Here is a 55520-nt window from a genome sequence, read left to right as displayed (position 1 = left end):
GCGACCGCTTCGACGGCCTCGGCATCGGCTTCTACGGTCACCGCCCGATGCCCGTCTCCGCGGACGACATCCTCTCCGTCGGCGAGGCCGAACAGATGCCCTCCGTCCTGAAGTTCACCGAGGAGGACTTCGAGGACGCCTGGACCGAGACCCGGTCGCTGCTCCCCGCGACCCGCGAGGCCAAGGTCGAAGAGGGCATCAACGGCCTGTTCTCCTTCACCACCGACGGCTACCCGCTGCTCGGTCAGTCCCCGGACGTCAAGGGCTTCTGGGTCGCCGAGGCCGTCTGGGTCACCCACTCCGCGGGCGTCGGCCGGGCCGTCGCCGAATGGCTGGTGGACGGCCACTGCTCGTCCTTCGACCTTCACGAGTGCGACGTCAACCGCTTCGAGGCGCACCAACTCGCCCCGGAGTACGTCCTCGCCCGCGACTGCCAGAACTTCGCCGAGGTCTACGACATCCTCCACCCCCTTCAGCCGTCCGGGAAACCGCGCCCGATCCGCACCAGCCCCTTCCACGCCCGCCAGCAGGAACACGGCGCGTTCTTCCTGGAGGCGAACGGCTGGGAGCGTCCCCAGTGGTACGAGGCCAACGCGGGTTTGGTCGAAGGCCGTTCGATCCCCACCCCCAACGACTGGGCCGCCCGCTACTGGTCGCCGATCGTCGGCGCCGAGGCCCAGGCCACCCGCGAGACCGTCGCGATGTACGACATGACGGCCCTCAAACGCCTGGAGGTCACCGGCCCCGGCGCCGCCGACTTCCTGGAGGGCCTGGTCACCGGCAAGGTCGCCAAGTCCGTCGGCTCGGTGACGTACACCCTGCTCCTCGACCACGACGGCGGCATCCGCAGTGACATCACCGTCGCCCGCCTCGCACGCGACCTCTTCCAGGTCGGCGCCAACGGCAACCTGGACCTCGACTGGTTCACCCGCCACCTCCCCGCCGACGGACGGGTCCAGGTCCGCGACATCACCCCCGGCACCTGCTGCGTCGGCCTGTGGGGCCCGCTCGCCCGCGAGGTCCTCCAGCCCCTCACCGACACGGACTTCTCCAACGAGGGCCTCAAGTACTTCCGCGCCCAGCGTGCCTACATCGGCTCGGTGCCGGTCACCGCGATGCGGCTGTCCTACGTCGGCGAACTCGGCTGGGAGCTGTACACCACCGCCGACCAGGGCGCGAAACTCTGGGACACCCTGTGGCGGGCGGCCGAACCGCTCGGCGGCGTCATCGCCGGCCGGGGCGCCTTCAACAGCCTGCGCCTGGAGAAGGGTTACCGCTCCTTCGGCACCGACATGACCTTCGAGCACGATCCCTACGAGGCCGGTGTCGGCTTCGCCGTCAAGCCGGACAAGGGCGACTTCGTCGGCAAGGCCGCGCTGGAGCGGCGCGGGACGGAGGTACGGCGCCGGCTGAGCTGCCTCACCATCGACGACCCAGGGGCGGTCGTCATGGGCAAGGAGCCGGTGTACGACGGTGAGCGCGCGGTCGGTTACGTGACCAGCGCGGCCTATGGATACACGATCGGGAAGGGGATCGCGTACGCGTGGCTGCCGGCGGAACTGGCGGTGCCCGGGACCGGCGTTCAGATCGGGTACTTCGACCAGCGCGTGGACGCGGTGGTGGCCGAGGAGCCGTTGTTCGACCCGGCGATGAGTCGTCTCCGTGGGTGAGGGGTCCGAGTGGTGTCGTCGTTCGGCTGCGGGCTCGTTGTGGCTGGTCGCGCCCACGCGGAGGTAGCCGCATATCAGTACAGCCCCGCGCCCCTTACGGGGCGCCTCGCCAAGGTCGTTGAAAGGATCACGAAACCCATATGAACGCGCTGAACACGCCCTTGGCCGAGCTCGACCCCGAGGTCCATGCCGCGCTCCGCGCCGAGCTGCACCGGCAGCAGTCCACTCTGGAGATGATCGCCTCCGAGAACTTCGCGCCCACCGCCGTGATGGAGGCGCAGGGCTCGGTCGCCACCAACAAGTACGCCGAGGGCTACCCCGGCCGCCGCTACTACGGCGGCTGCGAACACGTCGACGTCACCGAGCGGCTGGCCATCGAACGCGTCAAGTCGCTCTTCGGCGCCGGCTTCGCCAACGTCCAGCCGCACTCCGGCGCCCAGGCCAACACCGCCGTCTTCTTCGCCCTGCTCAAGCCCGGCGACACCGTCCTCGGCCTCGACCTCGCGCACGGCGGCCATCTCACCCACGGCATGCGCCTCAACTACAGCGGCAAGATGCTCGACGTCGTGCCCTACCACGTCTCCGAGACCGACAACCTCGTGGACCTGGACGAGGTGGCGCGGCTCGCCAAGGAACACCGTCCGAAGATGATCATCGCGGGCTGGTCGGCGTATCCGAGGCAGCTGGACTTCGCGGCCTTCCGGCGGATCGCCGACGAGGTCGGAGCCCTCCTCATGGTCGACATGGCGCACTTCGCGGGCCTGGTCGCCGCCGGACTGCACCCGAGCCCCGTCCCGCACGCCCACGTCGTCACCACGACCACGCACAAGACCCTCGGCGGACCGCGCGGCGGCGTCATCCTCACCGACGACGCCGACCTCGCCAAGAAGATCAACTCCGCGGTGTTCCCCGGGATGCAGGGCGGCCCGCTGGAGCATGTCATCGCCGCGAAGGCCGTCTCCTTCAAGGTCGCGGCAACACCCGAGTTCGCCGAACGCCAGGCCCGCACGCTGGCCGGCGCCCGCATCCTCGCCGAACGCCTCACCCGCCCCGACGCCGCCGCGGCCGGAGTGAAGGTGCTGACCGGCGGCACGGACGTCCACCTCGTCCTCGTCGACCTCCGGAACTCTCCCCTGGACGGCCGGCAGGCCGAGGACCTCCTCCATACGATCGGTATCACCGTCAACCGCAACGCCGTCCCCTTCGACCCGCGCCCGCCCATGGTCACCTCCGGCCTGCGCATCGGCACCCCCGCACTGGCCACCCGGGGCTTCACCGAGGCGGACTTCGCGGAGGTCGCCGACGTGATAGCCCTCGCCCTCCGGCCCGACCCGGACGTGTCCGCCCTGCGTGCCCGCACCGCGGCCCTCGCCGCCGCGCACCCGCTCTACCCGCACCTCTCGCACGACGGAGACGACGGAGACGTCCGATGAGCCCCCGCACCCCCGGCGCCGACCTCCCCGACCACCCGGACTTCCTCTGGCGCACCCCCGAGCCGAAGCGCTCGTACGACGTGATCGTGGTCGGCGGCGGCGGACACGGCCTCGCCACCGCCCACTACCTGGCGAAGAACCACGGCATCACCAACGTGGCGGTCCTGGAGAAGGGCTGGCTGGCGGGCGGCAACATGGCCCGCAACACCACGATCATCCGCTCCAACTACCTCTGGGACGAGAGCGCGGGCATCTACGAACACGCGCTGAAGCTCTGGGAGGGCCTGGAGGAGGAGCTCGACTACCCGATCCTCTTCTCCCAGCGCGGCGTGCTGAACCTCGCCCACAGCCTCCAGGACGTCCGCGACAGCGTCCGCCGGGTCGAGGCCAACCGGCTCAACGGCGTGGACGCCGAGTGGCTCGACGCCGAGCAGGTCAAGGAGGTCTGCCCGATCGTCAACACCTCACCCGAGGTGCGCTACCCGGTCCTGGGCGGCACCTACCAGCCGCGCGCGGGCATCGCCAAGCACGACTACGTGGCCTGGGGCTTCGCCCGCTCCGCGGACGCGGCCGGCATCGACATCATCCAGAACTGCGAGGTCACCGGAGTGGACGTGGTGGCCGGCCGGGTGGTCGGCGTCCAGACCACCCTCGGCCCGATCGCCGCCGGCAAGGTGGCCCTGTGCGCGGCCGGCCACACCTCCGTCCTCGCCGCCATGGCAGGCATCGAACTCCCGCTCCAGAGCCACCCCTTGCAGGCCCTCGTCTCCGAACTCCTGGAGCCGGTGCACCCCACCGTCGTCATGTCCAACGCGGTCCATGTGTACGTCAGCCAGGCGCACAAGGGGGAGTTGGTGATGGGCGCGGGCATCGACGCGTACAACTCCTACACCCAGCGCGGCGCGTTCCACATCATCGAGGAGCAGATGGCGGCGGCCCTCGAACTCTTCCCGGTCTTCGCCCGCGCCCACGTCCTGCGCACCTGGGGCGGCATCGTCGACGTCAGCCCCGACGTCTCACCCATCGTCGGCCTCACCCCGGTGGCCGACCTCTACCTCAACTGCGGCTGGGGAACAGGCGGTTTCAAGGCCACCCCGGGCGTCGGCTGGGTCTACGCCCACACCATCGCCCACGACACGCCCCACCCCCTCAACGCCCCCTTCTCGCTCGACCGTTTCACCACCGGCGCGCTCGTCGACGAGCACGGCGCGGCCGCGGTGGCCCACTAGGGAGCCCCACCATGCTGCTCATCCCCTGCCCGTGGTGCGGGCCCCGCGACGAGTCCGAGTTCCACTACGGCGGCCAGGCCCACGTGCCGTACCCGGAGAACCCGGCCTCCCTCACCGACGAGGAGTGGGCCCGCTACCTCTTCTTCCGCGCCAACCCGAAGGGCCCCTTCCCGGAACGCTGGAACCACACGGCAGGCTGCCGGAGGTGGTTCAACGCGGTCCGGGACACGTCGACGAACGAGATCCTGACGGTGTACCGGGCGGGCGAGCCGCGCCCGACGGCTCCCCTCTCAGCCCGTCCGGCGTTTGAGGACGAGGCCGTTCAGGCCGACGGGGGGTCTGGGGGCGCAGCCCCCAGCGGGGTCGAAGGGGCAGCGCCCCTGGAAGACGGGAAGGGTAGGGGCGGCGGGGGCGACACCCTCCTCGCCGGCACCACCGCGGCCCACCCCTACCGCACCCCCACCGGCGGCCGAATCGACCGCACCACCCCCCTCGCCTTCACCTTCGACGGCACCGAATACCAGGGCTACCGAGGCGACACCCTCGCCTCCGCCCTCCTCGCCAACGGCGTCATCCACTCCGCCACCAGCATCGGACTCGGCCGCCCCCGAGGCGTCTTCACCGCCGGCCCCGAAGAACCCAACGCGGTCGTCCAGATCGAGGCCACCTTCCCCGAACCCATGCTCCCCGCCACCACCGTCGAGCTCTACGACGGCCTGGTGGCCACCGGCCTCCGCGGCCGGGGACGCCTCGCCACCGAACCCGACCCCGCCCGCTACGACGCCGTACACGCCCACTGCGACCTGCTGGTCGTCGGCGCCGGCCCGGCCGGCCTCGCGGCGGCAGCGGCCACAGCCACCAGCGGCGCCCGCGTCATCCTCGCCGACGACCAGCCGGAACCCGGCGGCAGCCTGCTCGGCACCGGCGAGCACCACACCTGGGTGGTGGCGACACGTGCCCGCCTCGAAGCCGCCCCCGAGGTCCGCGTCCTGCGCCGCACCACCGTCTTCGGCCACTACGACGACAACCACCTCCTCGCCGTCGAACGCCGCACCGCCCACCTCGGCGCCGACGCTCCCGCGCACGTCTCCCGCGAACGCGTCTGGCGGATCCGTGCCCGGCACGTCGTCCTCGCCACCGGCGCCCACGAGCGGTCCCTCGCGTTCGGCGACAACGACCGCCCCGGCGTGATGCTGGCCGCCTCGGCCCGCACGTACCTGCACCGGTACGCCGTCCTGCCCGGCCACCGCGCGGTCGTGTTCACCACCAACGACAGCGCGTACGCCGCCGCACTCGACCTGGCGGCGGCCGGCGTGGACGTCGCGGCGATCGCCGACACCCGGCCCGAGCCGGGGGAGTGGGCCGAACGCGCCCGGTCCGCCGGGATCGAGGTACTGGCCGGACACGCGGTCACCGGCACGGCGGGCGCCGCCCGGCTCACGGCCGTGACCGTCGCCCCGTACGAAGACGTGACCGTCGCCCCGCACCAAGACGCCGACGAACAGCGGGAGTTCGCCGCCGACCTGCTCCTCGTCTCCGGCGGCTGGAACCCCGTCGCACACCTGTTCAGCCAGGCGGGCGGCACGCTCCGCCACGACGAGACGCTCGGCACGTTCGTCCCCGACGGCTGCCGTCAGGCCGTGGCGGTCGCCGGCGCCGCGAACGGGGCGTTCGACCTCGCCACGGCCCTCGCCCAGGGCGCGGCGGCAGGCGCCCGGGCGGTCGAGGCCGAGGGCTACACCGCGGAGCCCCCCGCCCGCCCCGCTGTCGCCTCCCTGCCGTACACCCCGCCCATGCAGGTCTTCACGATCCCCACCGCCACCGGCGGCCCCCGCTTCGTCGACCTCCAACGCGACGTCACCGTGGCCGACCTGACCCGGGCGACCGGCGCGGGTCTGCGCTCGGTGGAGCACACCAAGCGCTACACCACGGCCGGTACCGCGAACGACCAGGGCAAGACCGGCGGGGTGCTGACGAGCGGGGTCGTCGCCGAACTACTCGGCGTGGACGTCTCGGCGCTCGGCCTGCCCACCTTCCGGCCGCCGTACACCCCCGTCTCCTTCGCCGCCCTCGCCGGCCGTGACCGGGGCGCGCTGCACGACCCCGTCCGCACGACCGCCCTGCACGGCTGGCACGTCGAGCACGGCGCGCTGTTCGAGAACGTCGGCCAGTGGAAGCGGCCCTGGTACTACCCGCGGGACGGCGAGGACAGGGAGACGGCCGTGCTGCGCGAGTGCCGCGCCGCCCGCGAGGGCGTGGCCTTCATGGACGCCTCCACGCTCGGCAAGATCGATGTGCAGGGCCCGGACGCCGCGCTCTTCCTGGACCGGCTCTACACGAACATGATCAGCACCCTGAAGGTCGGCATGATCCGCTACGGCGTGATGTGCCGCCTGGACGGCATGGTCTTCGACGACGGCACGGTCATCCGGCTCGCCCCGGACCGGTTCCTGGTCACCACCACGACCGGCAACGCGGCGGCCGTCCTGGACTGGATGGAGGAGTGGCTGCAGACCGAATGGCCCGACCTGCGGGTGCACTGCACCTCGGTCACCGAGCACTGGGCCACCGTCGCCCTGGTCGGCCCGAAGTCCCGGGCGGTCCTCGGCTCACTGGCACCCCGACTGGCCGTGTCCAACGACGACTTCCCGTTCATGGCGTGGCGGGAGACCACCGTCGCCGGCCTCGACGCCCGGGTGTGCCGGATCAGCTTCTCCGGCGAACTCGCCTACGAGATCAACGTGTCGCCGTGGCGGGCCCGCGCGCTCTGGGAGGCGCTGGACGCGGCGGGGGAGCCGTACGGCATCACTCCCTACGGCACCGAGACCATGCATGTGCTGCGCGCCGAGAAGGGCTATCCGATCGTCGGCCAGGACACCGACGGCACGGTCACCCCGCAGGACCTCGGCATGGGCTGGGCGGTGTCCCGGAAGAAGCCCGACTTCATCGGCAAGCGCTCCTTCGCCCGCGCCGACACCGCCCGCCCCGACCGCAAACACCTGGTGGCCCTGCTCACGGACGATCCCGGCGCCCTCCTCCCGGAAGGCACCCACCTGGTCGCCGAGAGCGAACTGCCCGCCCCGCCCGTCCCCATGCTCGGCCATGTCACCTCCAGCTACCGCAGCGCGGCGCTCGGCCGGACCTTCGCGCTGGCCCTGGTCAAGGGCGGCCGGGAGCGCATCGGTGAACGTCTCTACGCACCCGTCGGCGCCCGGCTGCTGCCGGTGACCGTCGCCGGTCCCGTCCTCTACGACCCCGAGGGAGCCCGCCGCGATGGCTGACACCGCCCCGACCGCAGCGCGGCACAGCCCCCTGGCCGACGCCGCGCACCGCCTGTCCGCCGTGACGCGCTCCTCCCGGGGCGCGGTCCGGCTCGCCGAACTCCCCTTCCTGGCCCAGGTGAACATCCGGCTGGACGCCAAGGGACAGGCGGCGGACGCGGTCGGACTGGCCCTGGGACTCACCCTGCCGCTGGAACCCGACACCGTGGTGCATACGGGGGAGGTGACCGCGATGTGGCTCGGCCCGGACGAATGGCTGGTGGTGGGCCGGCCCGGCACCGAGCGGGAGCTGGAGGACCGGATCCGCTCGGCGGCCGGGGCCGAACCGGTCGCCGTCACCGATGTCTCCGCCCAGCGCACCACCCTCCTGGTCGGCGGCCCCCGCGCCCGCGATCTGCTGTCCCACGGCTGCGCAGTGGACCTGCACCCGCGTGCCTTCGGCCCCGGCCGCTGCGCCCAGACGACGCTCGCCCGTACCCAGGTCGTGCTGGTCGCCCGCGAGGAGAGCCGGGCCGGGTTCTGGCTGCTGGTGCGCTCCTCCTTCGCCGGCTACCTGGTGGACTGGCTGCTGGACGCGGCCGTGGAATACGCCTGAGCGGCCCGGGTGCCGAGCCGTCTCAGCGGGGCCGCTCCGCGAGCCGCTCCAGATGGGCCGTGCGCGATACGGCGGTCTGGCCCTGGACCAGCAGGAACAGGGCCTCCCGGGCCAGGCGCTGGGCGCGGCCGGTGACGGACATGGCCCGGCCGCCGCCCGACACCACGGCCGCCGTGGTCGCCGTACGCATCAACGTGAACGCCTCGGCCCGCAGCGCCAGCCGCTCCTGCGCGTGCTCCCGCGGCACCGGATGGTCCGCGAGCGCGTAGGCCCGGCGGCGGACCTCTCCGGTACGGGCCCGCAGCGGAGCGGCGTACTCGTCGTCGACCAGGGCCAGGGCCGCCTCCGTGATCCCGAAGACGGCCGGGTTGGCGTTGAGGGTCTTCGGCCGGTCCGTCGCCGCCCAGTCCTCGTACGGCGTCCGAAGCGCGACCGCGTCCTCCGGTACCCGCAGGCCGTCCAGGTCCAGGGACACCGTCCGGGACGCGGTGAGCGCGGCCAGCCGCATCGGCTCCGACGGCCGCAGGCCCGGCTGCTCCCGTGCCTCTACGAAGGCGAACAGGGCCTCGTCGTCCTCGGTCACCCCGGCCAGCAGAATCACGTCGTTCAGGCCCCAGCCGGTGTACCAGGGGACGGTGCCGTCAAAGCGCCAGCCGTCCCCCTCCCGCCGGACCCGCACCGGAACAAGCGGGTACGACCGCAGATGCGCGTACGCCACCCCGGACAGCAGCCCACCCTTCGCCAGCGGGCCCAACAGGCGGTCCCGTACCGGCAGTTCGGCCTTGGCCAGGGTCAGTACCGGCGTGTGGTGCTGGGTCTGCACGAACCAGGTCGAGCAGCACGCCCCGGCCAGGATCTCCGCCGTCTCGCGCACCACGGCCGCGGGTGCCGCCGAGCCGCCGTACGCCACCGGCGCGTTCAGGCCGAGCAGGCCCGAGCGCCTGATCGCCTCGATGTGGCTCACCGGCACCCCCTCCTGGTCGACGCGCTCCGCGGCGGGGGAGAGGAGGCCGTCGGCGAGTTCCCGGGCGCGGACGACGAGCGGATGTGCGGAGATGGTCATGGAGAAGATTCTTTCGGCTGTCCGGGGCGGGGTGTCGATCCGGGGGCCCGCCGTTCGTGTAGAAGGCGAGCACACCCCGCGACGACCGAGGAGAACGTCATGAAGCACTACCTGCTCAGCGTGGTCCAGCCGGCCGACGGCACCCCGCCGCCGCCCGACGAGATGGCCACGATCATGCGCGATGTCGAGGTGTTCAACGACGAGCTGCGCGCGGCCGGCGCCTGGGTCTTCTCCGGCGGGCTGCACGGCCCGGAGACGGCCACGATGCTGCGCCCGAAGGACGGCGACGTGCTGGTCACCGACGGGCCCTACGCCGAGGGCAAGGAGTACCTCGGCGGGATCAGTCTGATCCGGGCCCAGGACCTGGACGCCGCCCTGGAGTGGGGACGCAAGGCCGCCCTGGCCACCCGGCTGCCGATCGAGGTGCGGCCCTTCGTGGACCAGTTCTGATGGCGGACGCCGCCGACGTCGAGGCCGCCTTCCGTGCCGAGTACGGGCGCGCGGTCTCGGTGCTCGTCCGCTTCCTCGGCGACATCGACCTCGCCGAGGAAGCGGTCCAGGACGCCTTCGCCACGGCGCTGGACAGATGGCCGGAGAGCGGGGTGCCGCCGAGCCCGGCCGGGTGGATCATCACCACCGCCCGCAACCGCGCCCTCGACCGACTGCGCCGCGAGTCCTCCCGGGACGCCCGGCAGGCCGAGGCCGCCCGGCTGTACGCGTCCGGCCCAGCGGCCGAGGAGGGCCCCGTGCGCGACGAACGGCTCCGGCTGATCTTCACCTGCTGCCACCCCGCGCTCGCCCCGCGTCCTGCACGCCGTCCGGGCCGACCTGCTGCGTCGCCTCGGCCGTGACGACGAGGCGGTCCGGGCGTACGACACCGCCATCGAGCTCGCCGACGGGCTGCCCGAACGGGCGTACCTTCGGCGGCGGCGGGCCGAGCTCGTGGCCTGAGGAGCGGGTCCACGGCAGGGTGATCCGGGCACGGCGGAAAGCGTTCCGGGGTGGCGGAATTTACTTCGGCCCCTGAAAGGTTGCACTATGCATCCGTCTGTTCGTCACCCGGCCGGGCCGTCAGGCCCGTACGCACCACCAGCGAGGCATCCGTGAACCAGTCCACCCCCGAGCAGCCCGCCGACGTCGTCGCCCGGCTGCGCGCCACCTTCCGCACCGGCCGCACCAAGCCCGTCGAGTGGCGCACCGGCCAGCTGCGCCGGCTGCGCGCCATGCTGACGGAGCGCGGCGACGAGCTGGCCGCCGCCCTCCACGCGGACCTGGGCAAGAGCGCCGGCGAGGCCTACCGCACGGAGATCGACTTCACCGTCCGGGAGATCGACCACAGCCTCGACCACCTGGCGGAGTGGCTGCGCCCCGAGTCCGCCCCGGTCCCGGCGCACCTGGGCGGCGACGCGACCGCCTGGACGCAGTACGACCCGCTCGGCGTCGTCCTGGTCATCGCCCCGTGGAACTACCCCGCCCAGCTGCTGCTCGCCCCGCTGGCCGGCGCCCTCGCCGCGGGCAACGCGGTCGTCGCCAAGCCCAGCGAGCTGGCCCCGGCGACCTCGGCCGCACTGGCCCGGCTGCTGCCGGCCTTTCTCGACACCGAGGCCGTCGCCGTCGTGGAGGGCGGTGTCCCGGAGACCACGGCCCTGCTCGCCGAACGGTTCGACCACATCTTCTACACCGGCAACGGCACGGTCGGCCGGATCGTCATGCGCGCCGCCGCCGAGCACCTCACCCCGGTCGCCCTCGAACTCGGCGGCAAGTCCCCGGCATTCGTCGACCGGGACGTCGACCTCGCGGTGGTCGCGGACCGGCTGGCGCGCGGCAAGTTCCTCAACGCCGGGCAGACCTGTGTCGCCCCCGACTACGTCCTGACGGACCCCGAGACGGCCGCCGCCCTGGAGGCCGAGCTGGTCAGGGCCGTCCAGGCCTTGTACGGCACGGAGCCCAAGGAGTCCGGGGAGTACGGCCGGATCGTCAACGAGCGGCACTTCGACCGGCTCAGCGGACTGCTCGGCTCCGGCCGGGTGGCGGTGGGCGGCGACACCGACCGCGCCGCCAAGTACATCGCGCCCACCGTGCTCGCCGACGTCGACCCCGAGTCCCCGGTGATGCGGGAGGAGATCTTCGGCCCGATCCTGCCCCTCGTCACCGTCCCGGACCTGGACGGCGCGATCGGCTTCATCAACGACCGCGACAAACCCCTCGCGCTCTACGTCTTCAGCGAGTCCGGCGACACCCGGGACCGGATCGCCGCCGAGACCTCCTCCGGCGGGCTCGGCCTCGGCCTTCCGGTCGCCCATCTCACCGTCTCCGACCTGCCGTTCGGTGGGGTGGGGGAGAGCGGCATGGGCAGTTACCACGGCCGCTACTCCATCGAGACGTTCAGCCACCGCAAGGCGGTCCTCGCCAAGCCGCTCGGCTGATCCCCCGACTCTTCCCGGGCCCGGCCGCGTGGTGACGCCGCCGGGCCCGACCGCTGCCCTGCCGGGCGACACGGAGAGCCCGACATGCCAGTTTCCGGCCGCAATTGCGGAAACCACTCGTCGAAGATCGACTGCCGAATGACTGGTCTACACCCTTGACTGGTACAGACCAAAGCAGTTGAGTGTGCCTCACACCCCCCACCGCGGCCGCTCCCCCTCTGTGGGGCGCGGCCGTGCTCCGCAAAGGAGTTGATCCGTGTCGAGGCGCCGTATCGCCGCACTCCTGACCTCGCTCGCCATAGGCGGCTCCGCCCTGGTGCTCCAGGCGGCCCCCACAGCCTCCGCCGCCGGCTTCGTCGTCAGCGAGGCGCAGTTCAACCAGATGTTCCCGAACCGGAATTCCTTCTACAGCTACAGCGGCCTCACCGCCGCGCTCAGCGCCTACCCGGCCTTCGCCAACACCGGCAGCGACACCGTCAAGAAGCAGGAGGCCGCGGCCTTCCTCGCCAACGTCAGCCACGAGACCGGCGGACTGGTCTACATCGTCGAGCAGAACACCGCCAACTACCCGACGTACTGCGACTGGAGCCAGTGGTACGGCTGCCCCGCCGGTCAGTCCGCCTACTACGGCCGCGGCCCCATCCAGCTCAGCTGGAACTTCAACTACAAGGCCGCCGGTGACGCGCTCGGCGTCGACCTGCTCAACAACCCCTGGCAGGTCGAGAACAACTCCTCCGTCGCCTGGAAGACCGGCCTGTGGTACTGGAACACCCAGACCGGCCCCGGCACCATGACCGGCCACAACGCCATGGTCAACCAGGCCGGCTTCGGCCAGACCATCCGCAGCATCAACGGCTCCCTGGAGTGCGACGGCAAGAACCCGGCGCAGGTACAGAGCCGGGTCAGCGCCTACCAGAAGTTCACACAGATTCTCGGTGTCACGGCGGGCAACAACCTCTACTGCTGACCCGTCCCGCGACTGCCGTGTGCCAGACTCCGTCGATGACCTCCGAAACGATCACCGCGGACACCTCCGGCACCTGGAAACTCGGCGACCTGCCCGTCCACCGTCTCGGCTTCGGCGCGATGCGGCTGACGGGCAACGTCGCCCTCCACCGCGGCACGCCCAGCGACCGCACCCGCTCGGTCGCCGTACTGCGCAAGGCCGTGGAACTCGGTGTGAACCACATCGACACGGCCGCCTTCTACTTCTCCGCCCTGCGCTCCGCCAACGAACTCATCAACACCGCGCTCGCCCCCTACCCCGACGACCTGGTCATCGTCACCAAGGTCGGCCCCTTCCGCGACTACTCCGGCGAGTGGGCCACCTCCGCCCGCCCCGACCAGCTGCGCGGGCAGGTCGAGGAGAACCTGCGCCAGCTAGGCCGCGACCACCTCGACGTCGTCAACCTCCGCCGGATGGGCCAGGACTCGATCGCCGAGCACTTCGGCGCCCTCGCCGAACTCCGCGAGGCGGGCCTGGTCCGCCACCTCGGCGTCTCCGAGATCGAACCGCGGCACCTGGACGAGGCGCTGGCCATCGCCCCCGTGGTGTGCGTGCAGAACCGCTACGGACTCGGCAAGCCGGACCCGGCAGGCGACGCACTGGTCCGTATCTGCGGCGAACGCGGCATCGCCTTCGTGCCGTACTTCGCCGTCGGGGGCGAGGCCGCGATGCGCGGCACCGCCGAGACCCACGACGACGAGCTCCTCGCCGTCGCCCGCGCCCACGACGCCAGCCCCGCCCAGGTCCGCCTCGCCTGGACCCTGCACCAGGGCCAGCACGTCCTCGCCATCCCCGGCACCGGCAACCCGGACCACCTGGCCGAGAACGTGGCGGCGGGCGCCATCCGGTTCACCGACGAGGAACTGACCCGGCTGAACGCCCTGCACACCAGGGCCGGTTGACGGTCCGGCTCAGACCGCCCACACCCCGTCCCGCATCAGGTGCCGGCCGCGCAGCTCGTGCTCCTCGTGCCAGGCCTCGACCGCGCGGGGCCGGATCCGGAACCAGGCGTACGACGGGCTGTCCCCGCGCGGGTCCCAGCCCGTCTTCGCCCGCAGCGCCTCGGCCGCCGGCCCCGGTACGCCGGCCGAGGAGAAGACGGTCACGTCCCCGTCCAGCAGGACGACATCCCGGGTGTCGCCGAACGCGAGCCTGGCCCGGCCGCCGTCCCGCAGATTGCGGCCGGTCGGGCTGGTGATCCGGGTGGACAGCCACACCGCCTCCCCGTGCCAGACGAACCAGAGCGGGACGAGACACGGCAGCCCGGTGCCGTCCGCCGTGGCCACCCAGATGTCCGTCTCCCGCTCGAGCCGGGACAGGACGTCGCGCTTGCGCTGCCCGGGGGAGCGGGCGGGGCCGGTGATCTTCATGGCCGCGAAACTACCGGCCGGGTGCGCCGCGCACCTCGGGCCCGCGTCCTAGGTCTCCGGTACCGCTCACCGCGGGAGGTTTCCTCCGCCTCCGGCGGGGCTCCTCTCATAATGGGTGGACGGGCGGTGGCCGCCGCCCGTCTGACTACACTGCCGTAGACGGTCCCTGGGACCGTGGACGAAGTAGGGGTGAGGAACCTTCCATGGCCGACGCGAAGGACGAACGCCGGCCCGCCGGTGAGCTGGAGGCGAGCGTCATGGCGGCCCTCTGGGCAGCCGGTGTGCCCCGGACCCCCGGGCAGGTGCAGCGAAGCCTCGGCGCGGACCTGGCACGCACCACCGTGACGACGATCCTGACCCGGCTGCACGACAAGGGCGTGGTCGACCGGCACCGTCAGGGCCGCGGCTTCGCCTACTTCCCCGTCCAGGACGCGCAGGGCCTGACCGCGAAGCGGATGCACAGCGAACTCGACCGCGACACCGACCGGGAGACCGTGCTCGCCCGCTTCGTCGCCCAGCTCAGCCCCGACGACGAGCGCGTCCTGCGGAGTCTGCTCGACGCCGGCGAACAGCCCGGGGCGTCATGACCGCGCTGCTGATCCTGCCGCTGCTGGTGCCGTTCGTGCTGCCGGCGCTCTCCCGGCGGGCCCTGGACCGGCTGGCGCCCACCGCCGCGCTCTGGGTGATCACCGCCTCGGCCGTCGCCCTCGCGGGCTGCACCCTGGCCGCGCTCGGCGCGTTCGTCCTCACCGGGCTGTTCGAGCTGCCGTTCTTCGCGGCGCTCGGTGAGCTGGTCCGGCCGCTGCACACGGTCTCCCACCGCTACGTCCTGCCGCTCGCGGCCCTCTCGGCCGGCGCTCTCGCCCTCTGCGCCTGGACCGGCACACGGTCGGTGCTGCGGCAGACGCGCGCCTTCCGCGCGGCCCGCACGGAGGCCGGGCGGGGGCCCGCCGCGGGTGACCTGTGCGTGGTCGACTCGCCGAGTCCGGACGCGTACGCGCTGCCCGGCCGGCCGCACCGGATCGTCGTCACCACCGGGATGCTGCGCAGCCTGGATGGGGCCGAACGGGAGGCGCTGTTCGCGCACGAACGGGCGCACAACAGCGGTGGCCACCACTTCTTCCTCGCCGCCGCGGAGCTTGCGGCGCACTGTCATCCGGGGTTGCGGCAGGTCCGGGAGGTCGTACGGCTGGCCGTCGAGCGGGTCGCGGACGAGGCCGCGGCGAGCGCGGTGGGGGACCGGCGGCTGACGGCCCGCGCGATCGCCCGGGCCGCGCTGGCCGGACAGGGCGGGGGCGCCGAGCGGCCGGCGTTCGTGTCGGGGGCGACGTCGGGGCCGGTGCCGCGGCGGGTGGCGGCGCTGCTGGAGGCGCCGCGGGGGCGGCGCCGGGCCGGTTCCGGGTTCGCGGTGCTGCTCGCGGCGTGCGCCGCGCTGTCGTGTGTCGCCTCCGCGACCGGGATGATCGACTTTCATCATCAGGTGGAGGTCGCGCAGGGGGAGGCGGAGCGGTAGGGCGGGCGCCGTGTGAAGGGCGCGGGTGCGTAGTGGCTGGTCGCGCAGTTCCCCGCGCCCCTGTCGGGGCGCCCCAGCTGGTGCCTCCCGAAAATACCGCCGTGGGAAGAGGGCGGCTGGCGTTCGTTACGTTTTACGTATAACCTCTCCCGCTAACCGCTCCACCGAAAGGTCCCCATGCGACGCGTCGCCCTGGTCACCCTTGTCGTCGGCGACTACGACGAGGCGATCCGCTTCTACACCGAGGCTCTCGGGTTCCGGCTGGTCGAGGACGCGCCGCGGCCGGACGGCTCCCGCTGGGTCGTCGTGGAGCCCGGGACCGAGGGGCACGGCACCGGACTGGTGCTCGCCCGCGCCAAGGACGACCGGCAGCGCGCCCGCGTCGGCGACCAGACCGGCGGGCGCGTCGGGTTCTTCCTGCACACCGACGACTTCGCCCGCGACCACGCCCGGATGACCGCCGCCGGCGTGACCTTCCTGGAGGAGCCGCGGCACGAGCCGTACGGCAGTGTCGCCGTCTTCCAGGACCTCTACGGCAACCGCTGGGACCTGCTCCAGCCCACCGACTGACCCATCGCCCCGAATCACCCGCCGAGGAAAACCCCGCCATGACTGCTACGCGCGTAGACTCCGATGTGATCCGCCGCCTCCCCAAGGCCGTCCTGCACGACCACCTCGACGGCGGCCTGCGCCCCGCCACCCTCGTCGAGCTGGCGGCCGAGGTCGGTCACACCCTGCCCACCACCGACCCGGACGAACTGGCCGCCTGGTACGTCGAGGCCGCCAACTCCGGTGACCTGGTGCGGTACATAGCCACCTTCGAGCACACCCTCGCCGTCCTGCAGACCAAGGAGGGGCTGCGGCGCGTCGCCGAGGAGTACGTCCTCGACCTCGCCGCCGACGGTGTGGTGTACGGCGAGGTGCGCTACGCCCCGGAGCTGAACGTCAAGGGCGGGCTCACCCTGGGCGAGGTCGTGGAGAGCGTCCAGGAAGGGCTCGCCGCCGGCATGGCGAAGGCCGCTGCCGCCGGCACGCCGGTCCGCGTCGGCACCCTGCTCTGCGGGATGCGGATGTTCGACCGGGTCGGCGAGGCCGCCGAGCTGGCCGTCGCCTACCGGGACGCCGGTGTCGTCGGCTTCGACATCGCCGGTGCCGAGGACGGCTTCCCGCCCGCCGACCACCTCGCCGCCTTCGAGCACCTGCGCCGCGAGAGCGTGCCCTTCACCATCCACGCCGGTGAGGCGCACGGCCTGCCCAGCATCCACCAGGCGGTCCAGGTGTGCGGCGCCCAGCGCATCGGGCACGGTGTGCGGATCACCGAGGACATCGCCGGCGACAAGCTCGGCCGGCTCGCGAGCTGGGTGCGCGACCGCCGGATCGCCCTGGAGATGTGCCCCACCTCCAACCTCCAGACCGGCTGCGCCACCTCCATCGCCGAGCACCCGATCACCGCGCTGAAGGAGCTGGGCTTCCGGGTCACCCTCAACACCGACAACCGTCTGGTGTCCGGTACGACGATGACCCGGGAGATGTCCCTGCTGGTCGAGGAGGCCGGCTGGACGGCCGAGGACCTGCGCACGGTCACGGTGAACGCCCTGAAGAGCGCGTTCATCCCGTTCGACGAGCGCAGGGCCCTCATCGAGGACGTCGTCCTGCCGGGTTACGCCTCCGTGCTCTGAAGCAGCCCCCGCAGATAGGCGGCCTGTCCGACGTGCTGGAGATCGTCGGACAGGACGCTCACCAGCCGTACGCCCAGCGTGACCGGCGGATCGAAGCGGGTGTCCACGATCCGTTCGAGATCCTTGGCGGGGAGCTCGCGCAGCACCCCCAGGGTCTGCTCGTGGACCGCGTCGTAGTAGCCGGTCAGCAGGTCGCCGGAGTCCACCGTGACCTTCGCGACCTTCGCGGGGGTGTGGCCGTACCCGTGGTCACGGGGCGGCAGGTCGAGGCCGAAACGCTTCTCCCAGCCCTGGGTCAGCCACACCTGGTCGAGGTCGAAGGCGTCGGCGACATGGTCGTCCTGGATCCGGGTGAGGTGCCAGACCAGCCAGGTGATGGAGTTGGCGCCGGGCGCCGGGGGCCCGTTGAGCAGGTCGGGGTCGAGGCCGTCGAGGGCGGCGTGGACTTCTTCCTGGATGCGGCCGAAGCCGTCGATGAGGATGTCCCTTGCATGCATGCGACCACGATCGCGCATCGCGGGGCGTCATGCGTCCGGAATCCAGCTTCCGTGGAACCCCAGCGGCACCCGGCCCGGCAGGTGGACCCGGGCCAGCGGCTCGCCGGTGAAGTCCTGGGCGGCGAGGATCAGCAGGTCGGCGGCGCCACGGTCGGGGTTGTGGACGTAGGCGAGCGTGAAACCGTCGTCCTCCTGGGCCGAGTGTTCGCCCGGCACGAACACCGCCTCGCCCGCCGCCGCGCCCCTCGGCAGCCGGTGCACCTGGGCCGTGCCACGCGCGAAGTCGTGCTTGAGGAGGGCGTTGGAGAAGGCGTGGTCCGGCGGGTTGCCGTCCCCGGCCAGGTACGCCAGTGACATCTCGGCGGCCGCCGCCGCGTAGCCGTAGCGGTGCCGGCGGGAGACCAGTTCCTCGTTGACGCGCGGGAATTCCTGCGGCCGGTCGTCCAGGGTCCGCCTGCGGACCCGGCCGTGGCGCAGATCGACCGTCCAGCGTTCGAGTCGCGCGGTGCCCACCGCGTGCGGTCCGTCCGTGAACTTCCCGGCCACGTCGAACGGCGCCGGATACGTCGTCAGGTCGATCACCACGGAGTCGCCCTCGTCGTACGCGTTGAGGGTGTGCGAGTAGAACACCGGGTCGACACCGAACCAGCGGACCGCGCCCCCGGACCGGGACATCACCCCCACCCGGGCCGGGTGTTCCCGGTTCCAGACGTACGGCACCAGGGCGCCGGCCTCCGCGGCCGCCGGGTCGAAGGTGACCGGGATGTCGAAGACGACCACATGCTTCCCGGTGAGCGCGAAGTCGTGCATCATCGGCGCGTCCCGCACCGGGATCCGGGTGGTGCGCGCGACCCGGCCGGTGGGGTCCACGACCAGGTGCCGGACGTGGTCCCAGGTCGGGTAGTAGGTGATCGCGTGCAACTCGCCCGCGTGCGCGTCGTACTTGGTGTGCGCGGTGAACGCGCCCTCCAGCGTGCCCCGGAAGTCGTAGGTGCCCACCGTGTTGAGCTCGCCGTCCAGCTCGTACGGCAGCGGGCCGCTCTCCTGGAGCGCGAGGATCCGCCCCCGGTAGGGGATCACATGCGTGTTGCAGGCGAAGTCGTCCGGCGGGACCGGGCCGGGAAAGGACTCGCCGAGCTTCGCCGCCACCTGGGAGGAGCGCACCCAGCGGTTGCGGTACCACTCGGCGCGTCCGTCGCGCAGCCGTACGCCGTGCACCATGCCGTCGCCGAGCATCCAGTGATGGGCGCGCGGGTCCTCCAGGCCGAGGACGTTCGGACCGTTGCGCAGAAAGCGACCGTTGAGCTCGCGCGGGATGCGGCCGGTGACCGGCAGGTCGAAGGCCGTGAGTTCCTCGGTGACCGGGGCGAATGCGCCCTGGAGGAACGGATACTCGTGTTCCGCCGATTCCGTCGACTCCGTTGCCGGGAGTGCCGCCGCCGTCGCGGCCCCTGTCGTGCCGGCCAGTGCGGTGGCCGCCGCCAGGCCCGCCGCGCCGCGCAGCACCGTACGCCGTGTGTGTTCCGCCATGTCCCCTGCTCCCCGTCGTCGTTGTGGACGCTCATGAGTCTGCGCCGACGGGAAGCCGAGGTCAGGAGGGGTGGACCCCGTCCGGGGGTGTTGCCAGGCCCCCTGTTTCGAGGAGGGTGATCAGCGCCCGGGCCGCCGGGCTGGTGGCCGTCTCGGGCGGCAGCAGGGCGACCGTCTCGTAGGCGGCCTCGTCCGTGTCCTTGAGCGCGAGCGCGGTGAGCGAGGGCCGCTTGTGCCGGAAGTGCCGGGGTACCACGGCGATGCCGAGGTTCTCGTCGACCAGGTCGAGAAGGCTGTGCACGTCGTTGACCTCCAGCGCGACCGTGCGCCGTACGCCCGCCGCGGCGAAGGCCGAGTCGGTCGTGCGGCGCGGGCCCCAGTCCGGGTGGAAGTCCACGAACACCTCCCCGTCGAGGTCCGCCGGGACCACCGCCGCGCCGGCCGTGGCCAGCCGGTGGCTGGGATGGCACAGCACGGTCATCGGCTCGCCGGTCAGGGCCACCGAGCGCAGCTGGTCGGTGTCGTCCTGGGTGCGGTAGGCGAAGGCCAGGTCCAGCCGGCCCGCCGCCACCTCCTCGGCCAGCGCGCCCGAACCGGTCTGCCGCAGCCGGATCTCCACGTCCGGGTGCCGGCGCCGGAACGCGGCAAGGAGCCCCGCCACGTGCACCCCGGCGATGCACTGCTCGGTGCCCAGCGCCAGCGTCCCGCGCAGCACGCCCTGCACCGCGGCCACCGCCTCGTGCGCCGACCGCACCTGCGCGAGGATGCGTTCCGCCTCACCGAGCAGCGCGCGGCCCGCCTCGGTGAGCGTCACCCGGCGGGTGGTCCGCACGAACAGGGGCGCCCGCAGCTCCCGCTCAAGGGCCCGGATCGAGGCGGACAGGCCCGACTGGGAGACCAGCAGCCGTTCCGCGGCCCGGGTGAAGTGCTGGTCCTCGGCGACGGCGACGAAATGCTGGAGGTGGCGCAGTTCCATGACTGAGAAGCCTAACCGCACAATTCCATCGGATTCTTCTGTTGGACCACTGCCCGCTGCTCGGGAAAGGTGGCACTGATAGACAGTGTGCCAACCCCTCTGGAGTCGCGTTGTACACCGCACACCCCGACCGTTACGCCGACATGCCGTACCGCCGCAGCGGCCGCAGCGGTCTGAAGCTTCCCGCGCTGTCGCTCGGCCTGTGGCACAACTTCGGGCCCGACCGGCCCGTGACGACCCAGCGCGCCATCCTGCGCCGCGCCTTCGACCTCGGCGTCACCCACTTCGACCTGGCCAACAACTACGGTCCGCCGCCCGGCGCCGCCGAGTCGGCGTTCGGTGAGGCACTGAAGGCGGACTTCGCCTCCTACCGTGACGAACTGGTCATCTCCACCAAGGCCGGCTACCTGATGTGGCCCGGCCCCTACGGCGAGTGGGGTTCGCGCAAGTACCTGCTGTCGTCGCTGGACCAGTCCCTGAGCCGGATGGGCCTGGACTACGTCGACATCTTCTACTCGCACCGCCCGGACCCGGAGACTCCCCTGGAGGAGACGATGGGCGCCCTGCACTCCGCGGTCCAGCAGGGCAAGGCGCTCTACGTCGGCGTCTCCAACTACTCGGCGGAGCAGACCCGTGAGGCGGCCCGGATCCTCGGCGAGCTGGGCACCCCGCTCCTCATCCACCAGCCGCGCTACTCGATGCTGGACCGCCGCCCGGAGACCGGGGGCGTCCTGGACGCGCTGGACGAGCTCCAGGTCGGTTCCATCGTCTTCTCCCCGCTGGAGCAGGGCCTGCTCACCGGCCGCTACCTGGACGGCATCCCGGAGGGCTCCCGGGCCGCGAGCGACAGCCCGTTCCTGAACTCGGACGCGGTCACCGAGGACCTGGTCGCCCAGCTGCGCGCCCTCGACGAGGTCGCCAAGGGCCGCGGTCAGACCCTCGCCCAGCTCGCCCTGTCCTGGGTGCTGCGCGGTGGCCGGGTGACCTCCGCGCTGATCGGCGCGAGCAGCCCGCAGCAGGTCGAGGACTGCGTCGGCGCCATCGGCAAGCTGGACTTCGACGCCGAGGAACTGGCGCGGATCGACGCGATCGTCAAGCAGTGAGCGACGCCGTCGTCGACCGGTGACGCGCTCGGTGAGGGGACGCGCACCGCGTCCCCTCACCCTTGCCGAGCCCCTCACTCCGCGGACCCGGGCCACACCGCACTGGGCCAGGCGCGCCCGTCCGGGCTCCTGCCCGGGACGGCGGTGAAACTCGTCGTGGAAGCCGGCTCAGGTCGTGGTGGGCACCCGGTCCAGGAAGCCCAGTACCTGCCGGATCCGGCCGTCCTCGCTGAGCGTGACCACGTCAAAACCGGCCACCGGTGCCGAGCCGTCGGCCTCGTTCACCAGCTCCCAGCCGAAGCGCGCGGTGTCGTGGTGGCCGTCGACGGCCCCGAGCGGACGGAACACGAAACCCGGGAACTGCTCGTGCGCCGCCGCGATCACGGCCGTGATCTGGGCGTGCCCGGAGACCGCGGCGAGCGGGTCGGTGTAGGTGCCCTCCGGGGCCCAGGCCTCGGCGACCGCCTTGCCCAGCGCCTCGGGCTCGGTGGCGTTCCAGGCCTCGAAGTAGCGGGCGGCGGCGGTCTGGTAACGGTCGGTGTTCACGGACATGGCGAATCAGCCTCCATCGAGGGTGTCACTGCTGGTCAGGGGGTGGATCGCGGCTTGCGGCGATCCGTTGACACCACCCTGCCCGGATCCGCGTGACGGGTCGATTACCCCTCGGGTAATGAAGGCAGGTCCGTACAGCTGGCGCATTCCGGCCAATTCGCAGAGCGAATATGCCAAGAGACTGGCCGGAAAGGTGTGGTGACAGTGTTTCGAAAGTGAACATACTCGAATGTCAGGAGCACTTCACCGCACAGGAGCCGCACGGAAATCCGCCCGCGACGGCACACCGGCGAGCTACGGGGGAGTGATCGTGCACGACGAATTCCTGTGCCATGTCACGGCATACGGCATCTGCGGCGGGCAGCGCATCGGCGTTCCCCTCGGCACTTACCGTGCGCCGACGCTGGCACTGGCGCTGTGGTGGTTACGGGACCGGGCCTCGTGGATCGCGGATCGGCTGGATCCCTTACCCGAGAACCCCAGATACCCGCAGGGGGCTCTCGTCCCGGTGGGGGCGACCGTCTCGGACGTACCCGGCCTGCTCCGCGTCTGGTGTGCCGACGTGGTCCGGCAGGAACTCGTCGCCGACGAACTGGCCGGCGGACGGCTGGTGCGGATCGCCGTCCAGGACGACACCACCGAGTACGAACTGCTCGCCGAGTCCGTCGACGCCCTCCGTATGCAGCGCACCGTCCCCGCCCTCGTCGTCCCCGTGGCCTGACACGTGACAGTCGCCGGCCGGGCGGCCGGAGTCGGATGGCCGCGGTCGGGCGTATAAGCTGACAAATCTGTAGAATTCTGGCCATGGCGGATCGGCCGGTCACCTCGACGGCGCCCGAACTCGTCCTGGAGACCGACACGGGATCCACGGTGATGAGCCCGGGCCGCGACTACCACGTCGGGCGTGACCCCTACAGCGACATCGTTATCGACGACTCCCGGGTCTCCTGGCACCACGCGGTGCTGCGGCCCGCGGACGGTCACTGGACCCTCGAGGACGAGCAGAGCACCAACGGCACCTACGCCGACGGCCGCCGCATCCGGGAATGGGAAGTGGGCCCCGGTACGGTCATCCGCTTCGGCAGCCCCGCCGACGGGCCGAGCGCCGTCCTCGTCGGGCGCCCGCCGCCCGCCACCGACCGCCCCTCCTCCGTGTCGATGCCTAGCCGCACCGGCACCTTCCGGCAGCCGTCCTCGGTACGGCGGCTCCAGGCCCGCACCATCCGCATCGGCCGCGCCACCGACAACGACGTCGTCGTCGACGACCTGGTCGTCTCCCGTCACCACGCCGAACTGCGCGCCCATCCCGACGGCAGCTACGAGATCGTCGACCTCGACAGCCACAACGGCACCTACCTCAACGGCCGCACCGTCATCCGCGCCCCGGTCGGCCCCCGGGACGTCGTCGGCATCGGCCACTCGGCGTTCTGCCTGGTCGACGGCCAGCTGCAGGAGTACGTCGACACCGGCGAGATCTCCCTCGACGTCCAGGAACTCACCGTCGCCGTCGACCGCGGCCGCAAGATCCTGCTCGACCACGTCTCCTTCCCGGTCGGCGAGAAGTGCCTGCTCGCCGTGGTCGGGCCGAGCGGCGCCGGCAAGTCCACCCTGCTCGGCGCCCTCACCGGCCAGCGCCCCGCCGAGCACGGCACCGTCCTCTACGACGGCCGCGACCTCTACCGCGACTACGCCGAGCTGCGCCAGCGCATCGGCCTGGTCCCGCAGGACGACATCCTGCACGTCCAGCTGACCGTGCGCAGCGCCCTCACCTACGCCGCCGAACTGCGCTTCCCCGAGGACACCGCGAAGGCCGAGCGGCGGGAGCGGGTCGAGGAGGTCATCCGGGAACTCGGCCTCGAACAGCGCGCCGAGCAGTCCGTGCACAGCCTCTCCGGCGGGCAGCGCAAGCGGGTCAGCGTCGCTCTGGAGCTGCTGACGAAGCCCTCCCTGCTCTTCCTCGACGAGCCGACCAGCGGACTCGACCCGGGCATGGACCGCTCGGTGATGAACATGCTGCGCGGCCTCGCCGACGACGGCCGTACCGTCATCGTCGTCACCCACAGCGTGCTCAGCCTCGACGTCTGCGACCGCCTCCTGGTCCTGGCGCCGGGCGGCCGGACCGCCTACTTCGGCCCGCCCGGCGACGCCCTCGGCTTCTTCGGCTTCGACGAGTGGCCCGAGGCCTTCGAGGCGTTCGAGCGGGACACCGGCCGGGACTGGGCGGGGGAGTTCCGCGCGTCGTCGTACCACCGGAAGTACATCGTGAACTCCAGCGCGCAGCCCGTCGTGCCGCGCACCGGCCCGGTCGCCGCGCCCCCGCCGCCGCGCCCGCGCAGCTGGGGAGCCCAGTTCTCGACGCTGGTGCGCCGCTACACCGCCGCCCTCCTCGCCGACCGGACCTTCCTCGTCATCATGATCGGGCTGCCGTTCGTCATGGGTGCGATGGCCCGGGCCGTCGCCGGCAACAAGCTCACCTTCGACACCGCGACCAACGCGCTGCTCACCCTCTGCGTGGGCGGGGTACTGACCGGCGCGGCCAACGCCGTGCGCGAACTGGTCAAGGAACGCGTCATCTACCAGCGTGAGAGAGCCGTCGGCCTGCCCAGATCGGCGTACGTGATGTCGAAGGTCGTGGTCCTCGGCACCATCACCGTGCTCCAGGCGATCGTGCTCACCCAGGTGGGCCTGGCCGGCGTCGACCTCAACGCGCCCGGCGGCGAAGGGGTGTTGATGCCACCCCTGCTGGAGATCACCGTCGCCGTGGCCGTGCTCTCGTTCACCGCGATGATGCTCGGCCTGATGATCTCCGCCCTGGTCCGCAAGGAGGAGGTGACGATGCCGCTGCTGGTGCTGCTCACCGTCGTCCAGGTCGTCTTCTGCGGAACCCTGCTGAAGCTGGACGGCGTGCCCGGTCTCGAGCAGCTGGCCTGGCTGGTGCCCTCGCGGTGGGCGCTCGGTGCCATGGCCGGCACCGTCGAACTGCACCGGATCGTGCCGGGCAAGCTGACCGCCGACCCGTTCTTCCGGCACTCGGCGGGCGTCTGGCTGCGCAACATGGTCATGCTGGTGGTGCTGTCCGCCGTCTTCGGCTGTCTCCTCTCCCGGCTGCTGCGCCGGCACGAACCCGCCGTGATGCGGAAGTAGGCGACACGATGACCACGAGCCCAGGGTTCCGGCCCACCCACGTCGTCCCGGCCGACGGCATGCCCGCCTGGGAGGCCCCCGACCCCGCCCGGCCGACCGTGCCCCTGGACCCGCTGCTTCCGGTACAGCTCGTGGAGCGGCGCGGCGACTGGGCGCACATCAGCTGCGCCAACGGCTGGGCCGCCTGGGTCGACGGCCGCTACCTCGTCGCCGTGCCCCGCGACCCGCCCCTGACCGGCGGCCCGTCCGCCGACGCCACCGACCCGCGCCCGCTGCTCGCCCACGCCGCGCAGGCCCTCGCCGACTACCGGGATGCCGTCGAGGACCTGGCCGGCGGCGGCCTCGACGGCGAGTCCTTCCGGGGCCGTACCCACGGGCTGCGCATCGGGCTGGTGGTCGACGGGGAGTCCATGTGGCTGTACGACCCGGCCGAGGGGTGCTGGCTCTACGGCGACGGGCGGCGGCTGTCGACCTACCTCACCGACCGGGACGTCACCGACGGAGGCTTCACCGACCGGCACCTCACCGACCGGCATCTGACCGACCGGGCTGAGCCGGGCGGCGACGGTCCCGGTCACTACCCGACCCGGGTGGTCACCCCGGACGGTGAGCGCGAGCGGTAGGTCTCGGGGCCCCTCCGGCCGCCACCTCGCCCCGGCGGCGCACCGGGCCGGCCAGCAGCGCGCCCAGGTACCCGGCGACCAGACCCCACAGTGCGCCCAGGCCCACCGCCGACCACAGCTGCGGCCTCAGCAGCAGCTCGCCGGAGAGATTGCCGCCCAGGTCGCCGATGCCGAGCAGGGAGAGGCCGTAGTGGGCGGAGACCCGGCCGGTGAGGCAGAGCGTCAGCATCGTCAGCGCGAGCGCGATCGCCAGATGCAGGGCGTGCCGCCAGGCGCGGACCCGGGCCGGTGAGCGCACCGCCATCAGGAACGCGGCCGCCAGCAGCAGCACCGCGGCCACCCACACCAGCCACCACCACCGGCTGTCGTGGGCGGTGATCGTACGGAGGTTCAGGGTCGAGACGTCCGGGGTGCGCAGCACCTCGGCGAGGACGTGCGGCACCGGCAGCCCGAACGGGCCGTCGACCCGGCCCCTCCAGGTGGCGCCCAGACCGAGCGTGAGCGCCAGCCACGCCAGGTTGGGCAGCCCGAGCAGAATCACCGCGAGGGTCTCCTTGGCGTGCCCGCGCGTCACCAGCGCGACGAGCGCGGCCACCAGGGCCAGACCGACGTAGGCCAGCACGAACACCACCATGGCGAACGCGGCCGGGCGCACCGACGCCTGGAAGCGCAGCAGCCGCCCCGGCAGCGGCGCCCCGCGCGACACCAGCAGCGCGAGCAGCAGGACCCCGGCCAGCCACAGCAGCCCGAACACGACACTGAGCGGCACGTCCGTCGTGAAGCCCACCTTCGGCGCGGCGTCCAGCAGATCGGTGAGGCCACTGAGCGCGCCGCTGCCCACGTTCACGGCGAAGGTGTGCCGGGCACCGAGTGCGAGCCCGATCAGCGCGAGCAGCCACAGCACCGCGATCCGGGCCGCCCAGCCGGCCAGCTCCCGGGCGCCGGCCACCGCCCGGTGCCGCAGCGGCCGCAGGAAGCCCCCGGCGACGACCAGCGCCCCGGCCAGCGTCACCGACAGCGGTACGACGGTCAGCCCGGCGTTCGTCCGGGCCAGGTCGCCCGCGTCGCCCGACAGCTCGACGGTGCCGCCGACGGCCGTCACCACGGTCGCGAGCACCACCGGGAGAAAGGCCCCGCTCGGCAGGTCCGACGCGCCCGCGGCCCACAGCCCCACCGCCGCCGGCACCGCCAGGGCGAGCAGCGAGGCCACCACCACGGCCAGGGCCTGCGGCCAGCCGTGCCGGGCGACGGTCCGGGCGACCGGGGCGGTCACCGGCCGCGCCGAGGCGATTCGCGGGCTCACGCTGTCACGCTAAGCAACGCCTCGGTACCCCGCGCGCCGGGTGGGCCGTACGCGTCGGCTTGCGGACGGTACGGGACCGGCGCACATTGGGCTCGTTGTGCATCAAATGAGGCATTTTTCGCAAAAGCCGTTTACTGCGAATGCCGTCCACCGCAACGGGGAGATGAGCGTGAGCATCGAACCGCCGTCATCCGGCCGTCCCACAGGACCTCCCTCCGGCCCGCTGTCCGGGCCCTCCGGCCCGCCTCCCGGCCCGCCCTCGCAGCCGCCCGGCGGCGGAGGCGGCGGCAGCCAGGGCGGACAGCCGCACCAGCCGTGGTGGAGGTCCACGCCCCGGATCGCGATGCTCACCACCGCCGTCGTGGTCGCCGCGGTCCTGGCCGTGGTCTTCACCCGTCCGGACGGCGGTTCCGGGAAGGGCGGCGAGGTCTTCCTCCAGGCCGCCAACAGCTCCGGGCAGGACCCGTTCACCGAGTCCAGTGCGACGAAGAGCTCCGTCGCACCGACATCCTCCGCACCCGTGGGACCGGCCACCTCGGCCACTTCGGCCACTTCGACCACTTCGACCACCTCGACCGCCTCGGCCGGGTCGGCGGTGCCGACGGTGCCGACGGTGCCGGCGAACGAGGTGCGCGGGGTGGACGGCGGAGCACCCGGCCTCTACAGCGGTACGAAGGACAGCGGCAGCTGCGACATCGAGAAACAGGTCGGGTACTTCCAGGCCTCGCCCTCGCGCAACAAGGCGTTCGCCACGCAGGTCGGCGTGCGCCCCTCCGGCGTCCCCGCCTACCTGCGCTCCCTCACCTCCGTACAGCTGCGCGCGGACACCCGGGTCAGCGCCCACGGCTACCGCGACGGCGGCTCGACCACGTACCAGTCCGTCCTCCAGACGGGCACCGCCGTCCTGGTCGACGGGCACGGCGTGCCCCGGGTGCGCTGCGCCTGCGGCAACCCGCTGACCCCGCCGGTCGCGCAGCAGAACACCCCGCGGACCACGGGCACCGCCTGGTCCGGGTACCGGCCCTCGAACGTGGTCGTCGTCGCACCCGCCGTGCGGATCGTCAACGTCTTCGTCCTCTTCGACCACCGGCACGACGACTGGTTCGGCCGTCACCGGGGTGACCACACCGGGCACGAGGACCGCCCGGCGAGGCCCCCGGCCAATCCGAACCCCATGTACCCGCCGGTCCACCACGGCTGCCCGCCCACGCCCGGCAGGACCGGGAGCGCCGGCGCCACGCCGTGCCCGCCGACCTCCACCGGCCCGTCGGGGCCGTCCAGCCCCGGCACCGCCTCGAAGTCTCCGTCGTCGAACTCGCCGTCCTCGAAGCCGCCCTCCTCCGAGTCGCCGTCCTCGAAGCCGCCGTCCTCCGAGTCGCCCTCGTCGGAGCCATCGAAGTCCGAATCCCCGAAGACCGAGTCCCCCAAGTCTGAGTCCCCGAAGACCGAGTCCCCGAAGACCGAGTCCCCGAAGACCGAGTCCCCGAAGTCTGAGTCCCCGAAGACCGAATCCCCGAAGACCGAATCCCCGAAGACCGAATCCCCGAAGACCGAGTCCCCCAAGACCGAGTCCCCGAAGACCGAATCCCCGAGGACGGAGTCGCCCAAGACGGAGTCCCCGCAGTCCGAGGCGCCCAAGTCCGAGGCGCCCAAGTCCGAGGCGCCCAAGTCCGAGGCGCCGAAGACTGAATCGCCCAAGACCGAATCCCCGAAGTCCGAAGCGCCGGTGCCGGGGTCGCCGGCGCCGGAATCGCCCAGGTCAGCGGCCCCGCCCTCCGCTCAGCCACCCCCTCCGGCGTCGCCCGGCTCCGAGTCCGCGGTGTCCTCCGCCGCCCCGGTGTCCCCGCAGGTCCCGCCCAGCTCGGCGCCCCCCGTGCCCCAGGAGCCCGAAGGCCCCGGCTCCCCGGCGGTGTGACCAGCGCGACGCCTTTTGTGCGCGGTCGGCGAACACCGCGGGGACTGCCGGACGACACTCGGGGTACGAGCATGGTTGCAACAGCGACCGGGCCGTGACCGGCCTCCTGGAGAGACACGCATGATCGAACACCTGGGCGGGGCAGTGATACCGACTGGCTTCGACGTACCCGTGGAGCCGCTGCGGCGGGCGGCGCACTACACCGGTGAACCGGGCTGCATCGCCGAGGCGCGGGACTTCGCGGCCCGCTTCCTGGAGCAGCTGAGAACCGAGTGGTGTGCCACGATCGACCCCCGGGCCGACGGTGAGCTGCTCCTGGTGGTGAGCGAGCTGATCACCAACGCGGACCGGCACAGCAACGGCCCGTACATCCTCGAACTGGAGGGTACGGACAGCGCGGTCCTGGTCTCCGTGTACGACAGCAGTGCCGCCCTGCCCCGGCGCTTTCCCAGGGATCCCGAGCGGGTCGGCCGGCACGGCCTGGAGATCGTGCACGCCCTGGCCGCCGAGGTCACCGCCGAGCGGGTGCCGGTCGGCAAGCGGGTCCGCGCGCTGGTACCCCTCACGCACTGAACTCGCACACGGATGCCGGACATCGGGTCACCCGGACGCGGGATCGCCACAGGCGCTGCCCCACGCGCCGGTGCGGGGCAGCGCCCGTGAGCCCCGCCGTCAGGCGCAGCCGAGCTCGCCCAGCATCCCCTGACGCAGGCGCGCGATGATCCGCTTGATGAGGCGGGAGACATGCATCTGGGAGCAGCCGAGCCGCTCGCCGATCTCCGCCTGGGTGGCCTCCTCCACGAACCGGAGATGGATGATCTCCCGGTCCCGTTCGCTCAGCTCGGCCATGAGCGGAGCCAGCGACTGGAAGTCCTCGACGAGCCGCAGCCCGTCCTCCTCGACGCCGATGAAGTCCGCGAGCACGGACTCGCCGTCCTCGGGGCCGTCCCCGGTGAGTGCGGCGTCCAGGGAGGAGGAGTTGTAGCCGTTGGAGGCCAGCTGGCCCTCGACCACCTCGCCCTCGGACAGGTTCATCAGCGTGGCGAGTTCGGCGACCGTCGGTTCCCGGTCCAGGCGGCTGGAGAGTTCCTCGCGTGCCTTTGCCAGCTCGACCCGCAGCTCCTGGAGCCGGCGCGGGACGTGCACGGCCCAGGTGGTGTCCCGGAAGAACCGCTTGATCTCGCCCACGATGTACGGCAGTGCGAAGGAGGTGAACTCGACCTCGCGCGACAGCTCGAACCGGTCGATGGCCTTGATCAAGCCGATCATCCCGGTCTGGACGATGTCCTCCATGTCGTCGCCGCGGTTGCGGAACCGTCCGGCCGCGAACCGCACCAGCGACATGTTCATCTCGATGAGCGTGTTGCGGGCGTACTGGAACTCCGGTGTGCCCTCCTCCAGTTCGCCGAGCCGCTGGAAGAACTGGCGGGACAGCGCCCGTGCGTCACGTGGGGCGACCGTCTTCGGGTCCTCGATTCCGGGCAGTTCCCTCTCCGTCATGCACTCCTCGGCGGACTGCGCGGTGTTCACTGCTTCCGACCGGATCCCGGCGGTATTCATTACCTCTCCCCACGAACGTCACGGTTCGGCCCGGCCACTTCGGCCTGTGTCGTGCCGGCCCTGCCCAGTTGATCACCCTGGCCCGGGTACCCGGTATCGGACATCGCATGCGTGCTTGACGGACGGGTACCCGGGGTGACGCACCGCATGCGCACCGTCCACCCGGGTGGCGGAAAACAATCGGTGCCGGTCGATGGAGAGGCGATCACACTCCGACGCGTACGGCCATGATCAGCTGGTGCCAGTACCGCTTGGTGACCGTACCGCCGTACCGCGAGTCGATGAGTTCCCGGATACCGGCCAGCAACCCCTTTCGGGCGGCTTCGGGCAGGGCACGGTGGTTGGAGTAGGTGAGGAGTACGTCCAGGTAGGAGTCGGTCGTGTACGTGATCTCCTGGGCATGGCCGTGCACGGTGACATCCCTGAAGTACGGGGAGCCGCTGAACTCCTCCGTGTCGGAGGCGATCTCCGACTCGGGGGTCAGCCGCAGCCCCGGCGGTGTGGCCGGGTCCCACCGCTCGTAGCACTCCTGGACGTCGGCGAAGAAGTCCTCCGTGCCGCCCGCCACATGGTGGGTGACGACGACGGCGAGCAGTCCGCCGGGACGCAGCGCCCGGGCCGCCCTGGACACCCGCACCGCCGGGTCGAGCCAGTGGAACGCGGTAGCGCACACCACCGCGTCGAACGGTTCCGGCGGCAGCTCCCACCGCTCGAAGTCCGCGGTCACGACCTCCACCGCCGGAAACGCGGCCAGTTGCCGGCGGGCCACGGCGGCCAGGGACGGGCCCAGCTCCACGGCCGTGATCGCACAGCCGGACCCGGCGAGATCGACGGTGAGCTGGCCGGTGCCCGGCGCGATCTCCAGCACGCGGACACCCGGGCCGGCGCCCGTGACCCGGCTCAGCTCCTCGACCAGGGAGGGGGGATAGCCGGGCCGTGCGCGCTGGTACCGCTCCGCGTCCTGGTCGAAGGTGTCCCGCAGCTCCGGCCCTGTTCCCATGAACTCCAGCGCTTCCATGCAGGGAGCATGCCGATCCCCTGCCGCGGCGTGCCACTGCTTTTAGGCTGTGGGGGTGAGCAGCCAATCGCCGAACGACGCCCGTGTCATCCCCCTGCGCCCGCAGAAGCCGGCCCCGACGCCCAGGGAACCCCTCTGGCGCGACCTGGTCGGAGACGTCCTGCGAAGGGAGCGGCTGGACCAGGAGCGCACCCTCAAGGACGTCGCCGAGGCGGCCCGGATCTCCATGCCGTATCTCTCGGAGATCGAGCGCGGCCGCAAGGAGGCCTCCTCCGAGGTCCTCGCGGCCGCCGCCCACGCCCTCGGCCTCGACCTTGGTGGGCTGCTGTCCCTGGTCCAGTCCGAGTTCGTCCGCAAGACCGCTGTCGGCCGACCCGTGACCGGGCCCTACAACGGGCTGTGCCTGGTCGCCTGACAGCCGCTCAGCGCTCGCCCAGCTCCCGCAGCTGCCGGAAGAACGCCCGGACGTCGCCCACCAGCAGGTCCGGCTCCTCCATCGCCGCGAAGTGCCCGCCCCGGTCGAACTCCGTCCAGCGCACGATGTTCTCCGTGCGGTCCGCCTTGTGCCGCAGCGGACGCTGGGGTTCGGCCGGGAACAGGGCGAGGGCGGTCGGTGCCGTCGACGCTTCGGAGGGTGCGGTGGCGCGGTGGCCGGTGGCGTGCGCCCGCTCGTAGTAGATGCGGGCGGACGAGGCGGCCGTGCCGGTCAGCCAGTACAGCATCACGTTGGTCAGCAGCCGGTCCCGGTCCACCGCCTCCTCCGGCAGCTCCTCGGAGTCCGTCCACTCCCGGAACTTCTCGACGATCCAGGCGAGTTGTCCGACCGGTGAGTCCGTGAGCGCGTAGCCGGGGGTGTGCGGGCGGGTGCTCTGCAGGATCGCGTACCCCGTGCTCTCCCGGGACCAGGCGGCCCAGCGGCGCCACGAGTCAAGGGTGTGCGCCTGCTCCTCGGGGTCGAGCGCGGCCAGCTCCTCCGCGGTGGGCTCGGTGGCCTGCTGGGCGCCCGGCAGCAGATTCAGGTGCACGCCGATCACCTGTCCGGGATGGGCGCGGCCCAGCTCACGGGAGATCGCCGCGCCCCAGTCACCGCCCTGCGCACCGAACCGCCGGTAACCCAGCCGCGCCATCAGCTCGGCCCACGCGTCCGCAACCCGCCCCGCCTCCCAGCCGGGCTCCGCGGTCGGACCGGAGAAACCGAAACCCGGGACGCTCGGCACCACCACATGGAAGGCGTCGGCCGGGTCCCCGCCGTGCGCCGCGGGATCCGTGAGCGGGCCGACCACGTCCAGGAACTCCACGATCGAGCCCGGCCAGCCGTGGGTGACGACCAGCGGGGTGGCGTCCGGCTCGGGGGAGCGGATGTGGGCGAAGTGCACGTTCGTGCCGTCGATCGTCGTCGTGAACTGCGGCCACGTGTTGAGCTCCGCTTCGGCCGCGCGCCAGTCGTACGTGTGCCGCCAGTAGTCCGCGAGTTCCCGCAGGTACGGCGTCGGTACGCCGTACGCCCAGTCGGCGCCCGGCATCTCGGCCGGCCAGCGGGTGCGGTCGAGGCGGGCGTGGAGGTCGTCGAGGTCGGTCTGGGGGATCGAGATGCGGAAGGGATGGATGTCCGGTGACGAAGAGGCCATGGTCGGGATGCTAGGTGCAGGGGGCCGTCGGTTGTCCGAGGGTCCGTTGTGGCTTGTCGCGCCCACGCGGCGGTGCCGCATGTGCAGTACAGCCCCGCGCCCCTGACGGGGCGCGACGACCGATGAGTTTCTGGATGAGCAGGGGTCGGTACACATGACCGCGTTCCCCGCTCCCAGGAGGTGTCCATGACCACCGACGGATTCACCACGTGTCTCTGGTTCGACGGCCAGGCCGAAGAGGCCGCCCACCACTACGTGTCCGTCTTCAAGAACTCCAGCATCGGGAAGGTCGGCCGCTACAACGAGGCCGGACCGGGGGAGGCGGGCTCCGTGCTGGCCGTCGACTTCACGGCCAACGGGCACAAGTTCGTCGCCATCAACGGCGGCCCGCAGTTCAAGTTCACCGAGGCGATCTCCTTCCAGATCTACTGCGACGGCCAGGAGGAGGTCGACTACTACTGGGCCAAGCTCACCGAGAACGGCGGCGAGCCCGGCCCGTGCGGCTGGCTCAAGGACAGGTACGGCGTGTCCTGGCAGGTCATCCCGGAGGGGCTGATCGAGATGATCGGCGACGCCGACCCGGAGAAGGCGGCCCGCACCACGCGGGCGATGTACACGATGGGCAAGCTCGACATCGCCGCGCTGAAGAAGGCGTACGCGGGCGAGTGACCCGCACGGCGACGCGGGGCGGGGTCTCCGGACACCGCCCCGCGCCTGCGCCGTGCCGGGTCAGACCCGGTCGGCCACGATCATCAGGTACTGGAAGCTGCCGTTCTTGTAGGCGGTGAGGAAGGCGTCCTCGATCCCCGTCACCAGGTGCTCGGCCTGCTTGCGCAGTTCCCAGTACGGGATGGCCGTCTCGGTGAGGTCCTCCACATGGACCGGCACCAGCCGGTTGTTGGCCATCGCCCGGAAGTACTCCGACCGCGGGTGGATGTCGCAGATGTAGTGGGCGTTGATCAGGGACACCTCGCGCGAGGCCTGCCCGTAGGCGTTGTTGTAGCAGCCGGTGATCGTGACATAGCGTCCGCCGCGGCGCAGCAGCCGGGCGTGCTCGGCGAAGAGCAGCTCCAGCTCGACGTACATCGTGGACTCGTTGTTCCAGGAGGCCGCGTACGCGCCGGTCTCGAAGCCGGTGTCCAGCATGTTCCGGTGGTGGTACCGGACCTTGTCACCGACCTCCCGCTTGCGGGCCATGCCGTTGGCGAAGTCGGCCTGCTTGGCGGAGATGGTGACCCCGTCGGCGTGGCAGCCGTAGCGCAGGTTCGCCACGATGCTGCCACCGCCCCGGCCGCAGCCGGCGTCGAAGACCCGGTCGTTCGGGGTGAGCGCGCCGAGATGCCCGGCGAGCAGCTCGGCCTGGGCGTGTTCCAGGCGGTGCAGCTCGCTGGTGACGCGCTCCTTGCGCAGCTCGGGGTCGGTCTCGTCGAGCACCGTCCAGTCGGCCTCGCCGATGCCGTAGTGGTGGTGGTAGAGGTCGTCGATCTTTCCGAGTTCGAGGTTGACCGGGTTCTCCTCGGCGTTCCAGTACTCCGCGACGCTGTTCTGGTACCTGGACTGGGTCGGCACCGGGGCTGACGTGGTGGTCTTCCGAGCGACAGGGGCGGTGGTCAACAGTTGCTCCTCGAAGTGTTTCTGACGGTGTTTCGGATGGGCTGGGTGCTACCAGTAGTCGGGCAGGTGGTAGCGGTTGGTGTTGGTGGCGTGCCACTCGTGGTTGCCGGAGACCCAGGCGGCCAGGCCCTCCGCGTAGCGCGCGACCAGCGGCGAGGTGGCGCCCAGGGTGGCCGACTCCTCCTCGAAGGCCGCCATGATCCGGTTGTGGATGTCGACGGACTTCAGATAGGCCGCCTTCAGACCGCGCCGGTCGTTGGCCGCCACCACCTGGGGCAGGTTGAGGTGGTCCGGGTCGCTCGCCAGCTCTTTGGTGAAGGAGTACAGGTCGTTGACGATCGTGGTCGCGTTGCAGGCCAGGGCCGTGATCCGCTGGATCTCCGGGCGGGCGTAGAGCGGTTCGGGCAGCTCGTAGCCGTCCACCGCGTCGACGATCGACAGACACGGCCGGAAGTTGTTGAACTGCCGCATCACCAGGTACTCCCAGACCCGGGGCGTGTACCGCGTCTCCATCCACGCGGCCTCGCCCAGGTACCCGAGGTGCAGCCGGGCGATGTCGTGCACGAACCGGTCGGTCTGGCTCGGGGTGGCGAACCCGGCGAAGTCCGCGAGGGCGAAGTGGTACGAGCGCAGCGGACCGTCGGCCCGGATGCCCTCGCGCCACTCCTCCTCCAGCTCCGGGATGCCGTGGTAGGGGTCGAGCGCCGACTGGGCGATGATCAGCGGACCGCCGAGCCCGCGCCGGGATCCGCCGCGCCCCTCGTCCTCCTCGCAGTAGCAGGAGTCCACGATGTTCTCGGCGAGCAGCAGCTTGCCGGCGACGGTGAGCCGGTCCAGGTCGAGACCGCCCGGATGCTGGAGTACGACGGCCCGGCCGAACTGGAAGCCCGAGAAGTCCCCCTTCCAGGCCTCGGGGAACAGGTCGAGCTCCCGGGCCCAGGCCTCCAGGCGGCGGTCGAGCTCGGCGGCCTTGGCGGGGTCGGCGGGCACGGCCGGCCGGTAGTGCAGTCCGGGGACCGCCCCGGTGCGCCTGGCCGGGCGCAGACTCCGCGCGATGTTCGGCGGCCCGGGCAGGACGTAGGAGGTGGTGGGTGTGGTCATGGCAGTGTGCTCCAGGCCGTCAGTCGGCGGTGCGGCCGAGCTGGACGTTCTCCAGGATCCCGGCCGCGTCGGGGACCAGGATGGCCAGCGAGTAGTAGGCGGTGACCAGGTAGTTGACGATGGCCTGCTCGTTGACGCCCATGAAGCGGACGTTCAGGCCGGGCTGGAACTCCTCCGGGATGCCGGTCTGGTAGAGCCCGACGACCCCCTGGTCGGCCTCGCCGGTGCGCAGCGCGATGATGCTGCTGGTGTGGTCGTCGCTGATCGGGATCTTGCTGCACGGATAGATCGGGACCCCGCGCCAGGCCGGGATCTCGTGGCCGTCGACGTTCGCGCTGGGGGGCACCAGTCCGCGCCGGTTGCACTGCCGGAAGAACGCCGCGATCGCCTTCGGGTGCGCCAGGATCACCTTGGTCTTGCGCCGCATGGAGATCAGCTCGTCCATGTCGTCCGGGGTCGGCGGGCCGGTGAAGGAGCTGATCCGCTGCCCGTAGTCGATGTTGTGCAGCAACCCGAACTCACGGTTGTTGACCAGCTCCCACTCCTGGCGCTCACGGATCTCCTCGACCGTGAGACGCAGCTGCTGCTGGGTCTGGTCCATCGGGTTGTTGTAGAGGTCGGCGACCCTGGAGTGCACCCGCAGCACGGTCTGGGTGAGTGACAACTCGTACTCACGCGGCGCGAGTTCGTAGTCCACGAAGCCGCCCGGCAGGGTCGGCTCACCGCGGTGGCCGGCCTGCACCGGCACCTCGGCCTCGCCCTTGCGGTTCATCGGCAGCCGCTGCCGGTCGACGTACGCCTGGAGATGCGCGCCCAGCGACGGCACCCGGTCCATGACCTCCTCGACGACCGTCCAGGGCAGCGCCAGCACCACACCGGCCGTCTCCGCCCGGACCGAGGTGAGCCACAGCGGGTCGGTCTGGCCGACCGCCTCGTCGCCCATCTGGTCGCCGTCGGTGACGACTCCGACGACCTCCTCCTCGCCGTACTTGCCGGCCGCGAACCGGATGAACCGGCCGTGCACGACCAGGTAGGTCTCGGTGACCGGCTGCCCGGCCTCGAACAGCACCTGCCCGGCGCGCACTTCGCGGGCCTGGAACCGCTCGGCGATCTGGGTCAGCGCGTCCAGGTCGTCGTAACCCCGCAGGATGGGCAGTTCGGTGAGGGTCCCCGGGATGACCCGGATGTCGTCCCCGCCGTTCTGTTCGAAGCTGACCCGGCCGCGTCCGGTGCGCAGTTGGAGGCGCCGGTTGACCCGGTAGGCGCCGCCCTTGACGTCCACCCAGGGCAGTGTCTTCAGCAGCCATCGGGAGGTGATGGCCTGCATCTGCGGTTCGGACTTGGTGGTCGTGGCGAGCTGACGCGCCGCCCGGGTGCTCAGACTGGTGAGCTGCCCCTCGGTGGTCGGATCCGGCTCGGGCTCGTCGACGGCGGAACCGATGACGCTGTCCGGTGTGGACACATTCCCTCCAGCAGTGAAGCGAACAGGGGTGACCCGGAGGGTCGGTGGTGTGCGAGGTGGCGATGCGCGAGGACCAGCCAAACAGCCGTGGTGATCTACGGGTACGGCGCGAAAGGGGCGGTTGCGCGCCTTAGTTGCGCAAACCTGGTGTTCGGGGTGGAAAAGGTTGTGTTCCCCGAGCGCGCGCCGGTGGCCCGCTCCGATGCCCGGGTCCGCCGCGGGCTGGACTCAGGAGAGGTCGTTGACCAGCACCGCGGCCCCGTCGAAGCGCCCGGCCTTCAGGTCCCGCAGGGCCTGGGGTGCCTCGGACAGCGGGTAGGTGTGGGTGGTCGCGTGGACGTGGTGCCGTTCGGCCAGGGCCAGGAACTCCCGCCCGTCGGCACGGGTGTTGGAGGTGACGCTGCGCAGCTCCCGCTCGTAGAACAGCTCGCGCTCGTAGTTCAGCGTCGGTACGTCGCTGAGGTGGATGCCCGCGACCGCCAGTACCCCGCCCCGGTCCAGGGCGCGGAGTGCGACCGGCACCAGATCGCCGACCGGGGCGAACAGGACGGCGCCGTCCAGCGGCTCGGGCGGCGGCTCGGAGGCGTCCCGGGCCGAGGCCGCGCCCAGCTCCAGGGCCAGCCGCCGGGCCTCGGCACCCCGGGTCAGCACATGCACGGTCGCGCCCTCCGCGAGCGCCACCTGCGCACAGAGATGGGCGCTGCCGCCGAAGCCGTACAGGCCGAGCCGGCCGCCCGGCGGGAGCGATGCCCGGCGCAGCGCGCGGTAGCCGATGATCCCGGCGCACAGCAGCGGCGCGAGCGCCACGTCGTCGAGGGCGCCGGGCAGCCGGTAGGCGAAGTCCGCCGGCACGGTGGTGTACTCGGCGTAGCCGCCGTCCGCGTCCCAGCCGGTGTACTCCGAGTGCGGGCACAGGTTCTCGGCGTCCCGCCGGCAGTAGGCGCACGTCCCGTCCGTGCGCCGCAGCCAGGCCACCCCCACCCGGTCGCCCACCGCGAAGTCCGCCACCTCGGCGCCCCGGCCCGCGACCACGCCCACCACCTCGTGCCCCGGCGTCACCCCGGGCCGGTGGACCGGCAGATCACCCTCCGTGACATGCAGATCGGTCCGGCACACCCCGCAGGCGCGCACCCGGACCAGCAACTCGTCGGCTCCGGGTACCGGCACCGGACGTTCGACGAGCCGGAGCGGATCCCCCTCGACCGGTCCGGGCCGCGCCACCGACCACGCCCGCATCGCGTCCGTCATGTCGTGCCCCATCCGCCGAAGGCCGCCGGCTCACCCTCCCCAGTGTCCGACGGAGTCCGGCGTTCGGCGCGCGGGCGGACAGCCGGATGACTAGCGTGAGGAACCGGGAGAATCCGTGCGATCGGAAGGGCCGCGGCCATGGCGGTACAACCTGAAGGAACCCCCTGTTGGGCCGACGCGATGTTCAGCGACCTGGAGGGGGCCAAGAGCTTCTACGGCGAGGTCCTCGGCTGGACGTTCGGCGAGTCGACGTCGGAGTACGGCAACTACACCCAGGCCTACGCGAACGGCAAGGCCGTCGCCGCCGTCGTACCGCCCATGCCCGGTCAGGAGGGGCAGTCGCAGTGGTGTCTGTACTTCGCCTCGCCGGACGCGGCGGCCGTCGCCGAACGGATCCGGGAGAACGGCGGTGAGGTGCTGATGGAGCCGATGCAGGTCGGCGACTTCGGCACGATGTGCCTGGCCCGGGAGCCCAGCGGCGCGGTCTTCGGCATCTGGCAGGGCGGCGTCCACGAGGGCTTCGAGGCCACGGCCGTGCCCGGCGCCTACTGCTGGGCGGAGGTCTTCACCCGCGAGCCCGAGAAGGCCGACCCCTTCTTCACCGCCCTCTTCTCCTACACGGCCAGGCAGGTCGAGGACGACAACGTCGACTTCCGGATGTTCGACGTGGCCGGGAACACGGTTCTCGGCCGGATGGGGATGACCGACGAGTTCCCGCCCGAGGTGCCCTCGTACATCAACGTCTACTTCACCGTCGACAACTGCGACGAGGCCGTCGCCAAGGCCACCAAGCAGGGCGCGGTGCTGCGCTTCGGCCCGATGAGCAGCCCCTTCGGCAGGTTCGCGGCGCTCACCGACCCGCAGGGCGCCAACTTCTCGGTGATCGACATCACCACCACCGAGGGCGAGCAGCCCCAGGTCAAGGACGTCTGACCAGGACGGACACCGGGCCAGGGCCGGGCTCTCCGCCCGGCCGTGGCATGATCGGGCCCATGCGTGAACGAGTGGTGGCCGCGTGCGACGGCGCTTCCAAGGGAAACCCGGGACCGGCCGGCTGGGCCTGGGTGATGTCCGACGACGCGGCGACTCCGGCCCGCTGGGAGGCCGGCCCGCTCGGCAAGGCCACCAACAACGTGGCCGAACTGACCGCACTGGAGCGGCTGTTGACGGCCGTCGACCCGAACGTGCCTCTTGAGGTGCGGATGGACTCGCAGTACACGATGAAGGCGGTCACCACCTGGCTGCCCGGCTGGAAGCGCAACGGCTGGAAGACCTCGGCGGGCAAGCCGGTCGCCAACCAGGACCTGGTCGTGCGCATCGACGAACTCCTCGACGGCCGCACGGTCGACTTCCGGTACGTCCCCGCCCACCAGGTCGACGGCGACCCGCTGAACGACTTCGCCGACCGCGCGGCCAGCCAGGCGGCGACGGTCCAGGAGGCCGCGGGCAGCGCCCTCGGCTCCCCGGTACCGCCGCCGTCGCCCACGTCCGCCGCCCCCGGCGGGGCCCCGCGCCGCAAGGCGGCCCCCCGCAAGAGCGCCGCCGGCGGCGCCTCGTCGCGCACCATCAAGGCCAAGTTCCCCGGCCGCTGCCTGTGCGGCCGCTCCTACGCGGCCGGCGAGCCGATCGCGAAGAACGGACAGGGCTGGGGCCACCCGGAGTGCCGTACGGCGGAGGCCTGATCCGCCGTCGTCAGCCGTCTCGAGGCGACTTCAGACCATCTCAGACGTCGAACGTGTAGAACCGCGTGTGGTCGAGCAGGTCCGCCGGCCGCACGTCGTTCCACGGCTTCATCGTCTCGTCCACGTCGACGACGTCCGGCGTCCCACCGCCGGGTACGTAGGCCGCCTGCGGGTGACGGCGCTGCCACTCGGCCCACAGCTTGTCGATGAAGGCATGGTGCAGCCAGAACACCGGGTCGTTGGGGGAGACCCCGGTGGCCATCTGACCGCCCACCCAGACATGGACGCGGTTGTGCAGATTGACCCCGCGCCAGCCCTCCAGATGGTTCCGGAAGCCGTCCGAGGCGCTGTTCCAGGGCGCCATGTCGTACGTCGCCATCGCCAGCACGGAGTCGACCTCGGCCCGGGTCGGCAGCTCGCGCACGCCGGTCCCGAGCGACCTGCGCAGATAAGTACGGCCGTCCACGCGGACGTTGAGCGGCCAGTTCCCGCCCGCCGCGGCGAACGGGCCGTCCGTCACCCGTCCGTCGGAGCTGCGCCCGGTACCGCCGAGGAAGTCCGGCGCCCACAGCGCGGCACGGACGGTGCGGTCGGCGCTCCAGTCCCAGTAGGGGAGTGCCACCGAGGAGTCCACCGACTGGAGCGCCTGCTCGAAGTCGAGCAGGAATCTGCGGTGCCAGGGCAGGAACGACGGCGAACGATGCCCGGTGCGCTCCGAGTCGTCGGTGTCGGACATGATGAAGGCGTTGTGCGTGCGCACGAAGTCGTCGTAACGCCCGCTGCGCTTCAGCTCGATGACGGCAGCGACGAACCGCCGCTTTTCGTCGGCGGACAGACTGGCCTGGTTCTTGCGTATGGTCATGTGTTTCGAGGCTCCGGAAGTCCTGGCGGGGGCGGTCAGTTGGCGGGGAACGGCAGCAGTGCGGCGCCCTGCAGCTCGTCGACCGCCGCGCGGGCGGCCGCGCGCGGGGTGCGCACCGGGTCGTAGTGGCTGACGACGCTGATCCAGCTGCCGTCCGCGTTCCGCATGACGTGCAGCTCCGCCCCGTCCACGAACACCGTGTAGCCGGTGCCGTGTCCGTGGTGGTGACCGCCCATGCCGCCCATGCCCTTCATGCCTTTCATCCCGCCCATGTCGTCCATGGCGGACGGGTGGCCCTGTATCCGGCGGCCCTTGTAGACCTCGTCGAAGGGTTCGAGTGATCCCTCCTGCGGGTGAGCGGCGGCCGGGGTGCCCGGGGCGGCCAGGGTCTGGGCACCGGCCGCGGCGGCGAGAGCGGCCGCCGCGGTGAGCGCGCGCCGGCGGGTGAGTTCGGGCATACGGATGCTCCTGTGCTGGGTGCGGGTGATGACTCCGTATGCCTATCCGCCGGTTTCCGGGCGGGAGAAATCGCCCGGATCGGGTTGGCTGCGATCAGGACAATTGACTACATGTCATACAAGCTTGAACCAAGATGATCTTGCCGTGGCGAGGGGCCCGCTGATACCGGAACGGGGAATTCCTTGCTCGGACGAGGGTGTTTTCGTCGATCCTTCGCGCGGGTCCGCCGTCCGGGTGTCGTGGCTCACGCCGTCAATCTGGCGCGATTCGAAAACCCGGGCCGGGCTCGCCTCCGCTGCTACCCTGCGATGCCAGTTGACCACGTTCGGTGAAATCCAGGGGTGCGTGTGAAGGTCGTCTGCGTCGGAGGCGGGCCCGCCGGCCTGTATCTAGCGATCCTGCTCAAGCGGCAGGACCCGTCCCACGACATCGCCGTCCATGAACGCAACCCCGAGGGCTCGACCTACGGCTGGGGCGTCACCTACTGGCGTGCCCTGATGGACCGGCTGCACGCCTACGACCCCGAGTCGGCACGCGCCGTCGAGGAGAGCTCGGTCCGCTGGAACCAGGGCGTCGCCCATGTCCGCGACCAGGTGACCCGGCAGCCCGGCGACCCGGGCCACGGCATCGGCCGCCACCGCCTCCTGGAGATCCTCGCCGCACGCGCCCGGTCCCTGGGCGTACGGCTGGAGTTCGAGAGCGAGATCACGCCCGACGACCTCCCCGAGGCCGACCTGGTCGTCGCCGCCGACGGCATCCACAGCACCCTGCGCACCCGGCATGCCGACGCCTTCGGCGCCGAGGTCACCGAGGGCCGCAACCACTACGTCTGGCTCGGCACCACCAAGGCCTTCGACTCCTTCACCTTCGCCTTCGCCGAGACCGAGCACGGCTGGGTCTGGTGCTACGGCTATCCCTACGACGACGGGCACAGCACCTGCGTCATCGAGTGCGCCCCCGAGACCCTCACCGGCCTCGGCCTCGACACGCTGAACGAGGCCGACCAACTGGCCCTGCTGGAGAAGCTGTTCACCGGCATCCTCGACGGCCGGCCGCTGGTCACCGGCTCCTCGGCGGCCGCCTGGCCCACCTTCCGCACCCTCACCAACCGCACCTGGCAGCACGGCAACCTCGTCCTGCTCGGCGACGCCGCCCACACCACCCACTACTCCATCGGCGCCGGTACCACCCTCGCCCTGGAGGACGCGATGTGCCTCGCCGACACCCTGCGCGAGCACGGCGCCGGACCCCAGGCCCTCGCCGCCTACGAGCGGCAGCGCAAGGCCGAACTGGTCTCCGCCCAGAGCGCCGCCCGCCTCAGCGCCCAGTGGTACGAGAACCTGCCCCGCTACATCGACCTGCCCGCACACCGCATGTTCGCCCTGCTCGGCCAGCGCCACTCGCCGCTGCTGCCGTACGTTCCGCCGCAGCTCTACTACGGCATCGACAAGGCGGCCGGGCGGCTGGAGGCGCTGCGCCGGCTCAAGCGGTGGCTCGGGCCACGTGCCGCGCGCGCCCTGCACTCCCGGTCGTAGGCGCCCGCTGACGACGGCACGAGTTGGTGAAAGGTCATTCACTCGATAGGGTGAATTGGTATTCACCTCCATATCTGTGCCGTCCGCAGGAGCGCCGATGGATCACCCCGCCCCGACAGCCGGCCCCTCGGGCTCGCCCGCCGCACCGCCCCGACTGCGGGAGCGGCTGACCATCCCGGTACTGGCTTTCGGCGGGATCCTGATGGCCGTCATGCAGACGGTGGTCGTCCCCCTGCTCCCGGACCTGCCGAGGCTCACCCACTCCTCGGCCGGCGCCGTCTCCTGGATGGTCACCGCGACCCTGCTCGCCGGGGCCGTCCTCACCCCGGTGCTCGGCCGGGCCGGTGACATGTACGGCAAGCGCCGGGTGCTCACCGGGGCGCTCGCCCTGATGACCGTGGGCTCCGTGATGTGCGCCCTGTCGTCCGACATCACCGTGCTCATCGTCGCCCGAGCCCTGCAGGGTGCCGCCGCCTCCGTCGTACCGCTGTCGATCAGCATCCTGCGTGACGAACTGCCGCCCGAGCGGCGGGGATCGGCGGTGGCGCTGATGAGCTCCACCGTCGGCATCGGCGCCGCCCTGGGCCTGCCGCTGGCCGCGCTGGTGGTGCAGTACTACGACTGGCACACCATGTTCTGGCTGACCAGCCTCCTCGGAGCGCTGGGCGTGGCGGCCGTGTGGTGGGCGGTCCGGGAGTCACCGGTGCGCGAACCCGGGCGGTTCGACGTGCTCGGCGCGCTCGGGCTGGCCGTCGGCCTGACCTGTCTGCTGCTCGGCGTCTCCCAGGGCGGCCAGTGGGGCTGGGGCAGCCCGCGCGTCCTCGGGCTGTTCGCCGCCACCGTCCTCGTCCTGGCCCTGTGGTGGTGGCAGCAGCTGCGGACCGAGCAGCCGCTGGTCGACCTGCGTCTGGTGTCCCGGCCCCGGGTCGGCCTGTCCCATGTCGCCGCCCTGCTCACCGGGTTCGCCTTCTACGCCAACTCCCTGGTCACCGCCCAGCTGGTGCAGGCGCCGAAGGCCACCGGATACGGCCTGGGCCTGTCCATCGTGGCCACCGGCCTCTGCCTGCTCCCCAGCGGCATCACCATGCTGCTGTTCTCGCCGCTCTCCGCCCGGATCTCGGCCTCCCGCGGCCCGCGCATCACCCTCGCCCTCGGCGCCGCGGTCATCGCCTGCGGATACGTGGTGCGCATCGCCGACAGCCGCGACCTCTGGATGATCATCCTGGGCGCCACCGTCGTCGCCACCGGCACCACCCTCGCCTACTCGGCGCTGCCCACGCTGATCCTGCGGGCCGTCCCGGCGAGCCAGACCGCCTCCGCCAACGGCGTCAACGTCCTCATGCGCACCATCGGCCAGGCCACCTCCAGCGCCGCCGTGGCCGCCGTCCTCACCCATCACACCAGCCTCGTCGGCAGCGCCCAGATGCCCACACTGCACGGCTATCTGCTGGCCTTCGCGATGGCCGGCGTCATCGCGCTCGCCGCCAGTGCCGCCGCGCTGTCCATACCCGGTGACAAGGCCACGGACGACGCCCCGCGCGACCAGGCCCGCACCCAGGGCGCCCGGGACGGCGCGCTGGAGGGAGCATGAGTGCCGTGAGCACCCGACCCGACACCGGTACCGACACCACCCCCGCGCCTGCGCCTGTCCGCCGGGACGCGGAGGCCACCAAGGCCGCCATCCTCAAGGCCGCCCGCCACCTCCTCGCCCGGCACGCGCACGCCGACATCACCCTCAAGGACGTCGCGGAGCGCGCCGGGGTCAGCGCGCCGCTGATCCTGAAGTACTTCGGCAACAAGGACAGCCTGTTCGCCCGCGTGATGTCCTTCGACTCCGACGCGGCCGCCCTGCTCGACGCGCCCCTGGACGACCTGGGCCGGCACATGGTCCGGCACGTCCTGGAGGGCCAGCGCGACCGGGGCGCCGACCCGCTGCTGCGGATCGTCTTCGCCCCCCTGCACGGCGACCACGGAGACGTGCTGCGCGCCAACTTCCGTGCCCAGGTGGTCGACCGCGTCGCCGCCCGGCTCACCGGCCCCGACGCCGGACTGCGCGCCGAACTGGCCGTCGCCCAGCTCATCGGCCTGGGCGTGATGTACGGCATCGCCCGCGGCCCACGGCTGCGCGACTCCGCGATCGACGACCTCGCCGACCGCTACGGCCCCGCCGTCCAGGCCCAGTTGACGCCCTAGTCCGGCTCCGGCCCGGTCAGCAGCGCCTCGGCCGACCTGCGGAAGGCGGCCAGCAGCCGGTGGTTGTCCCCGGCGCGAGTTGCCAGGACCACGTGGCTCGGCTCGACGCCGTACAGCGGGACCGTGGTCAGGTCGGGGCGGAGGGTCGCACCGGGCACCCAGGGCGCGATCGCCACGGCCTGCCCTGCGGCGACGTGCTCGAACTTGTCCTCCACCGCGCCGATCAGCGGACCGTCCGGCGCCGGGCTGCCGTCCGGCCGGGGATCGACGCGCCAGAACGCGTTCCAGAGCGGATCGTTCCCCCGGGGCAGCGGCTCGTCGGCGATGTCGTCGAGCGTGACCGACTCCTTCCCGGCCAGCCGGTGGTCCAGGGAGACCACCAGGACGCGCGGCTCGTCGTAGAGGACCGTCACCCGCAACCGGTCGGTGCGCAGCGGCAGCCGGGTCACGACCGCGTCCACGCGCCCCGCCAGCAGGGCCTCGCGCGACTTGTTCCAGTCGAGGTGCAGGGTGCGCACGTCGGCGTCCGGGAAGCGGCGGCGCAGATCACGCACGGCCGGGGTGACGAAGATCCCGTTGATGTACCCGACGGTGATCCGGCTGGGCTCGGCGGCGGCCCGGGTCACGGCCGCGGCCTCGCCCGCGGCCCGCAGCAACGCCCCGGCCCGTGGCAGGAACACCTCGCCGGCGTCGGTGAGCCGGGCGCCCTGCGGGGTGCGGTCGAAGAGCCGCGCACCCAGCACCTGCTCCAGCCGCTGGATCTGCCGGCTCAGCGCGGGCTGGGTGATGTGCAGGGCGCCGGCGGCCCGCCCGAAGTGACGCTGCTCGGCGACGACGGTGAAGTACCGGACGAGCCGCAGATCGAGGTCAGGGGCGGAAGCGGGATCAGCCATGGCTCCAGGGTACGGGCGACGACCTGCACCGATGCCCAGAACGTATTGCGCATTGCGAATCAGGCTTTGGACGCCCGTCGCCCGCCGGCCGAATGATGGAAGCACCTACCCCTCCCTCGAAGGAGCACTCACCATGCGGGTATTCGTCACCGGCGGCAGCGGCTTCATCGGCTCCGCGGCCGTCCCCGAACTCCTCGGCGCCGGCCACCGGGTTCTCGCCCTCGCCCGCTCGGACAAGTCCGCCGAGGCCCTGACGGCGGCGGGCGCGGAGGTGCACCGCGGCAGCCTCGACGACCCCGAGGACCTGGCACGTGCGGCGGCCGGGACCGACGGCGTGCTGCATCTGGCCTTCAATCACGAGGACTTCCGGAACATGACGCGGGCGGTGGAGACCGACCTGCGTGTGATCGAGGCGATCGGCGCCGCTCTGGAGGGCTCGGACCGGCCCTTCGTCGTCACCTCGGGCACTCTGATGCTCGCCGCCGTCGAGGGTGTGGCGACAGAGCAGGACACCCCGGCACCGGGCGTCCACCGCGGCGCCTGCGACGTGGCCGCGCTCGCACTGGCCGAGCGCGGCGTACGCAGCTCGGTGGTCCGCCTGGCCCCCACGGTGCACGGCCGCGGCGACCGGGGCTTCGTGCCGCAGCTGATCGGCATCGCCCGCCGGACGGGCGTCGCCGCGTACGTCGGCGAGGGCACCAACCGCTGGCCGGCCGTACACCGCCTGGACGCGGCCCGGCTGTACCGCCTGGCCCTGGAGTCGGCCCCGGCGGGCACGCCCCTGCACGGAGCGGCCGACCAGGGAGTCCCCTTCCAGGACATCGCCGCGGCGATCGCCGAGGGCCTCGACGTCCCCCTGAAGAGCATCCCGCCGACGGAGGCGGAAGCCCACTTCGGCTGGCTGGGCATGGTGGCCGCGATCGACAATCCGACATCGAGTGAGAGGACCCGGGAGCTTGTGGGCTGGAAGCCGGAACAGCCCGGCCTGCTCGCGGACTTGGAGGAGGGCCACTACTTCTAGGCTCCGGCACCGGCAACGCGCCCCTTTGGGGGCGCGGGGAACGGCGTGACCAGCCCCCCCCGCCCCACAGATTTCAACGGCGCACCAGCACCCCGTCCAAGAACCCGTTGCTGAAAACCCGGTGTGGGTCAAGGCGATCCAACGTCTCCACCGCCGCATCCCACACCGCACCCCCGAACGACCCCGGAATCCTCGTGTCGAGCACCTCCTCGTCACTCCACACATCGGACTCCGTGTACGCCCACCCCTTGGACCACTCCACCCGAGTCCCCTCGTACCGCTCGAACAGGAACACCTCCAACTCCCGCAAGAACGCCTCCGCATAGGGCGTCCCCGGCAGCGTCAGCACATCCAGCCACACCGCCGTGTCCGCCCCGTCCCTCGGCCGCAGGGCGGAGAGCAACGGGACCTGCGCACCGGCCAGTTCGGCGTCCGCGGGTTCGTCCAGCCCCGTCACCCGGATCTCCACCGACCCGTTGACGGGGAACCGCCCCAACGCGGCGTACGCGGTCAGCCGTTCCCGGTAGAAGGACGTGAACTCGTGCACGACACGCTGCACGTCGGCCCGCCGAGTCAGCACCGCGTACCCGTTCGCGTTGATCCGCAGCGTCGTCGGCCGCAGATACAGCAGCGTGTTCTTCGACGCCCCCCAGATGTCCGAGGACAGCGTCGCCACCAGCCCGAGCGCCGCCACATCCAGCTGCGCGTTGCCCAGCACCGGCGCCAGATACCATGCCGCGTCGGACACCATCCGCCCCACGAGGTCGGCGACCACCGTCGGCACGACGTCGGAGAACGGGTAGTTGTACGGCGAGGTCACATGCCGTGAGGCGAGCGGTCTGGCCGGGGCGACGCTCCACTCCTTGAGCCACGGGTACTCCGTGAACGCGAACCAGATCGCCTCCACCCGCCCGGACCGCGCCAGGAAACCGTCGAGGGTCCGCCCGCCGGAACCGGCCGCGGCGAACAGTTCGCCGGCCGGGATGTCGGTCCGGCTCACACACCGCAGGTTGCTGTTGCCCCCCACCCGCAGCACGACCTCGGTCACGAACGCCCGGCCCAGATGCGTGAGCAGGGCCGCGCAGTCCGCCTCGGCGCGCCGGAACGTCCGCAGGACATACGCACCCGCGTCCCCGTCCCAGACCACCGCTGTCAGCGACAGCACCAGATTGCTCAGCGAACCGTAGGTGTGCCCGGGCAGCGGCTCCTCGCCGTCGGCCGGAACGGCGGTGCCGTGCGCGTCGATCGCCAGCGCCCCGCCGAGCGTCAGATCGCCGGGCGCGGGCGTGGCCGTGAGCCCGAGACCGTGGCCCTCCAGGAAGGTGAGCAGCGCCTCCATGGTGACGCCGGTCCCGGCCCGCACCTGTGACCCGGAGTCCAGGGACAGCCCCGTGAGGTGCGTCCGGGTGTCGACGAGCAGCACCTTGTCGTCGGCGGCCGTGCCCTCCGTGACGGTCAGTGGCGACCAGCCGTGCGAGGAGCCACGCGCGCGGACCCGCCAGCCGTTGCGCCAGGCCCAGTCGACGACCGTGCGCACCTGGTCCGCGTCGGCCGGGGCGCAGGCCCACAGCCCGTCCGCGGTGATCTCGCCGACCCAGTTGCGGTACGCCGAGCGGTACAGCGCGACATCCGCCGGGAAGCCGGGCAGCTCGGCCGCGGCCGCGGCCGGATCCGCCGCCAGCAGTACCGGTACGGCGGCCAGCGCGGCGGCGGACCGCAGGAAGCCCCGACGGCTCCAGCCGTCCCGGGCAGGGAAGTTGTTCACTGAACGATCAGTCACGCCGACACGCTAGGGCCGGGTTGACGCCTCTCCGATTTTTGTCGAACACAATCACCCGTGTGAGTGAAGGATTCACAGGTGGGCGGGGCCGGGGAAGCCCCTGACACCGTTGTCGGCGGCGGATGACAGACTGGCGCCATGGACGAACGTGTAATCGGCAGGTCGGGACAGCGGGCATCGGTCGTCGGCCTCGGCACATGGCAGCTGGGCGCCGACTGGGGCGACGTGGACGAGAAGGACGCGCTCGCCGTTCTGGAGGCCGCGGCCGAGTCGGGGGTGACCTTCTTCGACACCGCCGACGTGTACGGCGACGGGCGCAGCGAGCAGACCATCGCCACCTTCCTGCGCGGCAGGCCCGATCTCCATGTGCTGGTGGCCACCAAGATGGGCCGCCGGGTCGACCAGATCCCGGAGAACTACGTCCTGGACAACTTCCGCGCGTGGAACGACCGGTCCCGCCGCAACCTCGGCGTGGACCGCCTGGACCTGGTGCAGCTGCACTGCCCGCCGACCCCGGTCTACTCCTCGGACGAGGTGTTCGACGCCCTCGACACCCTGGTCGAGGAGGAGCGCATCGCGGCCTACGGCGTCAGCGTCGAGACCTGCGCGGAGGCGCTCACCGCGATCGCGCGCCCGGGCGTGTCCAGCGTGCAGATCATCCTCAACCCGTTCCGCACGAAGCCGCTGCGCGAGGTCCTCCCGGCCGCCCGGGAGGCCGGCGTCGGCATCATCGCTCGGGTGCCGCTCGCCTCCGGTCTGCTGTCCGGCAAGTACACCAAGGACACCGTCTTCGCGACCGACGACCACCGCACCTACAACCGGCACGGCGAGGCCTTCGACCAGGGCGAGACCTTCTCCGGCGTCGACTACACGACGGGCGTCGAGGCCGCCGCCGAGTTCGCCGCGCTCGCCCCCGAGGGCTGCACCCCGGCTCAGCTGGCCCTGCGCTGGATCATCGAGCAGCCGGGTGTGACCACGGTGATCCCGGGCGCCCGCAACGCCGAGCAGGCCCGCGCCAACGCGGCCGCCGCCAAGCTCCCGGAACTGCCCGCGGAGACGGTCACCGCCATCGGCGACCTCTACGACCGCCGGATCAAGGACCAGGTCGAGAACCGCTGGTAGCACCCGCCGGACCGGGAGCGCCGCCACGGTGCGGGCTCCCGGCCCGGGCCGTTTGAACGACGGGCCCGACGGTTACACGGACTCCATGACCGACCAGGAGCGGCGGCAGGGGCGCGACGAGACCGAGGAGGAGCGCGCCGACCGGATGTGGGGCGAACTCATCCAGGAGGTGCGCGTCGCCCAGACCGGCGTGCAGATCCTCTTCGGTTTCCTGCTCACCGTGGTCTTCCAGCAGAAGTACGACGAGCTGTCCGACGTGGACCAGACGATCTACATCGTGACCGTCGTCCTGGGCGCCGCGGCCACGGGCGCCCTCATCGGCCCGGTGTCCCTGCACCGGCTGGTCGCCGGCCGCAAGGTGAAGCCGGAGGCGGTGCGGCTGGCGTCCGGGCTGACCCAGATCGGCCTGTTCCTGCTGCTGGCCACCATGGCCGCCGCGCTGGTGCTGATCCTCCGGGTGGCCACCGGCGGCAGCCAGGTGACCTGGGTGGTCGCGGCCGTCGTCGTCTGGTACCTGGTGTGCTGGTACGGCCTGCCGCTGTGGTCCCGGCGCCGTCACACCAGCCGCTGAGCCGCCTCCAGTGCCCGCAGCTGCCGGTCGTGCAGCCGGCTGAGCAGCAGCACCGACACCGTCGCCCCGATCAGTGCGCAGAACATGTCCCACTGGGTGTCCCAGACATCGCCCTGCGTGGCGAGGAAGGCGTCCGCGCCGTGCCCGCCGATCTCGGCCGCCAGCCACTCCAGCAGCTCGAAGAAGGCGCTGAAGGCGAGGCAGGCGCACACCGTCAGCGGGGCCAGCCAACGGCTGCCGCGCAGCGGTGAGGTACGACTGAGCAGCTCACGGGCCAGGATCGCCGGTACGAAGCCCTGCATGAGGTGGCCGAAGCGGTCGTACGGATTGCGGTCCAGGCCGAGGGTGTCGCGCACCCAGTCGCCCACCGGCACCTCGGCGTAGGTGTAGTGGCCGCCGACGGCGAGCACCAGCGCGTGCGCCGTGAGGAGCCCGGCCAGCAGCCCCGTCAGCGGGAAGCGCCGCCAGGTCAGCACCACCAGCGGCAGGCCGACCAGCACCCACACCGTCTCCAGGAACCAGGTCGTACGGTCCCGGGCGCCCCACGCCGACACGGCCATGCCGGCCACCACCACCCCGGCGAGCAGGGCGGGCGGAACCCGGCGCGGCACACGGTGCGGAACGGGGCGCGGGGCGGGGTGCACTGCGGTCATGGCGGACTCCTCGTCGTGGGAGCCCCATCGTGGCCGCGGCGCCCGGGCCCGGACATGAGTACGGCTACTCAGCCGGGGGCGCGGTCACTCAGCCGGTGGCGAGGATCTCCGCCAGCAGGTCGTCCACCGGGATCTCTTCCCGCCCGGGCGGCACGGCCATGTAGGTGTCGCTCAGGAACGAGGCCAGCGCGGGAGCCCAGGCGAACACCACCGCGTGATGCCGTTCGCCGCCGGGCAGGGGATCGCCGAGGAAATCCATGCGCACTTCCCTCCAGCGCCCCTGCCGTACCGGACGCAGCCGTACGTCCCCGACCCCGACCGGCTCCCTCAGACCCTCGTTGAGCATCTCCCGGTCAAGCCGCCATCTGGCGAGCACCCGGCCGTCCAGGGTGAACACCGCGGTGACGGCGAACGGGTCTTCGGCGTCGTACGACAGATGAGCGAGGACGGGGCAGCGGGCGGTCCCGTCCTCGCGGAGCTGTACCACCAGGGTCCTGTGCACGATGGGGTTCACGCGAGAGCCCTCCGAGAACGATCGGCTTGGTGCCCTCTAGTACCCCTCTCACAGGAAAAACGCTCAATCGTGAGCGGAATCCATTGCGGAATCCATTGCCGAATCCACCGCGGAACCGCCGGAACCGCCGGAGCCGCCCTTCGTGCCGCGCAGTGCGACCAGGCACGAGCCGATGGCCTGCTGGAGCTCCTCCAGGCGCTGGACCATGTCGTCCTCGTAGAAGTCCTGGGCGTCGTCGAAGGTCAGCTCCTCGAACGCCTTGGTCGCCTTCTGCAGGCTGCTGTAGAACTTGGTGCGCTTCTCCTGGACGCGGAGTTCGGGGTCCGCCTCGACCGTCTCGACGACCAGGTTCTTCAAGGTGTCGTAGGCCTCGGTCGCCCACTCGCCGGTGTCCTCGTCCTCGTCCAGCTCGTCGAGGAGCGACAGATGACGCTCCGCCTCCTGGCGCAGTTCGACGGGTGCGTCGACCGTCTGCCCGGCAGGTGTCTTGATCTGGCCGGACTCGGCGATCTGGCGGACGTATCCGATGCGGTCGGCCGAGCGGCTCTCGGTGGCGACGGCCTTCTTGAGGTCGGCGGTGCGGACCACGTCACGGGCCAGCACCGTCTGCAGGTCCGGGTCCTCCTTGATGCGGTCCAGGAGCGCCGAGCGGGCCGCGCGGGCGGTGGAGGGGTCGGCGAGGATCGCGGCCCGCAGCGCGGTGGGGTTCTCGGCCACTTCGAGGGCCTTGGTGGGCCGGATGCCCTCGGCCTCGGCGGCCTCGGAGATGGCGGTGCCTCGCTCGGAGGTGGCGCTGTTGCGGGAGACGTAGTACTCCAACCAGACGTCGGAGTCCGGGAGTTCGACCTCCTGGCCCGGGGCGAGCGCCTCGAAGTGCGGGACGACACAGTCGTCGGCGGCCCTGTCCCACGCCTTGTAGTAGCGCATCACCCGCTCCGGGGAGCAGCCGGCCAGCTCGGCGAACTCCTTCGCCGACACCTTCGGTGTCTCGTCCGCGCCCTGCCCTCCGGGCCGCACGCTGCGGGCCACCATCAGCCCGAACGTCCAGCCTCCGGTGCGCACATAGGCGCCGAACTCCCGGGCGTCCCGCGCCACGAGGTCGGACAGGGGAGCCGGGGACGCGCTGGACGTCTCGGACGGGTCGATCGCTAGGGTCACGGAGGACGCTCCTGAAGGCTGCCGAACTGCATACGTACCGACGGGCAGCCTATATCGACCCATTGGCCAGGGTTTGCCGCACGGTCGAAGACCAGCCGGGCGCGGCTCAGTCGGCGGACGCCCGGAACGTGGCCAGGAAGGTCTTCAGCGCCAGCGTGTTCGCGGCGCCGTCCCAGGCGGCGGCCGGGGCCGTGACACGCAGCGAGAAGCTCCGGCCGCCGCCCAGCAGGAAGCCGCGGCCGAAGGTGCGCACCCGGTCGGCGCCGGTGCCCGACAGCCACTCCATGTCCGCCGCCTTGTACCCCTGGTAGGTGGTCGCCTTGATCTCGCCGATCCGCCGGTAACCGTCCAGCTGTTCCAGCTGGGGCTCCACGTCGTCCCGCCAGACGGCGACCGGGTCCGGGCCGGCCTGGGTGCTGTAGGTGACGGCCAGGGTGCGCGGGTCGTCACCGCCCGGGCCGAAGGTGACCCGGTAGGCGACGTCGTCGACCCGCGAGGTGTCGAGGCGCTTCCAGCCCTTCGGGAGTGCCACGGAGAAGCCCTCCGGCGCGGTGTAGCGGTGAAATCCGGCCGGGAGGGCACCGGCCGTGGCCGACGGGGAGGGCGAGGGTGACGTCTTCGAGGGAGAGGGGGAGGGAGAGGCGGCGGAAGAAGGAGGGGAAGAGGGGGAGGGGGTCGGCCCGTTGCCGTCCGTGCGGTTGCCCGGCTCGGTGGCCGTCGCGGAGGCGCTCGGCGCCGAGCCGGCCAGCGAGCCGACGCCCGGGAGCCCCTGGGTGGCGGCGAGCACCGCGACCGACACGGTCACCACGGCCAGCGCGGTCCCCCCGATCATGGTGGTCCTGCTCCACCCCGAGGCCCGCGCCGCCACATAGGCGCCGCGCAGCCGGGGTACCGGGGCGGGCTGCCCGATCGCGTCGGGGTCCGCGTCCAGGACACGTGTCAGCGCCTGCCGGACCACCGGCCTGCTCAGCCGTTCCCGGGAGTTCTTGCGGAGCAGTCCCTGCACGACCTGGGTCAGCGGACCGGCCCGCAGCGGGGTGCGCAGCGGCAGCCGGTCCACGCCCTTCAGCGTGGCGTCGGCGCGGCCGCGGTCCCGGAACGGCGGCCGGCCCTCGACCATCGTGTAGAGGACCGCGCCGAGCGCCCACAGGTCGGCGGCCGGGCCGATGCGCTCGTCCCTGGCCTGTTCCGGCGAGGCGTACGACGGTGCGGTGACCCGGGGGGCCAGGGTCGCGCCCGCCAGGCCGAACCCGGTGATCACCACCGGGCCCTTGTCACGGACGAAGATCTGGCCGGGGCTGAGCTCGCCGTGCGTGTAGCCCTCGCCGTGCGCGCCGTCCAGCACGTCGAGCACCTCGAGGCCGATCCGGGCGGCCTGCACGAAGTCGAACGTGTTCTGCTGGGCGAGGAGTTCACTGAGCGGCGTGCCGTCGATCAGCTCCGTGACCGTCCACAGCGTGCCCGCCTCCTCGAAGGCGTCGATCACCATGGCGACCCGGCCGGGCCGCAGCGCGCCCATGACCTCGGAGGTGCGCAGGATCCGGGAGGTGGTCCGGCGTACCACGTCGTCGGTGAGGGCGTCGGGCAGCGCGATCTGGGTCACCAGACGCGGACGCTCGGCCTGCACGTCCTCTGTGTACCAGCTGATGCGATTCGGCTCGCGGTCGGCGACCTCAATGAGCCGGTACCTTCCGGCGACCAACTGTTGTGCGGAGACATGCGCCTTGACCATCGTCATCCCTCGCTGAAACCCCTGCCTCTTCTTAACCAGAGGTACGCGGGAGGCTCCCCGGTTTGTTCAAAGAATCTGCAACTCGGAGTCCCTTCTTGCCTTTTATTCAAACGGCGCCACCTGCCTGACACTTGAGGAAAACGGCGAATGACCGGGCGCCGACCTGCGGGTAACCGACGGTAAAAGACCGGCTGCGGTCCGCTGGCCGGCCAGCTCCGAGGCGTCCGGTACGTGAGGTGGACGGGACCGATCGAACCGTCTCAGAGGCCCCGGCGCGCCAGGAAGCCCAGCAGGCCGCGCAACTCCGCCGTCGCGAACGGAAGCCCGGCGAGCAGCGCCTCGGCCCGGGCGGTGTGCCGAACGTGCTCCCGTGGACAGTGAGCGTGGCCGACTCGCTGCGGCTGATCGCCGACACCCTGCCGGCCGAGCACACCGCCGACACTGCAACGGCCTGCCGTGCCGCCTGCGCCGGGTGGCGGTCACCGGTGACGTACCGGTCGGCATCGCGGGCAGGAAGCGCTACTCGATCGCGGGCGACGCCTCGCACTGCACATCGGCCGCCTGACCCGCGGGGAATACGGAGTCATTCGATCGGTATCGGGCCGGTGCTCGGGCCAGAGTGTTCGGCATGGCCGGACCGGTGCGCGTGCGTGAGCCGGTCAATGCCGAGGGCCGGCGCCTGCTGGGGACTGTCCGGAATACCTGCGAGGACGCTACTGAACTTGAAAGCGTGATGTCGGTAACGATCACCCAGCCGACGCGCGCGTGTTGGTGCCGTAGCTCAACGATCTACGAGTGGCGCCGGG

Annotated in this window: 51 protein-coding genes and 2 pseudogenes (1 of these 53 running past the window's edge); 30 read left to right on the top strand and 23 right to left on the bottom strand. The window is 71.8% G+C overall.

Going from position 1 to position 55520, the window contains the following annotated elements; genetic code table 11:
• From ACFWXC_RS47150 to ACFWXC_RS47130, 5 genes are all read left to right on the top strand, one after another.
• Nucleotides 1-1670, top strand: the 3' portion of a protein-coding gene (locus tag ACFWXC_RS47150) for an FAD-dependent oxidoreductase (protein WP_384489421.1). 769 nt of this gene lie to the left of the window's left edge; the window shows 1670 of its 2439 coding nt (coding positions 770-2439); its start codon lies beyond the left edge, outside the window; the stop codon is at nucleotides 1668-1670.
• A gap of 140 nt (nucleotides 1671-1810) precedes the next feature.
• Nucleotides 1811-3103, top strand: coding sequence for a serine hydroxymethyltransferase (gene glyA, locus ACFWXC_RS47145; protein ID WP_384489419.1), 1293 nt, complete (start codon nucleotides 1811-1813; stop codon nucleotides 3101-3103).
• Entirely contained in the window at nucleotides 3100-4332 is a 1233-nt protein-coding gene (locus ACFWXC_RS47140; RefSeq protein WP_384489417.1) for a sarcosine oxidase subunit beta family protein, read from the top strand. The genes glyA and ACFWXC_RS47140 overlap by 4 nt, the downstream gene beginning before the upstream one ends.
• Nucleotides 4333-4343: 11 nt before the next feature.
• A complete protein-coding gene (locus tag ACFWXC_RS47135; protein WP_384489415.1) occupies nucleotides 4344-7613 on the top strand; it encodes a sarcosine oxidase subunit delta family protein in 3270 nt (1089 codons plus the stop codon).
• Nucleotides 7606-8208 carry a sarcosine oxidase subunit gamma gene (locus tag ACFWXC_RS47130; RefSeq protein WP_384489413.1) on the top strand — a complete coding sequence of 201 codons (603 nt, stop codon included), beginning with the start codon at nucleotides 7606-7608 and terminating at the stop codon, nucleotides 8206-8208. Before ACFWXC_RS47135 ends, ACFWXC_RS47130 begins: the two co-directional genes overlap by 8 nt.
• 22 nt (nucleotides 8209-8230) lie before the next feature.
• Here ACFWXC_RS47130 and ACFWXC_RS47125 read toward each other — a convergent pair whose 3' ends face one another.
• Complete coding sequence (locus tag ACFWXC_RS47125) at nucleotides 8231-9271, bottom strand: acyl-CoA dehydrogenase family protein (protein WP_384489411.1); 1041 nt, start codon at nucleotides 9269-9271, stop codon at nucleotides 8231-8233.
• A gap of 99 nt (nucleotides 9272-9370) precedes the next feature.
• On the opposite strand from ACFWXC_RS47125, the gene ACFWXC_RS47120 reads away from it, so the two are divergent.
• The 5 genes and pseudogenes from ACFWXC_RS47120 (at nucleotide 9371) to ACFWXC_RS47100 (ending at nucleotide 13605) form a co-directional block, all read left to right on the top strand.
• Nucleotides 9371-9721 carry a YciI family protein gene (locus ACFWXC_RS47120; protein ID WP_384489409.1) on the top strand — a complete coding sequence of 117 codons (351 nt, stop codon included), beginning with the start codon at nucleotides 9371-9373 and terminating at the stop codon, nucleotides 9719-9721.
• A pseudogene (locus tag ACFWXC_RS47115) lies at nucleotides 9721-10077 on the top strand (sigma factor); the annotation flags it as partial. The gene ACFWXC_RS47120 and the pseudogene ACFWXC_RS47115, both read left to right, overlap by 1 nt.
• Nucleotides 10078-10272: 195 nt before the next feature.
• Nucleotides 10273-11697 (top strand): aldehyde dehydrogenase family protein, encoded by a 1425-nt coding sequence (locus ACFWXC_RS47110; RefSeq protein ID WP_384489407.1) that lies wholly within the window; start codon nucleotides 10273-10275, stop codon nucleotides 11695-11697.
• A gap of 256 nt (nucleotides 11698-11953) precedes the next feature.
• On the top strand, nucleotides 11954-12664 hold the full coding sequence (locus tag ACFWXC_RS47105; RefSeq protein WP_384489405.1) for a chitinase: 711 nt from the start codon (nucleotides 11954-11956) through the stop codon (nucleotides 12662-12664).
• Between the two features lie 35 nt (nucleotides 12665-12699).
• Nucleotides 12700-13605 (top strand): oxidoreductase, encoded by a 906-nt coding sequence (locus ACFWXC_RS47100; RefSeq protein WP_384489403.1) that lies wholly within the window; start codon nucleotides 12700-12702, stop codon nucleotides 13603-13605.
• 9 nt (nucleotides 13606-13614) lie between these two features.
• Here ACFWXC_RS47100 and ACFWXC_RS47095 read toward each other — a convergent pair whose 3' ends face one another.
• A complete protein-coding gene (locus ACFWXC_RS47095) occupies nucleotides 13615-14073 on the bottom strand; it encodes a pyridoxamine 5'-phosphate oxidase family protein (protein WP_384489401.1) in 459 nt (152 codons plus the stop codon).
• Between the two features lie 203 nt (nucleotides 14074-14276).
• On the opposite strand from ACFWXC_RS47095, the gene ACFWXC_RS47090 reads away from it, so the two are divergent.
• The 4 genes from ACFWXC_RS47090 to ACFWXC_RS47075 all read left to right on the top strand — a co-directional run bounded on the left by ACFWXC_RS47090 (nucleotide 14277) and on the right by ACFWXC_RS47075 (nucleotide 17265).
• Nucleotides 14277-14660: a BlaI/MecI/CopY family transcriptional regulator gene (locus tag ACFWXC_RS47090; RefSeq protein WP_384489399.1), complete on the top strand. Its 384-nt coding sequence runs from the start codon at nucleotides 14277-14279 to the stop codon at nucleotides 14658-14660.
• On the top strand, nucleotides 14657-15586 hold the full coding sequence (locus ACFWXC_RS47085; protein WP_384489397.1) for a M56 family metallopeptidase: 930 nt from the start codon (nucleotides 14657-14659) through the stop codon (nucleotides 15584-15586). Before ACFWXC_RS47090 ends, ACFWXC_RS47085 begins: the two co-directional genes overlap by 4 nt.
• A gap of 177 nt (nucleotides 15587-15763) precedes the next feature.
• Nucleotides 15764-16156: a VOC family protein gene (locus tag ACFWXC_RS47080; protein ID WP_351707646.1), complete on the top strand. Its 393-nt coding sequence runs from the start codon at nucleotides 15764-15766 to the stop codon at nucleotides 16154-16156.
• Between the two features lie 38 nt (nucleotides 16157-16194).
• A complete protein-coding gene (locus ACFWXC_RS47075; protein WP_384489395.1) occupies nucleotides 16195-17265 on the top strand; it encodes an adenosine deaminase in 1071 nt (356 codons plus the stop codon).
• Here ACFWXC_RS47075 and ACFWXC_RS47070 read toward each other — a convergent pair.
• From ACFWXC_RS47070 to ACFWXC_RS47060, 3 genes are all read right to left on the bottom strand, one after another.
• Nucleotides 17247-17762 carry a DinB family protein gene (locus tag ACFWXC_RS47070; RefSeq protein ID WP_384489393.1) on the bottom strand — a complete coding sequence of 172 codons (516 nt, stop codon included), beginning with the start codon at nucleotides 17760-17762 and terminating at the stop codon, nucleotides 17247-17249. The genes ACFWXC_RS47075 and ACFWXC_RS47070 overlap by 19 nt on opposite strands.
• A 27-nt stretch (nucleotides 17763-17789) precedes the next feature.
• Nucleotides 17790-19292, bottom strand: coding sequence for a carotenoid oxygenase family protein (locus ACFWXC_RS47065; protein WP_384489391.1), 1503 nt, complete (start codon nucleotides 19290-19292; stop codon nucleotides 17790-17792).
• 61 nt (nucleotides 19293-19353) lie between these two features.
• Nucleotides 19354-20268: a LysR substrate-binding domain-containing protein gene (locus ACFWXC_RS47060; RefSeq protein ID WP_384489389.1), complete on the bottom strand. Its 915-nt coding sequence runs from the start codon at nucleotides 20266-20268 to the stop codon at nucleotides 19354-19356.
• A 110-nt stretch (nucleotides 20269-20378) separates the two neighbouring features.
• Between ACFWXC_RS47060 and mgrA the strand changes: the two genes are divergently transcribed.
• Nucleotides 20379-21371: an L-glyceraldehyde 3-phosphate reductase gene (gene mgrA, locus ACFWXC_RS47055; RefSeq protein ID WP_384489387.1), complete on the top strand. Its 993-nt coding sequence runs from the start codon at nucleotides 20379-20381 to the stop codon at nucleotides 21369-21371.
• A 168-nt stretch (nucleotides 21372-21539) separates the two neighbouring features.
• Here the strand turns inward: mgrA and ACFWXC_RS47050 are convergent, their stop codons facing one another.
• Nucleotides 21540-21923: a nuclear transport factor 2 family protein gene (locus ACFWXC_RS47050; RefSeq protein WP_384489385.1), complete on the bottom strand. Its 384-nt coding sequence runs from the start codon at nucleotides 21921-21923 to the stop codon at nucleotides 21540-21542.
• 310 nt (nucleotides 21924-22233) lie between these two features.
• Here ACFWXC_RS47050 and ACFWXC_RS47045 point away from each other — a divergent pair, with 310 nt between their 5' ends.
• The 3 genes from ACFWXC_RS47045 to ACFWXC_RS47035 all read left to right on the top strand — a co-directional run bounded on the left by ACFWXC_RS47045 (nucleotide 22234) and on the right by ACFWXC_RS47035 (nucleotide 25690).
• Nucleotides 22234-22644, top strand: a complete 411-nt coding sequence (locus tag ACFWXC_RS47045; protein ID WP_351707670.1) for a hypothetical protein — start codon at nucleotides 22234-22236, stop codon at nucleotides 22642-22644.
• Between the two features lie 83 nt (nucleotides 22645-22727).
• Nucleotides 22728-25067: an FHA domain-containing protein gene (locus ACFWXC_RS47040; protein WP_384489383.1), complete on the top strand. Its 2340-nt coding sequence runs from the start codon at nucleotides 22728-22730 to the stop codon at nucleotides 25065-25067.
• Nucleotides 25068-25075: 8 nt separating this feature from the next.
• Nucleotides 25076-25690, top strand: a complete 615-nt coding sequence (locus tag ACFWXC_RS47035; protein WP_384489381.1) for a hypothetical protein — start codon at nucleotides 25076-25078, stop codon at nucleotides 25688-25690.
• Here the strand turns inward: ACFWXC_RS47035 and ACFWXC_RS47030 are convergent.
• The gene (locus tag ACFWXC_RS47030; RefSeq protein ID WP_384489379.1) at nucleotides 25662-26993 is read right to left on the bottom strand and encodes a streptophobe family protein; all 1332 of its coding nucleotides are present in this window, start codon (nucleotides 26991-26993) and stop codon (nucleotides 25662-25664) included. The two genes, ACFWXC_RS47035 and ACFWXC_RS47030, sit on opposite strands and share 29 nt — an antisense overlap.
• 169 nt (nucleotides 26994-27162) lie before the next feature.
• On the opposite strand from ACFWXC_RS47030, the pseudogene ACFWXC_RS47025 reads away from it, so the two are divergent.
• Nucleotides 27163-28440: pseudogene (locus tag ACFWXC_RS47025) on the top strand (DUF6777 domain-containing protein); the annotation flags it as partial.
• Nucleotides 28441-29028: 588 nt separating this feature from the next.
• Nucleotides 29029-29481, top strand: coding sequence for an ATP-binding protein (locus ACFWXC_RS47020; RefSeq protein WP_384489377.1), 453 nt, complete (start codon nucleotides 29029-29031; stop codon nucleotides 29479-29481).
• Between the two features lie 99 nt (nucleotides 29482-29580).
• Here the strand turns inward: ACFWXC_RS47020 and ACFWXC_RS47015 are convergent, their stop codons facing one another.
• Both ACFWXC_RS47015 and ACFWXC_RS47010 read right to left on the bottom strand, forming a co-directional pair.
• Complete coding sequence (locus ACFWXC_RS47015; protein ID WP_384489375.1) at nucleotides 29581-30468, bottom strand: RNA polymerase sigma factor SigF; 888 nt, start codon at nucleotides 30466-30468, stop codon at nucleotides 29581-29583.
• Between the two features lie 205 nt (nucleotides 30469-30673).
• Nucleotides 30674-31486: a class I SAM-dependent methyltransferase gene (locus ACFWXC_RS47010; protein WP_384489373.1), complete on the bottom strand. Its 813-nt coding sequence runs from the start codon at nucleotides 31484-31486 to the stop codon at nucleotides 30674-30676.
• A 55-nt stretch (nucleotides 31487-31541) separates the two neighbouring features.
• Here ACFWXC_RS47010 and ACFWXC_RS47005 point away from each other — a divergent pair, with 55 nt between their 5' ends.
• Nucleotides 31542-31901 carry a helix-turn-helix domain-containing protein gene (locus ACFWXC_RS47005; RefSeq protein ID WP_384489371.1) on the top strand — a complete coding sequence of 120 codons (360 nt, stop codon included), beginning with the start codon at nucleotides 31542-31544 and terminating at the stop codon, nucleotides 31899-31901.
• A gap of 7 nt (nucleotides 31902-31908) precedes the next feature.
• On the opposite strand, the gene ACFWXC_RS47000 is transcribed toward ACFWXC_RS47005, so the two are convergent.
• A complete protein-coding gene (locus ACFWXC_RS47000; protein WP_384489369.1) occupies nucleotides 31909-33114 on the bottom strand; it encodes an epoxide hydrolase family protein in 1206 nt (401 codons plus the stop codon).
• Between the two features lie 186 nt (nucleotides 33115-33300).
• Here ACFWXC_RS47000 and ACFWXC_RS46995 point away from each other — a divergent pair, with 186 nt between their 5' ends.
• On the top strand, nucleotides 33301-33783 hold the full coding sequence (locus tag ACFWXC_RS46995; protein ID WP_384489367.1) for a VOC family protein: 483 nt from the start codon (nucleotides 33301-33303) through the stop codon (nucleotides 33781-33783).
• Nucleotides 33784-33843: 60 nt separating this feature from the next.
• Here ACFWXC_RS46995 and ACFWXC_RS46990 read toward each other — a convergent pair whose 3' ends face one another.
• The 4 genes from ACFWXC_RS46990 to ACFWXC_RS46975 all read right to left on the bottom strand — a co-directional run bounded on the left by ACFWXC_RS46990 (nucleotide 33844) and on the right by ACFWXC_RS46975 (nucleotide 38527).
• A complete protein-coding gene (locus ACFWXC_RS46990; protein ID WP_384489365.1) occupies nucleotides 33844-34728 on the bottom strand; it encodes a geranyl diphosphate 2-C-methyltransferase in 885 nt (294 codons plus the stop codon).
• Nucleotides 34729-34776: 48 nt separating this feature from the next.
• The gene (locus ACFWXC_RS46985; protein WP_384489363.1) at nucleotides 34777-35829 is read right to left on the bottom strand and encodes a family 2 encapsulin nanocompartment cargo protein terpene cyclase; all 1053 of its coding nucleotides are present in this window, start codon (nucleotides 35827-35829) and stop codon (nucleotides 34777-34779) included.
• Between the two features lie 19 nt (nucleotides 35830-35848).
• Complete coding sequence (locus ACFWXC_RS46980) at nucleotides 35849-37291, bottom strand: family 2B encapsulin nanocompartment shell protein (RefSeq protein WP_384489361.1); 1443 nt, start codon at nucleotides 37289-37291, stop codon at nucleotides 35849-35851.
• A gap of 228 nt (nucleotides 37292-37519) precedes the next feature.
• Nucleotides 37520-38527: a zinc-binding alcohol dehydrogenase family protein gene (locus ACFWXC_RS46975; protein WP_384489423.1), complete on the bottom strand. Its 1008-nt coding sequence runs from the start codon at nucleotides 38525-38527 to the stop codon at nucleotides 37520-37522.
• A gap of 150 nt (nucleotides 38528-38677) precedes the next feature.
• Here ACFWXC_RS46975 and ACFWXC_RS46970 point away from each other — a divergent pair, with 150 nt between their 5' ends.
• Nucleotides 38678-39472, top strand: coding sequence for a VOC family protein (locus tag ACFWXC_RS46970; RefSeq protein WP_384489359.1), 795 nt, complete (start codon nucleotides 38678-38680; stop codon nucleotides 39470-39472).
• A gap of 47 nt (nucleotides 39473-39519) precedes the next feature.
• A complete protein-coding gene (locus ACFWXC_RS46965; protein WP_384489357.1) occupies nucleotides 39520-40221 on the top strand; it encodes a ribonuclease H in 702 nt (233 codons plus the stop codon).
• A 40-nt stretch (nucleotides 40222-40261) separates the two neighbouring features.
• On the opposite strand, the gene ACFWXC_RS46960 is transcribed toward ACFWXC_RS46965, so the two are convergent.
• On the bottom strand, nucleotides 40262-41083 hold the full coding sequence (locus ACFWXC_RS46960; RefSeq protein ID WP_384489355.1) for a tyrosinase family protein: 822 nt from the start codon (nucleotides 41081-41083) through the stop codon (nucleotides 40262-40264).
• 35 nt (nucleotides 41084-41118) lie between these two features.
• Nucleotides 41119-41541, bottom strand: a complete 423-nt coding sequence (locus ACFWXC_RS46955) for a tyrosinase cofactor (protein WP_384489353.1) — start codon at nucleotides 41539-41541, stop codon at nucleotides 41119-41121.
• A gap of 342 nt (nucleotides 41542-41883) precedes the next feature.
• Here ACFWXC_RS46955 and ACFWXC_RS46950 point away from each other — a divergent pair, with 342 nt between their 5' ends.
• From ACFWXC_RS46950 to ACFWXC_RS46940, 3 genes are all read left to right on the top strand, one after another.
• Nucleotides 41884-43077 (top strand): FAD-dependent monooxygenase, encoded by a 1194-nt coding sequence (locus ACFWXC_RS46950; protein WP_384489351.1) that lies wholly within the window; start codon nucleotides 41884-41886, stop codon nucleotides 43075-43077.
• Nucleotides 43078-43174: 97 nt separating this feature from the next.
• A complete protein-coding gene (locus ACFWXC_RS46945) occupies nucleotides 43175-44668 on the top strand; it encodes an MFS transporter (RefSeq protein ID WP_384489349.1) in 1494 nt (497 codons plus the stop codon).
• The gene (locus ACFWXC_RS46940; protein WP_384489347.1) at nucleotides 44665-45270 is read left to right on the top strand and encodes a TetR family transcriptional regulator; all 606 of its coding nucleotides are present in this window, start codon (nucleotides 44665-44667) and stop codon (nucleotides 45268-45270) included. Before ACFWXC_RS46945 ends, ACFWXC_RS46940 begins: the two co-directional genes overlap by 4 nt.
• Here ACFWXC_RS46940 and ACFWXC_RS46935 read toward each other — a convergent pair.
• Complete coding sequence (locus ACFWXC_RS46935; RefSeq protein ID WP_384489345.1) at nucleotides 45267-46163, bottom strand: LysR substrate-binding domain-containing protein; 897 nt, start codon at nucleotides 46161-46163, stop codon at nucleotides 45267-45269. The genes ACFWXC_RS46940 and ACFWXC_RS46935 overlap by 4 nt on opposite strands.
• 133 nt (nucleotides 46164-46296) lie before the next feature.
• On the opposite strand from ACFWXC_RS46935, the gene ACFWXC_RS46930 reads away from it, so the two are divergent.
• Nucleotides 46297-47184 (top strand): SDR family oxidoreductase, encoded by an 888-nt coding sequence (locus ACFWXC_RS46930; RefSeq protein WP_384489343.1) that lies wholly within the window; start codon nucleotides 46297-46299, stop codon nucleotides 47182-47184.
• 73 nt (nucleotides 47185-47257) lie between these two features.
• Here ACFWXC_RS46930 and ACFWXC_RS46925 read toward each other — a convergent pair whose 3' ends face one another.
• Nucleotides 47258-48964 (bottom strand): cholesterol oxidase substrate-binding domain-containing protein, encoded by a 1707-nt coding sequence (locus tag ACFWXC_RS46925; RefSeq protein WP_384489341.1) that lies wholly within the window; start codon nucleotides 48962-48964, stop codon nucleotides 47258-47260.
• A gap of 138 nt (nucleotides 48965-49102) precedes the next feature.
• Between ACFWXC_RS46925 and ACFWXC_RS46920 the strand changes: the two genes are divergently transcribed.
• Together ACFWXC_RS46920 and ACFWXC_RS46915 are read left to right on the top strand one after the other, a co-directional pair.
• Complete coding sequence (locus ACFWXC_RS46920) at nucleotides 49103-50086, top strand: aldo/keto reductase (RefSeq protein ID WP_384489339.1); 984 nt, start codon at nucleotides 49103-49105, stop codon at nucleotides 50084-50086.
• Between the two features lie 85 nt (nucleotides 50087-50171).
• Complete coding sequence (locus ACFWXC_RS46915) at nucleotides 50172-50657, top strand: DUF6328 family protein (RefSeq protein ID WP_384489337.1); 486 nt, start codon at nucleotides 50172-50174, stop codon at nucleotides 50655-50657.
• Here the strand turns inward: ACFWXC_RS46915 and ACFWXC_RS46910 are convergent.
• From ACFWXC_RS46910 to ACFWXC_RS46890, 5 genes are all read right to left on the bottom strand, one after another.
• Nucleotides 50642-51310: a DUF2238 domain-containing protein gene (locus ACFWXC_RS46910; protein ID WP_384489335.1), complete on the bottom strand. Its 669-nt coding sequence runs from the start codon at nucleotides 51308-51310 to the stop codon at nucleotides 50642-50644. The two genes, ACFWXC_RS46915 and ACFWXC_RS46910, sit on opposite strands and share 16 nt — an antisense overlap.
• Nucleotides 51311-51398: 88 nt before the next feature.
• A complete protein-coding gene (locus ACFWXC_RS46905; RefSeq protein WP_384489333.1) occupies nucleotides 51399-51824 on the bottom strand; it encodes an SsgA family sporulation/cell division regulator in 426 nt (141 codons plus the stop codon).
• 63 nt (nucleotides 51825-51887) lie between these two features.
• Entirely contained in the window at nucleotides 51888-52982 is a 1095-nt protein-coding gene (locus ACFWXC_RS46900; protein WP_384489331.1) for a hypothetical protein, read from the bottom strand.
• Nucleotides 52983-53088: 106 nt separating this feature from the next.
• Nucleotides 53089-54720, bottom strand: coding sequence for a serine/threonine protein kinase (locus ACFWXC_RS46895; protein ID WP_384489329.1), 1632 nt, complete (start codon nucleotides 54718-54720; stop codon nucleotides 53089-53091).
• Between the two features lie 254 nt (nucleotides 54721-54974).
• The gene (locus tag ACFWXC_RS46890; protein WP_384489327.1) at nucleotides 54975-55145 is read right to left on the bottom strand and encodes a hypothetical protein; all 171 of its coding nucleotides are present in this window, start codon (nucleotides 55143-55145) and stop codon (nucleotides 54975-54977) included.
• Nucleotides 55146-55520 lie beyond the last annotated feature (375 nt).

The sequence above is a fragment of the Streptomyces sp. NPDC058683 genome (assembly GCF_042716195.1).
GTDB lineage: Bacteria > Actinomycetota > Actinomycetes > Streptomycetales > Streptomycetaceae > Streptomyces.
This window is presented reverse-complemented; position numbering and strand designations above follow the sequence as displayed.

Bases quoted from the DNA above. Each gene is read 5' to 3' on its own strand.
- glyA (WP_384489419.1), top strand. From the start codon at position 1,811: ATGAACGCGCTGAACACGCCCTTGGCCGAGCTCGACCCCGAGGTCCAT.
- ACFWXC_RS47140 (WP_384489417.1), top strand. From the start codon at position 3,100: ATGAGCCCCCGCACCCCCGGCGCCGACCTCCCCGACCACCCGGACTTC.
- ACFWXC_RS47135 (WP_384489415.1), top strand. From the start codon at position 4,344: ATGCTGCTCATCCCCTGCCCGTGGTGCGGGCCCCGCGACGAGTCCGAG.
- ACFWXC_RS47130 (WP_384489413.1), top strand. From the start codon at position 7,606: ATGGCTGACACCGCCCCGACCGCAGCGCGGCACAGCCCCCTGGCCGAC.
- ACFWXC_RS47125 (WP_384489411.1), bottom strand. From the start codon at position 9,271: ATGACCATCTCCGCACATCCGCTCGTCGTCCGCGCCCGGGAACTCGCC.
- ACFWXC_RS47120 (WP_384489409.1), top strand. From the start codon at position 9,371: ATGAAGCACTACCTGCTCAGCGTGGTCCAGCCGGCCGACGGCACCCCG.
- ACFWXC_RS47100 (WP_384489403.1), top strand. From the start codon at position 12,700: ATGACCTCCGAAACGATCACCGCGGACACCTCCGGCACCTGGAAACTC.
- ACFWXC_RS47095 (WP_384489401.1), bottom strand. From the start codon at position 14,073: ATGAAGATCACCGGCCCCGCCCGCTCCCCCGGGCAGCGCAAGCGCGAC.
- ACFWXC_RS47090 (WP_384489399.1), top strand. From the start codon at position 14,277: ATGGCCGACGCGAAGGACGAACGCCGGCCCGCCGGTGAGCTGGAGGCG.
- ACFWXC_RS47085 (WP_384489397.1), top strand. From the start codon at position 14,657: ATGACCGCGCTGCTGATCCTGCCGCTGCTGGTGCCGTTCGTGCTGCCG.
- ACFWXC_RS47080 (WP_351707646.1), top strand. From the start codon at position 15,764: ATGCGACGCGTCGCCCTGGTCACCCTTGTCGTCGGCGACTACGACGAG.
- ACFWXC_RS47075 (WP_384489395.1), top strand. From the start codon at position 16,195: ATGACTGCTACGCGCGTAGACTCCGATGTGATCCGCCGCCTCCCCAAG.
- ACFWXC_RS47070 (WP_384489393.1), bottom strand. From the start codon at position 17,762: ATGCATGCAAGGGACATCCTCATCGACGGCTTCGGCCGCATCCAGGAA.
- ACFWXC_RS47065 (WP_384489391.1), bottom strand. From the start codon at position 19,292: ATGGCGGAACACACACGGCGTACGGTGCTGCGCGGCGCGGCGGGCCTG.
- ACFWXC_RS47060 (WP_384489389.1), bottom strand. From the start codon at position 20,268: ATGGAACTGCGCCACCTCCAGCATTTCGTCGCCGTCGCCGAGGACCAG.
- ACFWXC_RS47050 (WP_384489385.1), bottom strand. From the start codon at position 21,923: ATGTCCGTGAACACCGACCGTTACCAGACCGCCGCCGCCCGCTACTTC.
- ACFWXC_RS47040 (WP_384489383.1), top strand. From the start codon at position 22,728: ATGGCGGATCGGCCGGTCACCTCGACGGCGCCCGAACTCGTCCTGGAG.
- ACFWXC_RS47035 (WP_384489381.1), top strand. From the start codon at position 25,076: ATGACCACGAGCCCAGGGTTCCGGCCCACCCACGTCGTCCCGGCCGAC.
- ACFWXC_RS47020 (WP_384489377.1), top strand. From the start codon at position 29,029: ATGATCGAACACCTGGGCGGGGCAGTGATACCGACTGGCTTCGACGTA.
- ACFWXC_RS47015 (WP_384489375.1), bottom strand. From the start codon at position 30,468: ATGAATACCGCCGGGATCCGGTCGGAAGCAGTGAACACCGCGCAGTCC.
- ACFWXC_RS47010 (WP_384489373.1), bottom strand. From the start codon at position 31,486: ATGGAAGCGCTGGAGTTCATGGGAACAGGGCCGGAGCTGCGGGACACC.
- ACFWXC_RS47000 (WP_384489369.1), bottom strand. From the start codon at position 33,114: ATGGCCTCTTCGTCACCGGACATCCATCCCTTCCGCATCTCGATCCCC.
- ACFWXC_RS46995 (WP_384489367.1), top strand. From the start codon at position 33,301: ATGACCACCGACGGATTCACCACGTGTCTCTGGTTCGACGGCCAGGCC.
- ACFWXC_RS46985 (WP_384489363.1), bottom strand. From the start codon at position 35,829: ATGACCACACCCACCACCTCCTACGTCCTGCCCGGGCCGCCGAACATC.
- ACFWXC_RS46975 (WP_384489423.1), bottom strand. From the start codon at position 38,527: ATGCGGGCGTGGTCGGTGGCGCGGCCCGGACCGGTCGAGGGGGATCCG.
- ACFWXC_RS46970 (WP_384489359.1), top strand. From the start codon at position 38,678: ATGGCGGTACAACCTGAAGGAACCCCCTGTTGGGCCGACGCGATGTTC.
- ACFWXC_RS46965 (WP_384489357.1), top strand. From the start codon at position 39,520: ATGATCGGGCCCATGCGTGAACGAGTGGTGGCCGCGTGCGACGGCGCT.
- ACFWXC_RS46960 (WP_384489355.1), bottom strand. From the start codon at position 41,083: ATGACCATACGCAAGAACCAGGCCAGTCTGTCCGCCGACGAAAAGCGG.
- ACFWXC_RS46955 (WP_384489353.1), bottom strand. From the start codon at position 41,541: ATGCCCGAACTCACCCGCCGGCGCGCGCTCACCGCGGCGGCCGCTCTC.
- ACFWXC_RS46945 (WP_384489349.1), top strand. From the start codon at position 43,175: ATGGATCACCCCGCCCCGACAGCCGGCCCCTCGGGCTCGCCCGCCGCA.
- ACFWXC_RS46940 (WP_384489347.1), top strand. From the start codon at position 44,665: ATGAGTGCCGTGAGCACCCGACCCGACACCGGTACCGACACCACCCCC.
- ACFWXC_RS46935 (WP_384489345.1), bottom strand. From the start codon at position 46,163: ATGGCTGATCCCGCTTCCGCCCCTGACCTCGATCTGCGGCTCGTCCGG.
- ACFWXC_RS46930 (WP_384489343.1), top strand. From the start codon at position 46,297: ATGCGGGTATTCGTCACCGGCGGCAGCGGCTTCATCGGCTCCGCGGCC.
- ACFWXC_RS46920 (WP_384489339.1), top strand. From the start codon at position 49,103: ATGGACGAACGTGTAATCGGCAGGTCGGGACAGCGGGCATCGGTCGTC.
- ACFWXC_RS46915 (WP_384489337.1), top strand. From the start codon at position 50,172: ATGACCGACCAGGAGCGGCGGCAGGGGCGCGACGAGACCGAGGAGGAG.
- ACFWXC_RS46910 (WP_384489335.1), bottom strand. From the start codon at position 51,310: ATGACCGCAGTGCACCCCGCCCCGCGCCCCGTTCCGCACCGTGTGCCG.
- ACFWXC_RS46895 (WP_384489329.1), bottom strand. From the start codon at position 54,720: ATGACGATGGTCAAGGCGCATGTCTCCGCACAACAGTTGGTCGCCGGA.